This is a genomic window from Rhodopseudomonas sp. G2_2311 (genome assembly GCF_047501505.1).
In the GTDB taxonomy this organism is placed as follows: Bacteria; Pseudomonadota; Alphaproteobacteria; order Rhizobiales; family Xanthobacteraceae; genus Rhodopseudomonas; species Rhodopseudomonas palustris_H.
Genome location: NZ_JAZDRK010000011.1, coordinates 1 through 56,438, shown reverse-complemented (window position 1 = coordinate 56,438; position 56,438 = coordinate 1). Strand labels below are relative to the sequence as shown.

Genomic DNA, 56,438 nt, shown 5'->3' with positions numbered 1-56,438 from the left:
CGAATGGTCTTGCCGGTCTGGCCGATCTGGCGGTCGGCCGACACCCAGCCCTTCTGTACCAGCGGCCGCGAACAGCCGTATTCGGCGCCGAGCACGCCGGCGAGCTGGCGCACCAGCTGGAAATTCTCCGGCGAAGCCAGCCCGAGACCGCCGGCCACGACGATATCGGCATAAGCGAGGTTCGAGGTCGCCTTGTCGCGATCCGGCACGAAAGCCAGGATCTTGGTGACGATATCGGCTTCGACCAGACCGAGCGGGAATTCGATGACGCGGCCGACCGGCTTCTCGACCCGTTCGGGCATCGACATCACGCGCGGACGCACGGTCGCCATCTGCGGGCGGAAGTTGAGCGTGTAGATCGTGCAGAGCAGCGAGCCGCCGAAGGTCGGACGGGTCGCGGCGAGCGAATTGTCGGAGTCGACTTCGAGCTCGGTGCAGTCCGCGGTCAGGCCGGTGAGCAGCGTGGTCGCCACCGCACCGGCGAGGTCGCGGCCGAGCGTCGTGGCGCCGAGCAGCAGGATCTCCGGCTTGTGGGTATTGACCAGATCTGTCAGCGCCTTGGTGTAGGACTCGTTGCGATAGTCGGTCAGCACGTCGTCGGCGACGACATAAGCGAGGTCGGCGCCGTAGCAGAACGACTCGGCGACCGCGGCCTTGGTGGCGTCACCGGTCGGGCCGATCACCACCGCGGCGAGCTCGACGCCGAGCTTATCGGCGAGGCGGCGGCCGGAGCCCATCAGCTCCCAGGAGACGGGGTGAACGTGACCACGCTCCTGCTCGATAAACACCCAGACGTGCTTATAGGCTTTGAAATGCTCGGGCAGCTCCTTCTTGGCGGCGGCGCGTCCGGCGGGCTGCGGGGCAGGCTTGGCGGGCTGGCTCATCGAAGCGGCTCTCTGTTCGGGTTGTCAGAATCCGCGCGCCAGCTCGAACATTTCGTTCTCGAGCTTGGGCCGGAGCTTGAAGATTTCGTCGATCAGAGCTTCCGCCGGCGGCTGGCCGGCGGCCTCAACGACCTTGGCCTTCTCGGCCCGCGGGGTCGGCGCGAACACGCGCTTCACCACCGTCGGCGAGCCGCGCAGGCCGCACTTCTGGATGTCCTCGACGCCGGCGTCCTGCGCGCTCCACTTCACCACTTCGGCGCGGGCCGCGTTCAGCGCATTGACCATCGAGCCGCGGCGCACCTGATTGGTGCCTTCCAGCATGGTGATCAGGCATGGCAGATTGCTGCGCAGCACCTGCACGCCGCCTTCGGAGCGGCGTTCGACTTCGATGGTGCGGGCTTCGAGGTCGAGGGATGAGACCTTCGAGACGTAGGTGAGCTGCAGGAAGTCGAGCCGCTTGCAGATGCCGGGGCCGACCTGGGCGGTGTCACCGTCGATGGTCTGCTTGCCGGTGAACACCACATCGACGGCACCGAAGGTCGAGCCGATCTTGCGGATCGCCGCGGCGAGCGCGTAGCTGGTCGCCAGCGTGTCGGAGCCGGCGAAGAAGCGGTCCGTGAGCAGCACGGCGCGGTTGGCGCCGATGGTGAGCGCCTTGCGCAAAGAGTCTTCGGCGGTCGGCGGGCCCATCGTCAGCACCGTGACTTCGCCGCCGAACTTGTCGCGCAGCCGCAGCGCCTCTTCGAGCGCGAACAGATCGTAGGGATTGATGATCGTCGGCACACCCTGGCGCATGATCGTGTTGGTGACCGGATGCACGCGGATCTGGGCCGAGTCCGGAACCTGCTTGATACAGACGACGATATGCATGGAGTGGCTCCGCGCTTGCTGACAGAAGCTTGACGACGGAGACTTATGAGCAAGCCTCGTACCAACTTTTCCGCCGAGGAAAATATCGCGCCAAACCAATCATTTGCGACGGGCAGCCGGGATTGTTGCCGGCGCTTCCGAGGGTTGCAATCCGACAACTCCGACACTTGTCGGGAAGGCGACAGCGGCGTGACCGACCAGACATTTCACGCCGCTGTGAGATCGCCCGTCAAACACGACATGGATGTGAGAAAATGCGGATGGCAGGCACAGCAAAACGGCCCGCCGCGAACGCGACAGGCCGTCGATAGCAAAACCAAGAGGCGGCGGTTACTTCAACGCGTCGAGCGGGACGAAGGCCGGGCGCTTCGGCGTCTTCGGCGCCACCGCGTCCTTCAGCACCTTGAACACCCGCTGGTCGAGCGGCGAGGACGCGACGAAATCGGCATAAGCCCGCTCCAGCACCGCCTTGCAGCGGGCAGCGGCTTCGCCGCCCGGCAGGTGCTCGAGATCTTCACCGGCGAGATACTGACCCATGCGCCGGAGGATGTGCAGCCGCGCGACGTTGAGCAGCTTGGGATCGTAATCGACGCCGAGCAGTTCGAAGAACTCCTCGGCGGAGCCGGCGCGCTGCAGCCGGGCCACGATATCGGCGGGTTCGGTGACGGCGGATGTGCTCATCTCGGTCTCCTTGATCTGTTGTCGCCGCTCAGGCGCAGGTGGTGAGCGTCCGCTCGCGAACTTCGCGCCAGATCGCGATCAATGTCTCGTTGCCGACCGGGCCCTTGTGGGTGACCGCATAACGGCGAACCCTGGCCAGGATGCCCTGCGCCTCGTCCGCGGTCGCGGGTAGATCGAGCTTGGCGAGCGATGAGGTGATCGCCGACAGGCCGGAATGCTTGCCGATGACGATGCGGTTGGAGCGGCCGAACAAATTTGGATCGAGCGACTGATAAGTGCGCTGATCCTTGAGCAGTCCGTCGACATGTATTCCCGATTCATGGGTGAAGACGTGCTCGCCGACGATCGCCTTGTTGAGCGGAATGGTGCGGGCCGCCGCGGTCGCGACCAGATCGGCGACGTTGCCGAGCTCCGACAGCACGATGCCGGTGTCGCGGCCATAGAGTTGCTTCAGCGCCACCGCGACCTCTTCGAGCGGCGCGTTGCCGGCACGCTCACCAAGGCCGATCACCGTCACCGAAGCATGGGTGGCGCCGGCACGCAGCGCGGCCAGCGTGTTAGCGGTGGCGAGGCCGAGGTCGTCGTGGCCGTGAAATTCAAGCTCAAGGTCGGTCGAGGCACGGAGCGCCGCGAGCAGCGCGTGGCTGGAGAACGGGTCGAGCACGCTCAGTGTGTCGGCAATCCGAAACCGGCGCGCGCCGGATGCCTTCGCGGTGGCAATCACCTCGGCGAGGAATTCGGGATCGGCACGCGACGAATCCTCGCCGCCGACGGCGACATCGAGGCCGCGGTCGCGGGCATAGCCGACCACGCGCTTGACGGTTTCGATCGCATTCGAACGTAGGCCGCCGAGCTTCGCAGCGATCTGCACGTCCGACACCGGCACCGAAACATTGACCATCGAAACGCCGGCCTTCAGCGCGGCATCGACGTCCTCGGTGCGCATCCGGCACCAGGCAATCGTCGTCAGCGGCAGTCCGGCCTCAACGATGGCGCGGATCGCCGCGATCTCGTCGGCGCCCATCGCCGGCGTCCCAGCCTCGATTTCGGGCACGCCGGCGCGCGCCAATGCGCGGGCGATCGCGACCTTTTCGGCGGTGGAGAACGCAACACCCGGAGCCTGCTCACCATCGCGCAACGTGGTGTCGTTGAGCACGATCGGAGTGGACTGAAAACCGCAGGACTGATCCGGCCGGGCGATCTCAGACTTGATCTCAGACATGGGTTGTTCCTTGCGCACTTCCAGACGAACGCCCGACCGCTTGCGGAGCATCATCGGCCCCGAACGGCGAGATTGCCCGCAGCTTGGCGACCACGGCCGGAACGACTTCCAACGCGCGGTCGATGTCGGCATCGGTGTTGTCGCGCGACAGCGAGAACCGCACGCCGCCCCGGACCGCGTCTTCGGCGACTTTCATGGCCAGCAGCACATGCGACGGCTCGAACGAACCGGTCGCGCACGCCGACCCCATGGAAGCCGCAATGCCGGCCCGGTCGAGCAAGGTGATGATCGCCTCGCTGTCGATAAACGAGAATGCGAGGTTCGAGGTGTTGGGGAGGCGCTCGGCGCGAGCACCGACGGCGACGCAGTGATCAACCCGCGCCAGGATCTCGCGTTCGAGCCGGTCACGCAGACCGCGCACGCGAATGTCCTCGTCGGCCATCGCGCCAGCGGCAAGCTCAGCCGCGATACCAAGACCAACGATGCCCGGCACATTCTCGGTCCCGGCGCGGCGGCCGCGCTCCTGCTGACCGCCCTTGATCTGCGGCTTGAAGCGGATGCCGTTCCGGACATACAGCGCGCCGACGCCCTTCGGGCCATGCAGCTTGTGTCCGGACAACGACAGCATGTCGATCATGGTCGACTGCAGATCGATCGGGCACTTGCCCACCGCCTGCACCGCGTCGGTGTGAAATAGCGCGCCGACTTCCTTGGCAAGCTCAGCCAGATCCGCCACCGGCTGGATCACGCCGGTTTCGTTATTGGCCCACATGATCGACGCGATCGCGACACGGTCGGACATCGCTTCGCGATAGGCCAGAATGTCGAGCCGGCCCTGACGATCGACCGGGATCAGGTGAACGCGGATGCCCTTGTTCTTCTCCAGCCAAGCGCACAGCGACAGCACTGCCGGATGTTCGACCGCCGAGATGATCACTTCACGCCGGCGCGGCGCCGCTTCCAGCGCGGACAGGATCGCGGCGTTGTTGCTCTCAGTGCCGCCCGAGGTGAAGATCAGCTCGTGCGGCTGCGCGGCGCCGACCAGCGCCTGGACGCGTTCGCGCGCCCGCTTGACCGCAAGCGCGGCGTGACCGCCGAGCCCGTATTTCGATGACGGGTTGCCGTAGTACAGCGAGAAGTACGGCAGCATCGCTTCGACGACGCGCGGATCGGTCCGCGTCGTTGCATTGGCGTCGAGATAGACGATGTCTGCCGGCTCGTTCATGACACCGGCACCACGCGTAGCGGCCGGCCGAACTTCTCGGCCAGCTTGGCCTGGACACCCGAGAGCGTCACCGACGAAAGCTGGCAGCCGACGCAATTGCCGGACAACCGGACATAGACGATGTTGCCGTCGAGGCTGACGAACTCGCAGTCACCACCATCGCGCTGCAGATGCGGCCGCAATTCTTCGACCGCCTCGGCGATCAGCGCCTCTTGCGGCGGCGCATCGACGAGTCCGGACGGCGGAGGCGCCGGACGTGACGGCGTGGCTTTGGCGATCGGGCGCAGATGCGCGGGCGTCGCCTTGGCGGCAAAGATGTTGGCGGCCGGCGGCGGTGCGCCGTGCGGCTTCAACTCGGCGGTGCGCGGCGTCGCGGAGCCGATCCGGTAGGCGTCTTCGGCCGCAATCAGGCCGTCCTCGACCATCTCGGCATTGACGCGCGCGAGCAGGGATTCGATCTGCTTGAAGCAGGTGCTGCAGCTGCCGGCAGCCTTGGTGTAGGCGGTGACGTCGTCGAGGCTGGTCAGCCGATTGAAGCGAATGGTGCGCTCGATCATCATCTGGCCGACGCCGAGGCACTTGCAGGCCGGCGGCGCATCGGCCTCGGCCACTGCGGCCTTGCCGCGATACGAGCCGATCGCCTGCTGCAGGGCCTCAAAAGTCATCACCGCGCAGTACATCCGCTCGCGCGGCAGATCGCCCAGGTAGTCGGCGATCGCCGCGGCGCTGATGCCGCTGGCTTCATCGATGGTCTTGCCGGTGATCATGTCGGTGAGGGCCGCCGAAGCGGCGATCGCCGAGCTGCAGCCGAACGCCTGAAAGCGGGCCTGCGCGATCCGCCCGTCGTCGGGCTCGACCTTCAGCATCAACTTGACGGCGTCGCCCCAGCCGATACTGCCGAACCGCCCGACTGCATCAGCCTGCGGCAGCGGACCGGCATTCGGGGAAGTGGAGAAGTGATGATCGAACTTGCCGAGGCTGAGCATGGCCCGCTCCCGTGGCTGGCGCTGCGCTTAACCGAACGACTTACCGCAACCGCACTTAGTGCCGGCGTTGGGGTTGTCGAACGTGAAGCCGGAGCCTTCCAGGCTCTCGACGAAGTCGATGGTCATGCCGGACAGCAGCGGCTGCGAGTCCGGATCGATGAACACCTTGACGCCGCCGGCTTCGACCACCGCGTCATCAACCCGCGGCTCCGCATCGAGACCGATCAGATATTTGTAGCCGGCGCAGCCCCCCGCCTCGACCATAACGCGCAGCCCGGCTTCAAGCTTGCCGGCGCGCGACATCGCAGCCTTCACAGCGGTCCCGGCTTGTTCGGTGAGAATGATCATGGTCGGCCTCCATTTGTTGGGTCCGACATCAACAAGTGCAACCGCTGTGCCAGCGCGGGCACAGACGGCAAGCCACTGATTTCGTGCAAAATTATCAGCACCCGACAATGTCGGACGTCCGACATGGTCGCGAAGCCGACGGTTTCCGACAATCGCTCGCAGCTTAGAGGCGAGCTACCCCGCTACGCGGCGCTAACCTCTCCCCGCGCGCGGGGAGAGGTCGGCCCGGCAAAGCCGGGCCGGGTGAGGGGGCGCCTCCAGAGGTCTGAGCATGCGAGCTGTATTCGCCGGACTACCAACGTCACTATTAGCACTCGGCCGTGTGGTGAGGCCCCTCATCCCGCCCTTCTCCCCGCGCGCAGGGAGAAGGAGCCCGCTGTGCATGCGGCGATGCTTTCTGAATCTGACTTAAGCCACGCCCGCCGCCCGAAGCTCCACCTCGCGGCGGCGGATCGCCATCCGGCTTTCGCCGCTTTCTTCACCGAAGCACTCGGCGAAGTCGCCGCACTGCGAGCAGACCGGGGTGCTACACATCACCATACCGTCGTCTTCGCAGAGCTTGCGGTAGAAGAACCGCTTCCAGCGCATGTTGCGGGTGTTGTCGCGGGCCAGCGGCTCGAAATGCCGCATCAACAGCCGGCTCAGCTCCGCGCGGCTGCGCAGGCCGAGATCTTCCCACAGATGCTCCGGCTGCATTGCCCGGCGCGCCACCATCGCGGCGAGCCAGCGACCGACGTCGCCCGAGGTCGAGCGATGCTTGAGCAGCAGGTCGCGAACCATGCCTGCTTCCTCGTCCTCGTCGTGCTCGCCGACCGCCAGCACCGACAACAGGACCGAAACATGCGGGAACCAGCCGACGATCAGCGCCGCGAAATCGTCGGCCGTCAGACCGCTGGACTCCGTGATCGAGCCGGGTTCGGTGACCGCAACCGACAGGATCGACGCCAGCACGTGACGATCGAATGCTCGATCGTCATCGATCTGGGCTTCCGCCGGAGTGCAGCCGGTCAAGGCCCGGTACACCACCGCCGGAGAGGACGCGAAGCTCGACGCCGTCACGCGCAGCGGCAGCGCCGCTGCCGTCGCGCCTGCCGCCTGGATTCCCGCTGCGCCGAGCATGTCCGTCGCTCCCTTGCTTAGAGCCCGAGTTCGCTAGCCTTGACGTGGGTCTGGCATGCCTTCGGGCAGACCCGGACGCAGGCCGAGCAGCCGATGCAATTGCCGGCCGCGTCGAGGACCATCACCTTGCGGACGAACTCCTCGTCATCGTCATCATCATCGAGCGAACAGGCGACCAGTTCGCCCTCCTCGTTGACGCCCATCAGATGCATCACGTCGCGCGAGCACACCTTGTGACAGCGGCCGCAACCGATGCACTTCTTGTCGTCGATCGCAGTGAGGTAAGTCGGTTCCCACGGCTGGCCGTCGCGGGTGGAAAAGATCGCCATTGTTCGCTCCTGCGCGCGGCTCGCGGCCGCGCCGTTTGGGCTGAGGCGTTCGGCCGCGATCAGGCGGCTTTCGCCTCCAGCTCCTTCAAAGCCTTCCGCGCAGCTTCAAGGGCCGCGTAGGCATCCTGGGTTTCCTGCGCCACTGTCATGATGGTCTGCCAATTGATCGGCAGCTCTTCCGACAGGTCGTGCAGATTCATCTTCATCGTCGTCGCGCGAGCGGACAGTTTCTTGATCTCGGCCTTCAGCGTGTCGATGTCGGACATGCGTTCTCGCTCTCGCGTTAGAGGTTGGCGACGTCGGGATATTTGCGGATCATCTCGCTGCCGGCGGCGACCAGCTTGTCGCCCTCCTCGGCCAGCTTGCCGAGGTTATCGAAGCCGAAGCGATGAACGTCGCGCATGTGCTTGTTGATGACGATCAACCGCCCGGCGCTGAGGATCAGCCGGCCGAAGCCCTCGTGGTGCATCTTCATCATCGGCGACACCATGATTCTGGTCTCGCGTTCGATCGACAGGGCGACCGCGTTGTAGAACAGCTCGAGCCGCCACAGCGTCTCCGGATCCGGATCGCCCATGATCGGAATCTCGCGACGCTTGGCCTTGTCGACGATGAACGGCTCCAGCAGCTTCAGATCGGATTTGCCCTCCCAGACACCGTGGGTGTCCTGAGCGCGGAGCTGCTTGACCAGTTCCTTGACGAACAGCGAGTCGAGCGCGGCGTCGGGAGCAGTGGTGGCTTCGGTCATGTCAGGCCTCGTCGGCAAAATCGAACGTGCGCTCTTCACCCTTCATCAGCGCCTTGCGCAGCCACGGCGGCGGCACGCCGCGCAGCACGCCCTGCAGCTTGGTGATCAGGTCGGTGATCAGCTCCGGCTGCGCCAGCTTCAGCGGGTGGACCTGAGCAGCGACAACGCGCGCCGCGCCGGAGCCGCCGATCGCCGTGCAGTACATGATGGCGCAATCCCGGATCGCGTCGATCTTGGCGACCAGCTTGTCCTCGTTGCCGTCTTCCTTTTCCTCGGCGAACTGCACCGCTTCGATGAAGCGATAATCGTCGGCGGTGACTTCGTAGATCGCGATATTCCGGGCCCAGCCGAAATGCGCATCGACGCGCGCAAGGTCCTGGGTGGCAAAGGCGACTTTCATGCCGGTTCTCCTGAGTTGTGCATCGGCGCTGTGCTCCGCTCGACTGCCGTCGTTGCTAATGAGCCGTAGCCGGCGCATCGGTCTGATCCGGACGAACAGAGGCACTCCGCCAGCTGTTCACATCCGGCTCCTTGATGTTGGCGATGAAAACGTTGCCGATCGCGAAGATCAGATCGCGGGTGCCGCGATAGCCGACCGCGACCTGATGCGCGGCACCGAGCCGATCGAACATCGGCAGCCCCATCCGGAACAGCGGCACGCCCAGTCGCTCGGCGGCCTGGCGGCCGTGCGAGTGCGTCACCAACAGATCGCAATCTTCAGCACGGCGTTCGAGATCTTCGAGATCGCCGATCAACACCTCGTCGCTCGGCACCTGGGCCAGGATCGGCGAGGTCGTGGTCGTGACCGCAGCACTGACGGTGCAGCCCATGTCGGCGAGCCAGCCGCCGATATTCAGCAGCATGTCCGGCTCGGCGCCGATCGCGACGCTCTTTCCGCCGAAATAGAAGTGACCGTCGAGCATGGCATCGACCAGCTGGCTGCGCTGGCGGCGATATTTCGGCGGCACCGGGCGGCCGCTGATCTTGGCCAGCGTCGCCATCAGCTCATCGGCGGCGGCAAGCCCGGTAACCCGCGCCAGCAGCGTGAACGGCACGCCGGCCTTGGTTTCGAGCGCCACCGCGGCTTTGCGCATCTGCTCGCCGAACGCCAGCGTATAGGCGGCGCCGCCCATCGCGGCGACTTCGGCGACCGAGACGCCGCCATGCGTGGTCGGTGTGAAGTCGTCCGGCAGATGGCCGTCGAGCGAGCCGGAGATGTCCGGCAGGAAGGTCGGTGTTAGGCCGAAAGCTTCGATGATGTCGCGCAGCTCGTCGATGTCGCCCGGCGTTAGATGACTTCCGGCCAACACGTTGATCCTGTCGGCATCCGGCGCGATGCCGACAGCCGGCGCCTCGACCAGGGTCTCGACGATCCGCGTCACGGTGGCGGCGAAGCCGTCTTCGAACGCGCCCTTGAAGTCCGGCGTCGACACCGGCACCAGCGCGACGTTTGCCAATTCCGGATGATTGGCTCGCACCATCTTGATGTAGCCGTCGAGATCGTCGCCTTTGATCTCGGTGACGCCGGTGGTGCAGATCCCGATCACGTCGGGCTTGGTGCGGCCGACGATGTTGACGATCGCCTGCTCCACATTCTCGAAGCCGCCAAGCACGGTGGCAACTTCGCTCATCGCCGTGGTCTGCAGCGGAATCGACTCGCGGAAGTGGCGAACGAACAACACCAGACCGAACGAGGTGCAGCCCTGGGAGCCGTGCAGCAGCGGCATGCAGTTGCGCAGCCCCATGAAGGCCAGCGCGGCGCCAAGCGGCTGACTCATCCGCAGCGGATTGACGGTGCAAGACTTGGTCGAGGTGACGATCTGTGCCATCGCAGCCTCCTTACGCTACCCGAGCCGAACGTCCGAAGATCGCGCGCTGGCGATCGTCGGCGGCGTTGGCGGCATCGGCGCGCTCTTCCCAGGTCACCTCGTCCCACGGCGGCGCGCTGCGCACCTGAGCCCAGATCGGATTGGACAGCGACTTGTCGATCTGCCGGACCATCTCGACGATGCCGACATAGCCGCAATACGCGTAGGTGCGCTCCTGGTTGATATCCATCCAGGGCATCCGCGCCTTCAGCGCGACGAACTGCGAACGCCCCCCCGACAGCATGATATCGGCCTGCGCCTCTTTCAGCATCTTGTACATTTCGCGCGGGCGCAGGTCGTCGATCTGGTGGACGTCCGGGCTCATCTCCTTGAGCCGCAGCTTGTCTTCCTTGGTCGACTTCTTGACACTGGTGCCGACGATCGTCAGCCCCGCTTCCTGCAACGCCGCCACCACAGACCACGACTTCACACCGCCGGTGATCAGCAGCACCTTCTTGCCTTCGAGGCGCGGGGTGTAGGCCCTGATTGCCGCCCAGGCCTTGGCCTCTTCGCGCGCGATCAGCGCTTCGACACGGTCCATCAGCTCGGCGTCGGCGCCGCGCTGAATCAGCAGGCGGGCGATCTGGCGCAGCGACTCGGAGGTGTCGCTGATGCCGTAGAACGATCCTTCGAAATACGGGATGCCGTAGCGCTCTTCCATCTTGCGCGCGACGTTGATCATCGCGGTGGAGCACACCATCATGGCGGCACGGGCGCGGTGCGACTGCGCCACCTCGTGATAGCGCGCGTCGCCCGACAGGCACGACAGGATGCGGATGCCGAGCTCGTCGAGCAGCGGCTTCACCTGCCACAGCTCGCCCGCGACGTTGTATTCGCCGATGATGTTGATGTCGTAGGGAGTCGTGAACTCCGGCTCCTGGGTGCCGATCACGTAGTCCAGCATCGCCTCGCCGGCGAGCTTGTTGCCGAGATTCTTCGGCCCGACAAAGCCGGGCGAGATGATCGGAATGCAGGGCTTGCCGAACTTCTCGGCCGCCACCTTGCAGACAGCGACGATATCGTCGCCCATCATCGCCGGCACGCAGGTCTGATACACGAACACTGCGGGCGGATCGTACTTCTCGATGATTTCCTTGATCGACCGGAACAGCCGCTTCTCGCCGCCGAAAATGACGTCGTTCTCACCCATGTCGGTGGTGAAGCCGGTGCGATACAGCTTCGAGCCGGACGACTTGGTGCCGCGGTTATCCCAGGACGAGCCTTCACAGGCGATCGGGCCGTGCACCAGGTGCGCGACGTCGACGATCGGCTGCAGCGCGATCTTGGCGCCGTCGAAGGCGCAGCCGCCGGCTGCGCCTCCCGGCTGCAGCGGTTTGCTGCAACCCTTCTTGCGTTGCTTGTCGGACTTGGCCTGATTGGCCGCACAGCCGGGCTCGTTGAAGACGTCTTGAATCTTGTCTGCGAGGCGGCTCATGCGGCACTCCTGTAATCAGGTTCTCCGAAGCTGCGGCATCACCGGATGATGTCGAAGCTGATGTCGGTCTTGCCGGCGGCGTTGGTCGACTTGTCCATTTCGTCGAAGATCTTGTCGAGGATCTTGACCAGGACGTTCATCGAACCCTGATAGCCCCACACCGGCGCGCGGTGATGGTGATGGCGATCGAAGATCGGGAAGCCGATGCGGATCAGCGGCGTGCCGGTGTCGCGCTCGAGATACTTGCCGTAGGTGTTGCCGATCATGAAGTCGACCGGTTCCGTGAACAGCAGCGAGCGCAGGTGCCAGAGATCCTTGCCGGCGTAGACCTTGCAACCAGCGCCGAACGGCGATGAGTCAAGCAGCGCCTGCACCTTGGCTTCCCACGTCTTGTTGCCGTTGGTGGCGAGGATGTGGGTGGGTTCGCCGCCGAGTTCGAGGATGAATTCGGCGAGGCCGTAGCACAGGTCCGGATCGCCATAGATGGCGAACTTCTTGCCGTGGATGTGGGCGGCCGAGTCGGCGATGGCGTCGACCAGCCGGCCGCGCTCCTTGGTCAGCGCTTCGGGGATCGCCTTGCCGGTGATCCGCGACACCGCCTGCAGGAAGCGATCGGTGCCGCTGACGCCGACCGGGTGATTGAACGCCACGACCTCCTGGCCGTGCTCGGCGATCGTCGCCAGCGTCTTTTCGGTGCAGAACTCCTGCATCGAAATCGTCGCCTTGGCGTGGACGGCGTTGGCGGCCTGCTCCAGCGTGGTGCCGCCGTCATACATCCGGAACTCGCCGTCGGCCGGGGTGTCCCAGACGTCGCTGTTGTCGCCGAAGATGGTGTATTCGACGCCCATCGTGTCGAAGATGCGCTTGATTTCGCGGAGGTTACCGACGGTGTAGCCGTCGAAGCCGCCGAGGAAGTTGATCGACTCGTTCGGCTTGCGCTCGAGCTTCGGCGCGGTGCCGGACTTGCCGTCCCAGAAGTGCTCGACCACGCCCTTCATGGTGTTGTCGTAGCCGGTGATGTGGCTGCCAACGAACGCCGGGGTGTGAGCGTAGGTGACGTCGAAGTCCGTCGGGACCGAGCCCTTCTCCTTGGCGTTCTTGATGAACGCGTTGAGGTCGTCACCGATGACTTCCGCCATGCAGGTGGTCGAGACCGCGATCATCTTCGGCTTGTACAGCGCATAGGCGTTGGCCAGGCCGTCGATCATGTTGTTGAGGCCGCCGAACACCGCGGCGTCTTCAGTCATCGACGACGACACGCAGGAGGTCGGCTCCTTGAAGTGCCGGGTGAAGTGGCTGCGATAGTAAGCGACACAGCCCTGCGAGCCATGCACGAACGGCAGCGTCTTTTCGAAGCCGACCGCCGCGAACACCGCGCCGAGCGGCTGGCAGGCCTTGGCCGGGTTGATGACAAGCGCTTCGCGGGCGAAATTCTTGTCCTGATATTCCTTGGTCTTGGTCCAGTCCGAGACGCGCGCGACCTCGGCTTCGCCAACATAGTTCTCGAAATTCTTCCGCTTGTTCTCCATCAACTCTTCGTACTGGGGCTCACGGAAGAGGTCGAAGTGATCGCGGATCTTCTCTGCGGTCTCGGTCATGGTGATGTCTTTCCCAAGAATTCGGTGTCGCGGCGCTTCCGGCGGCTGGCGCCGGAAGCCCGGTGTGAAGGTTCAGATCAGCTCCAAGGCGCCTTGGTCAGTTTCCAGACCGGGGCATTGATGGCGATGTCCATATCGCGGGCGAAGATGCCGAACCCGTCGTAGCCGTGATACGGGCCCGAATAGTCCCAGGAATGCATCTGGCGGAACGGAACGCCCATCTTTTGGAAGATGTACTTTTCCTTGACGCCGGAGCCGACCAGGTCGGGCTGCACCTTCTCGACGAACTTCTCGAATTCGTAGCCGGTGACGTCGTCGTAGATCAGCGTGCCGTCCTTCACGTAATGGGTGGTGCGCTGATAGTCGTCGTTATGGGCGAACTCGTAGCCGGTACCGACCACTTCCATGCCGAGGTCTTCGTAGGCGCCGATGACGTGGCGCGGGCGCAGACCGCCGACATAGAGCATCACCTTCTTGCCTTCGAGGCGGGGGCGATACTTGGCGATCACCGCATCCATCTTCGGCTTGTACTTGGCAATGACGCGCTCGGCGCCTTCCTTGATCTTGTCGTCGAACTTCGCGGCGATCTCGCGCAAGCTCGCTTCGATCTTGGACGGGCCGAAGAAGTTGTATTCAACCCACGGAATACCGAACTTCTCTTCCATGTGCCGCGTGATGTAGTTCATCGAGCGGTAGCAATGCAGGATGTTCAGCTTCGCCTTCGGGGTATTCTCCAGCTCGGCGATGGTGCCGTCGCCGGACCACTGCGCGATCACGCGGAGGCCCATTTCCTCGAGCAGGATGCGCGAGGCCCAGGCGTCGCCGCCGATGTTGTAGTCGCCGATGATCGCGACGTCGTAGGGGGTCGACTGGAAGCCGGCGTTCTTCTCGGCGGCCTTGTCGAACACCCAGTCACGGATCACGTCGTTGGCGATGTGGTGGCCAAGCGACTGCGACACGCCGCGGAAGCCTTCGCAACGCACCGGGATGATCGGCTTGCCGTCATACTGCTTCGACTTGGCCTTGGAGACCGCCTCGATGTCGTCGCCGATCAGACCGATCGGGCATTCCGACTGCACCGAGATGCCCTTGGAGAGCGGGAACAGCTCCTGGATCTCGTCGATGATCTTGCCGAGCTTCTTGTCACCGCCGAAAACGATGTCCTTCTCCTGGAAGTCGGAGGTGAACTGCATCGTGCCGAAAGTGTCGACGCCGGTGGTTCCCTTGTAATAGTTGCGGCGCGAGCCCCACGAATACTGGCCGCAGCCGACCGGGCCGTGGCTGATGTGGACCATGTCCTTGATCGGGCCCCACACCACGCCCTTCGAGCCGGCGTAGGCGCAACCGCGGATCGTCATCACGCCCGGGATCGACTTGATGTTGGACTTGACCGAGCACTCCGCCTTTTCGGCGTCGTACGTGTTCAGATGCTTGGCGCGACGCTTAGCCGACTTGTCCGGATAGGCCTCCAGGACTTCGGCGATCAGCGCCTTGTTACGTTCCTTGATGTCCGCGGGGGATTCTGCGACTGCGGTGCTCATCGTTGTTCCTCGTGTCTGGGGCCGCCGGGATGGCGGCCGGTCGCGCTAGGCGACCGGCCTGGCTGATGCGATCAGGCGGACGCGGCCGCCTTGGCGGCTTCCTTGGCGGCGAGCTCGGCGAGCTGCTGCTCCTCGGTCTTCATGATGCCGAAGTCGAGCAGCATCTCTTCCAGCTCTTCCATGGTGATCGGGGTCGGGATGGTGCCGTTGCCGCAGTTGGCGTGGACCTTGTTGGCCAGGGCGCGATATTCCTTAGCCTGCTGGCTGTCGGGCGCGTACTGGATCACGGTCTGGCGGCGCAGCTCGGCGTGCTGCACGATGTTGTCGCGCGGCACGAAGTGGATCAGCTTCGAGTTCAGCTTCTTGGCCAGCGCTTCGGCGAGGTCGAGCTCGCGGTCGGTCTGGCGCTCGTTGCAGATCAGGCCGCCGAGGCGGACGCCGCCCGACGAAGCGTACTTCAGAATGCCCTTGGAGATGTTGTTGGCGGCATACAGCGCCATCATCTCGCCGGACATGACGATGTAGATTTCCTGCGCCTTGTTTTCACGGATCGGCATCGCGAAGCCGCCGCACACCACGTCGCCGAGCACGTCGTAGGAGACGTAGTCGACGTCTTCATAGGCGCCGTTTTCTTCGAGGAAGTTGATCGCGGTGATAACGCCGCGGCCGGCGCAGCCGACGCCCGGCTCCGGGCCACCGGCCTCGGTGCACTTGATGCCCTTGTAGCCGATCTTCATCACGTCTTCGAGTTCGAGGTCTTCCACCGAACCCGCTTCCGCGGCGAGGCTCAGCACCGTGTCCTGCATCTTGGTGTTGAGGATCAGACGGGTGGAGTCCGCCTTGGGGTCGCAGCCGACGATCAGGATCTTCTGACCCATCTCGACCAGCGCCGCGAGGGTGTTCTGCGAGGTGGTCGACTTGCCGATGCCGCCCTTGCCGTAGAATGCGATTTGCCGAAGTGCCATGTTTTCTCTCCGTTGACCTAATGCCGCTTGATCGATTTGCGCCGAGGCGCAGCCTTCTTCCGTTCAAAACCGTCGCACGGCTCAGATGCGGACGTTGCCCTTTGCAGTAACTGCTCGGCCAACCATCCCTCGCCTTGCTGATCCCTGTTTTGCAACGAGCGTGCCAAGCTTCGCCGGAGACGAAAAAGTGTGTGTTTTCGCGGAGATGTAGAATGTCCGGGCAGAATGTACGTAGATGTTTAGAATCCGACATCGCTGCCGAGCGGACGACATCCCAGGGGACGGCTGTTAGAAACGAAACAAACTGATACCGGCCGGGCGTGCTAAGCGAGACTCTGTCGCAACTCGAGAACGGCTTCGCTGCGTCATCGCGAGCGAAGCGAGGCGATCCAGGGCCCGTTGTACGGAAGCAGGACCAAGCTCCTCACCATGACGAGGGCGAGTGCACGTATCGTCGTGCCCTGCCTTGTGCCGGGCATTCACGGATACGGCAGGATCTGGAGCAAGAACGGAGATGGCCGGCTTCCGCCGCGCCGAAGCAGCTTCGGCGCAGGCGGGACGAGCCGGCCAGGACGTTCATTGAGAGTGGGAAGAGACGAAGAAGTGCCTACGCGGTCAGCGCCTGGCTCTGCAGCAGTTCGCCGAGCATGGCGACGAACTTCGTCAGCGGCCAATCAATCCGGGTGATGGACTGTTCCTCGAGGAAGCGCTCCTCGTTGCGGGTCGGCGTGTCCGGCAACACGGCCCAATGCTGGGCCGAGGAGCGCTTCATGATCTGGCGGGCGAAGGCGCGGTCGAGCTGGGTATCGAACCGGCAGCCGAGGAATAGGAAGTTCCTGTCCTTGCGCAGCTGCTGCACCGTCAGCGGGATCGGCGTCTGAATGTCGATCTCGGTCAGGACTTCGACATAGTCGCTGTCGGACACCAGAAAATTGGCCGCCGGCGCGACCGAGCCGATCGGCTGATACAGCATCGTCGCCCAGCCGAGCGCCTCGTCCGGGACCGGCGCATACAGCGGCATCTCGTCTTCGGTCACGATGCCGGGTGCGGGCTCGGCAATCTCGCTGCCGTCTGGCTTGTAGTAATTCACCCAATGGCCGTGATGTTCGCTCTGGCTGACGCCCTGTGCCATGCCCCAATTCTGGCGAATGGCGAACGCCTTCTGTGGCAGGTCGTCATACCAGGCGTGGACCAGCAGCGGCAGCTCGGGCAGCGACGCCAGCATCCGATGCAGCTCGTTCGGCTGCGGCGAGGACCGGAACGCCTCGGCCATCATCGTCGTCAGCGTTTTGCGGTGCTTGAAGTTCTCGATGTACTGCGCGGCGCCGGTGAGATTGGTGCGGACCTTGTGCGGCACCGTGGTCTTCGCGGTCAGCCGCGCCACCAGCTCGGCCGGCGAGGTCGGCACGCTGCTCGATTCGCCGAGCGCCACGCAGGCCGAGCCGAGATACGGGATCACCTGGCCTCGCAACAAGCCTGCGGCGATGTCGTCGAGTGCTTGTACCGGCATGATCCTGCTCCCTGTCAGATCGCTCTTGCAGCCTTGTGATGGACCACCACCAGGCCGGTCGCGCGCGCCGCATCGGTCGTGATGGTCCAGCAATGGTTCGATCCGTCGACCAGATAGACGCTGAAGCGTGGATAATCGCGGAACGGCTGCTCTGCATAGATGTCGGACGCGTCACACTGCGTCAGCGACAGGCTGGAAAGCTCCTGCCGCACCGTCTTCAGCGCACCGGCATCAGCAGCGTCGCCTCCGAGCAGCGCGTCGAGCCGAGCGAGATCGTCGGACGACAGCGCCATGGTCAGAGCTTGCGGGCTTCGACGGTGATCGGCAGTGGCGTGTCCGCCGCCATCACCGGCAGTTCGAGCTGCCAGCCATTGGCAAGCGTAACCTTGCCGCCCCAAAGCGCGGGATTCTCCATCTCGACGATCGGCTCCTCGAGGTCCTTCTTGGCGACATAGGCGGAGTGACCGGTCGCGGTCTTGCGGATCATCACTTTCATCGAGGGTGGTCCTTTGCTTGGCCGCCGCGGCGACAGGTCAGAGTGGGGTGATTTCGTCTTCGAGGCAGCCGATCACCCGGTGTTCGGCGAATTCGACCAGATAGACCGGCCGATTAGTTTCGGTGTGCAGGCCGATCCGGACGATCTCACCAGGGTCGCCGCTCTTCACCAGGAGCGCGTCCTCCGGCTGGTCCGGAAAGCTGCCGTCATTGAACAGGTCGATCTCGGCGCGGACGCGCTGGCCCCATTGGTATCGCGGTTCCGGCGTCATCACATCGCCTCCTGCGCTTCGGCCTGGAAGGCTTCGACCGCAACCAACTCCCGCCGCTTCATCCCGACGATGCGGCCCTGCGCCACGAAGTCGACGCCGTAGATGTAGAACTGCTGCAGGAAGGTGCCGATCGAGACGACGTAGCCCTCGTCGCCCTTCTTCACCAGGACCTCGCCGATCTCTTTGCCGGGAAAGGTGCCGTCGTTGCGAATGTTGAGCCGCGCCCGGACCTTCTGGCCGTATTCAAACTCCGGCGGGCCGTCGAGCTCGACGATGTCGCTGTCACGCGCGATGTTCATGGCGAGGGCTCCGTTGCGGGTTTGAGCTGTGCAGGTTCGGTGAAGCCGCTGCGGCTGCGCGCAAGCTCGCGCACCAGCGGATCGGGATCGTCGAGCAGCGGCGCCAGTTCGTAGGCGTCGACACGGCTGGCGACTTCGTAGCGGACCCGCCAATCGGCATCGCCGAGCATCGCCAGCAGCCGGCCCGGCGTCATTCGCTTTGCGGCTTCAAGACGGACTTCGCCGTCCTTATCCATCGCGATCTGGGCCAGCCATTCCGGGCCGATCCGCCGAGCCACTTCGCGGCGCACGCCGGGATCGGGATCGAGCACCAACAGCGGCAGCAGACCGGGCGATGCCCGCCGCGCCACGATCTGGCGGACATAATAATCCTCGTCGCTCGCCATCGGGCGCAGTTCGTCGTCACTGAGGACCGAGGCGACGCGGATCCGCACTTCGCGATGCGGGTCGCTGCGCAGGCCGAGCAGATAGCGCTTCGGCAGCCGGCGTGCCGCGCTCCACCGCACCGTCTCGTCCGGATCCTGCAGCAGCTTCGGCAGCAGGAACACCGTGGCATAGCCCGCCGCAACCGCGCGCGTCTCGAAATACGGATGGTCGAGATAGGAATCGGCGAGCGCCCGGTTCTGCTGGAAGAACCGCTCCAGCCGCCGCGCATAGCGATCCTGGACACACGCCTTCTTCAATTCGCACAGCCCGGCGGACAGCAGCTCGTGATGCGGGCACGACGCACAATCAACCTCATTGCCCTGCCAATCACGGGCTTCGTCGATGTCAGTCGTCATCGTCCTGCCCTATCCGCCGCCACACATCGAGCAGCACGGCAGCGCCGACCTTGTCGGTCGGATCGAGTTCGAGCAGCTTCTCGACAGCCGCGTGACCTTCGTCGAGCTGGCCGAGCCGCATCTGCAAATAGGCGTAGGCCTTCAGCGCAAACAGATAGAACCGCGGCAGCACCGCCGAATAGCTGGAAAACTCGGCGTCGCCGCGGCGCACCCTGCGCCAGTCGGAGGCGAGGCCGTTGTCGCGCGCCGCCTTGCACAGGCAAGCCTGCGCCACTTCCAGTGCCTCGCCGAGACGGCCCTTATAGAAATAGAACCGGTACAGCCCGATCAGCACTGCGGCATGGTCGGGCGCCAGCAGATGAGCTTCGCGCAGATGCTGCTCAGCCAGCGCCTCGCTCTGATAGTCGCGGCCCGCCAGCTCGAGATGCCGATGCGCGTCTGCCGGCAGACCGGCGCCGAGCAACGCCCCGGCCAGCAACGACTGCTCCGGACCGGACATCGTCAGTTCGCTGTGCATCAGGTCGGGCATGGCTCACAGCTCCCGCAGCTGGTGCAGACCGGCGGTCGGCTTGGAGCCGCTGTCGCTGGCGCACTGACAGTTCGATCCCTTCGGATCGTGGAACATGAAGCCGCTGGAGGTCGGCGTCTCCATGAAATCGATCACCACGCCTTCGAGCAGCTTCAGGCTCGATTCCGGCAGGAACAGCTTGTAGTCGCCGCGATCGACCACCGCGTCGCCGGTGTGCGGCGCGCCGGCAATGTCGAACTGCGCCGACAGGCCGGAGCAGCCACCGGCGCTGACCACCAGGCGGAAGCCGCCGGTGCCACCGCTGAACCGCAGCATGCGACGGATGAATTTTTCGGCCGAGGGGGTGAAGCTCATGTCCATCGGAATCGCCTCATGCTGCCTGGTAGCGCGGGACGGAATTGTCGATCACGCAGGTGCCGTCGACCGGGCACACCGCGACACATTGCGGCTCGTCGTAGTGGCCGATGCACTCCGAGCACTTCGAAGGATCGATCGCGAAGGTGCCGGCCTTCTCGAAGATCGCCACATTCGGGCACTGCGGCTCGCAGGCCGAGCAGCCGGTGCATTGCGAGGCGACGATCTTGTAGGCCATGGCCGTTCCCCTTCGCTGCGCTCGCCCTAAGCCTCGGTAAAAGCGCCCTGGCGGATCGTGGCATCGCCGCGCGCGACGTGGCGGATCTCCGACTTGCCGACGCGCTCGAGGTACTGCTTGAAGTACGCGATCACCGACTGCTCGATGTATTCGAACGCGTAAGTCTCGACCGCCTCGATGCCGGCACCCGCGAGCGAATCCTTCGGGCACATGCCGATCTTGGCAACCAGGACGGCGGTGCAGTCGTTCAGCGCCTTGAGGATCGGCTCGATGCCGGTTTCGCTGGCGTAGCCGCCTTCGCAATACAGATCGACGCGGCGGTGACCGACGAACTTCGCACCGCCAGTCGACACTTCGTAGATCTGGAATTCGTGAGCGTGGCCAAAGTGCTCGTTGATGACGCCGCCGCCCTTGGTGGCGATTGCCACCTGGATCTTGATGGTCGCGGTCTCGTCGGCGAGCTTGTCCAGCTCGCGCTGCTTGGCGACCGCGATCGCGTCGCGCTCGGCCTCGACCTTGGCCTGGTAGGCTTGGCGCGCGGCGAGATCATATTCGACGTCCATCGCCATTACCTTTTCGGTGGTGAATTCGGCGCTGCGGTCTTCGCCGAGCAGGCCGACGGCGTCGGCACGGCACTGCCGGCAGTGCCGCATCATGTTCATCTCGCCTTCGCAGGCATCCTGCAGCGCCTTGAGCTCCTGCGCAGTCGGGCCGCGCTGGCCGGACAGGCCGAACGCAGTGCCGTGCTCGGCTTCGGAGATCAGCGGCATGATGTTGTGCAGGAAGGCGCCGCGCGACTTCACCGCCTTGTTGACCTCGATCAGATGCTCGTCGTTGATCCCCGGGATCATCACCGAGTTGACCTTCACCAGGATGCCGCGCGCGACCAGCATCTCCAGGCCGAGTAACTGCCGTTCGCTGAGGATCTTCGAAGCCTCGACGCCGGTGTAGCGGCGGTGATTGTAGAAGATCCACGGATAGATCTTCGCGCCGACTTCGGGATCGACCATGTTGATGGTGATGGTGACGTGATCGACCTTCATGGCGGCGATCTGCTCGACATAGTCGGGCAGCATCAGGCCGTTGGTCGACAGACACAGCTTGATGTCGGGTGCGGTCTCAGTGACCAGCTCGAAGGTCTTGAAGGTCTTGGCCGGATTGGCGAGCGCATCGCCCGGGCCGGCGATGCCGAGCACCGTCATCTGCGGGATGGTCGAGGCCACTGCGACGACCTTGCGCGCGGCCTGCTCGGGGGTCAGCTTTTCGCTGACCACGCCGGGGCGGGATTCGTTGGCGCAATCGTATTTGCGATTGCAGTAATTACACTGGATGTTGCACGCGGGCGCGACCGCGACGTGCATGCGCGCGAAGTGATGGTGCGCCTGCTCGCTGTAGCAGGGATGGTTCTTCACCTTCTCCCAAACTTCCGGCGGCAGATCGCTGGGACCTGCGGCCGAGCCGCAGCTGGTCTTGCCGGCGCCACCCTTGCTGCTGCAGCCCGATTGCGCTGCACTCTTGCGCATCTCGTCGAACGACGTCGTTCCCAGCGCGCTGAAATCGTGCAGTTGCAGCAGCTTGCTCATATCCGGGCCTCGTTCGATCGCCGCACGACAGGCGGCTTGACGGTGGGTGATGGTGCTGCAACCGAGCCGGCGAAGATCAATTCCGATCCGCGGGCGCGGCGATCCGTTGAAGACGGCGTCCGACGGTCAAGGCGTCGGCCGTCTTGCAAGATCACGCGTCAGGCCGGCACGCAGGTGTTGTCGACCGGGCAGACCGAGACGCACTGCGGCTTGTCGAACTGACCTTCGCACTCGGTGCACTTGGTCGCGTCGATCACGTAGGTGCCGCGCTTCATGCTGATCGCGGCGTTCGGGCATTCGAATTCACACGCACCGCAGACGGTGCACTGGGAGGTAACAATCTTGTAGGCCATGGTCGGCTCCTGGTTCGCAGAGTGCTGCTGACCAGTTGTCTTTCAAGCCGCGTGCCAGATGCCTGATGATTGATTTTAAAGAACTATTTGACGCCTCAGAGGGCCAACGCCGGTGTAAGGCCCCCGACACTTGTCGCAAGTCTGACAGCTGCCCTGACCCGTCATCGAACTTCGCAAGACACCACAATGGTCTGCTTCGAAGCACCCACAGACAGACAAAACGCGCGGCGCCGGAGAGCGTCGCGCGTCTGGCCGATGATCACGTGCAAGACGCGTCAGAAGTGCTTGAGCTCGATGTTGTGCTTCTTCAGCGCGTAGCCGATCTGGCGCGGCGTGAGGCCGAGAATGCGCGCGGCCTTCGCCTGCACCCACCCGGCTCGCTCCATGGCGTTGATCAGCCGCTCGCGCTCCGACATGTTCGATTCGTCGGATGGCATCTCCGAACGAACCGGCGCCGACGCAAAATCATCCGCTGATGCAACCGGCTCGCGCGGATGCACGATTTCCACCGGCGCCTTGCGTGGCAGGACCTGCAGCGGAATTTCCGGGCGCGGACGCTCGGGCGCAGGTTCGGCGTGGCCCTTCCACAGGATCGCCGACAAGCATTCGTCCTGGTGACAGGCGAAATCGCTGTCGCGGATTTCCGGCCCCATCGCCAGGGTGGCGGTGCGACGCACGCAGTTCTCCAGCTCGCGGACGTTGCCGGGGAACGAGCAGGCCTTCAGCAGATCCAGCGCGTGCGACTCGAAGGCCAGCTCGCGGCCGTTCTCCTTGTTGAAGTTCTTCAGGAATTCAGTCGCCAGCAGCGGGATGTCGCTGGGCCTGTCGCGCAGCGGCGGCAGGATCATCGGCACCACGTTGATGCGGTAATACAAGTCGGCGCGAAACTCCTTGCGAGCCACCGCCTCTTCGAGATTGCGGTTGGTCGCAGCGACGATGCGGACGTTGACCTTGATGGTCTGGTTGCCGCCGACCCGCTCGAACTCCTGCTCCTGCAAGACGCGCAGCAGCTTGGCCTGGAACGACGCGGAGATCTCACCGATCTCGTCGAGGAACAACGTGCCCTTGTCGGCGAGCTCGAACCGCCCCTTGCGCGAGGCGATCGCGCCTGTGAACGCGCCCTTCTCGTGCCCGAACAGCTCGGACTCCAGCACCGATTCCGGCAGCGCCGCGCAGTTGATTTTGATGAACGGGCCGTTGGCGCGCGCCGACAGCTCGTGAATCGCCTTCGCGATCAGCTCCTTGCCGGTGCCGGACTCGCCGCGCAGCAGCACGGGCGACTGCGACTTGGCGATGATGCTGACCTTGGCCAGCAGTTTGCGGATCGCCGGGCTCTCGCCGACGATGCCGTCGACCTTGACCCGCTTGCGCTCACGCTCCGGCTTCAGCTCGGACAGTTCTTTCTGCAGCCGGTGGCTTTCCGCCATCAGCCGCTCGCGGTCGCGGGTGACGACGCGGTGCAGCTTCACGGTCTGGCCGATCAGATTGGCCACCATGGTGAGAAAGCGCACATCGGCGTCCATCCGGAAATGCGAACGGCCGTCACGGACGCGATCGATGCTCAGCGTCCCCACCACCCGCGAATCGATCCGGATCGGCACGCCGATGAACGACACCCGGGTCTCGTCAGTAGCGCCGAGCGCCATCGCATCGGCGGCGGTAAACATCGGATGGGCAGAGACATTGTCGGCGACCAGCGGCACCGCGGTGGCGACGATCTGGTCGATCGCCTTCTGCGGCAGCCGGGCGCGATAGCGGTTGTCGCTGCCCTCGTTCCAGCCGACGCCGACGGTAATATCCGGGATGCCGTCATCCGCCAGCAGCGACACCACGCCGTTGCGCATCTGCAGGAACGACTGCAGCAGGTTGACGACGTTGGCGAGCGTGATCTCCAGCCGCGCCGGTGAGGTGAGGATTTTCGAGATCTCGAAAATGCCGGTGAGCGCGATATCACTCAGCGGTATTGGAGGATGGGTCATCGACGGCGACGGGTACTCGTTTTCGACAAGGCGGATTTCGCGCTGAGCCATAGCTCGTCTCCATCGCTCCCGAGCCTTCCCCCGTCAGATCCGGAGCATTGGGAGATTGTGGATGAATTCCAACCAGATGTCGTGCTCATCTTGGCTGCATCGCTGCGGAAGTTATGGCTAGCTCTGCTTAGTTCATTACCACTGATCAAAATGCTGATAATCAACTGATTACTACTCTAGCACCAGTCCGCCGCCGTTACCGCATTGACGCAGCGCAAAACTGACCGACCAAAAGAGCGGCAGCCGGCCGGCCGCCGTGTGTGATTGCTAGTCAACCGCAACTAATTGCGAACTATTCGCCTGAAGCCGACACTCAGACGTGCTGACCGCCGTTGATGTGAATTTCTTCACCGGTGACGTAGCTGGCCGCATCCGAGCACAGGAAGAACATCACCTTGGCGACCTCCTCCGGCGTCCCGATCCGCCGCATCGGAATCGTCGGCGCCAGCATCGCCTCGGTTTCGGGCGACAGGATGTCAGTCTTGATCTCGCCCGGCGCGATCGCATTCACCCGGATGCCGTAGGGCGCGTAGTCATGCGCCATCTCACGGGTCAGGCAGGTCAGCGCCGCTTTCGAGGTGGCATAGGCGCTGCCGGCGAACGGATGCACGCGCGAGCCGACGATCGAGGTGACGTTGACGATCGAGCCCTGCCCGGCGCGCAGCTCGTCGAACAGCCCCTGCGCCAGCATCACCGGCGCCAGCAGGTTGACGTGGAACACGCTCATCCACGTCCCGACCGGCGTATTCAGCGACGTCAGCCGCTCGCCTTCGGCGCTCTTGGGGGAGATCGCTGCATTGTTGATCAGGGCGTTCAATGGGCCGCCGCCGAGCTTCTCCTTCAGCTCGTCGATCGCCCGGGGTACCGCGCGATGGTCGGCGAGTTCGACCGCGACGTGATTCTCGAGGCCGGTCGCCCACGGACAGCGGTCATCGGCGAACGGCTGCCGCGAGCAGGTAATGATGCGCCAGCCAGCGTCGGAGAACAGCTTGCCGGTGGCATGGCCGATACCGCGCGACGCGCCGGTCAGGACCAGCGTCTTTTGCTTGCCGACGCGCGCCTCGCGCTGATCATTGTGAAACGGACAGGCGCCACCTGTGGCCGACGGCATTCCGGCCGGCATACCAGGAGGCATCTCTGCGGGGCGCCCGGCAGGGGGCGAAGAGGGCGCGGGTTCGGGCCGCTCTGCGTGCAGTGGTTCAGGGTGCACGGGACGGTCTCCATCGGTTTCGTTGCAAGTGAACTTGCATGAACCGGGCCAACCGCTACGACGTTCGATTTAGGCCGACAAACCACACCTAGTTGCCAGCCGGTGTCATTACAGCGACACCGCTCGCGCCGCACAACCCGACACAACGTTGGCTTTCCGACATCAAAACCCGCCACCCATTACCACTAACAGCGCCTACTCGGTCTGGTCCGGCTCTTGCTTAAACAGGCTCCAGACACTGAACACAGCGTGGTGGTGATGACGCAGCCTCTCCAACTCAGCGCCGGCGGCTTCGCGGTCGTGCTCGGGACTAATGAGATCGCCTCCGCCGTCGCTGTGCATCTGTACCGCGCCGGCTGCTGTGTGGTGATGTCGCACGATCCGTTTCCGCCCGTGATCCGCCGCAAGATGGCGTTTCACGACGCGCTGTACGGCGACGAAGTCACGGTCGAAGGCGTGCGGGGTGAGCGCGTCGATCACGCCACCCAGATTTTCAAGGCGCTGCGCCGCCACGACAACGTGCTGGTGACCTGGCTGGCGCTCCCGGACCTGCTGCCGATCAGCGCCGTCGACGTGCTGATCGATGCGCGGATGCAGAAGCACCGGGTCACGCCGGATCTGCGCGGGCTCGCACGCGTCAGCGTCGGCCTCGGGCCCGGCTTCTCGACCGCGGTGAACTGCGACGTTGCGATCGAAACCCGTCCCGGCCGCAGCGGCCTGATCGTCGGCTCCGGCTGGACCGATGCGGCCGATGGCGTCGCCAGCCCGCTCGGCGGCGTCGGAGCCGAGCGCTTCCAGTATTCTCAGGCCAGCGGCCGATGGCGGACCGCGGTCGAAATCGGCAGCCGTGTCTTCAACGGCTATCCGATCGGTCACCTCGGCGGCGTTCCGGTGCGGGCGCCGTGCGACGGCATCCTGCGCGGCGTCGTCCGCGACGGCCAGGACGTGCCGCAGGGCGTCAAGCTGCTGGAGGTGGATTCCCGCGGCCGCCATGCGCAGTGGACCGGGATCGACGATCGCGGCCGGGGCATCGCCAAGGCGGTGCTGCGCGCCGTTCAGCCGCAGGCCGAAATCCGCCCGAGCTACGCGGCGCAGCCGATCGCGGTGTTCTAGGCCAGCGACGGCCTGCCGCTCGCCATCGCCAGGATGGCTTTCCCACATTGACTGACGCCTCGTCCCGAGGAGCCCGGCAAAGCCGGGCGTCTCGAAGGATGAGGACTTCGGACGCTTGGCAAAGGCCAAATCCGCTTCAATCAATCGATGAAGCGCTCTAGGCCGAGCGATCCAGCGCGCAGCACTGGACTGCGCTCGTTGACGCCGACGCTAGCCGGCGCCGAGCGCGACGGCGACGTTGTAGGTGATCAGGCTGGCGATGTAGGCGAGCGCGAACATGTAGACGAAGGTGACGCCCATCCAGCGCCAGCTTCCGGTCTCGCGCTTGATCACCGCCAGCGTCGAGGCGCATTGCGGCGCGAACACGAACCAGGCCAGCAGCGACAGCGCGGTGGCCAGGCTCCACTTCGAAGCCAGCACCAGGCCGATCTGCTCGGCCGCTTCCTTGCCGCCCTCGATCGCATAGACGGTACCGAGCGCCGCGACCGCGACCTCACGCGCCGCCATGCCGGGGATCAGCGCCACCGCGATCTGCCAGTTGAAGCCGAGCGGCGCCAGCACCGGCTCGACCGCGTGACCGATGATCGAGGCCAGGCTGTAGTCGATCGCCGGTTCGGTCGCGCCGATCGGCGGGCGCGGGAACGAGGCCAGGAACCAGATCAGCACCATCATCGAGAAGATGGTGGTACCGGCGCGCTGCAGGAACATCTTGGCGCGGATATAAATGCCGATGGCAACGCTCTGCAGCCGCGGCAGCTTGTAGTCCGGCAGTTCGAGCATGAACGGCGCCGGCTCGTAGTCGCGCCACATGAAGAACTTGACCAGGGCCGACACCGTCAGGGCGCTGACGATGCCCGCGGTGTAGAGGCCGAACATCACCAGCCCCTGCAGATTGATCCAGCCGAACACGTCCTTGGCCGGCACGAACGCCGAGATGATCAACGTATAGACGGGGATGCGCGCCGAGCAGGTCATCAGCGGCGCGATCAGGATGGTGGTGAGGCGGTCGCGGCGGTTGTCGATCACGCGCGTCGCCATGATTCCCGGGATCGCGCAGGCAAAGCTCGACAGCAGCGGAATGAAGGCACGGCCGTGCAGCCCGGCGCCGCCCATGATGCGGTCCATCAGGAACGCGGCGCGCGCCATGTAGCCGAGGTCTTCCAACAGCAGGATGAACAGGAAGATGATGATGATCTGCGGCAGGAATACGAGGACGCTGCCGACGCCGGAGATCACGCCGTTCTGCAGGAAACTCTGCAGCAGCCCTTCGGGCAAGTTGGCCTGGACGAAAGCGCCGAGGGCTTCGAAGCCACCGGAGATCAGCTCCATGATCGGCTGCGCCCAGGAGAACACCGCCTGGAACATCACGAACAGGATCAGGATCAGGATCAGCAGGCCGGCGACGGGATGCAGCACCACCCGGTCGATCTGAGCCGTCAGGGTGTGGGGCCGCGCCGGCAGGCTGACGCAATCGGCGATGATGCGGTCGGCCTCGCGCTGCAGCGCGCGCAGCTCGCTGGTGGACAGCGGCCGCCAATTGGTGTCGGTCGCGGGCGCCGGCGCCCCCCCCCGCGAATAAAACCTCCCCCTAAACAACAACCCCGTGCCCCCCATTCCGACCGCGATCGACGTCTCACCCCCCCATCCAAGCTGCGCCGACAGCTTCTCGACATCGACCGTGACGCCACGGCGCATCGCGATGTCGTACATGTTCAGCACGAGCATCAGCGGACGGCCGGTCCCCTTCAATTCCAGCATCAGCCGGAAGGTCAGCCGCAGGTTTGTCGAGTCGGCGACACACAGCACCAGATCCGGCACCGGCTCGCCCGACTTGCGGCCGAGCACCACATCGCGGGTGATCTCTTCGTCGGGGCTGCGGCCGCGCAGCGAATAGGTGCCCGGCAGATCGACCAGGCTGACGACGCGGCCAGCCGGCGTGGTGAACAGGCCGGTCTTGCGCTCGACGGTCACGCCCGGGTAGTTCGCCACCTTCTGGCGACTACCCGTCAGCGCGTTGAACAGGGAGGTCTTGCCGCTATTGGGTGTTCCAACCAGGGCAAGGTTGAACGGGTGAGAATCGATCGAGCTCATCGCGCAATCGCCAAATCAAGAAGCTGCAATCTGCGCGTCACATCAACACGACGGCCATCGCCTCGCGGCGGCGGACCGCGATGGTGATGTTGTCGACCCGGACCGCGATCGGATCCCGGCCGATGATACCCTCGTGCAACACTTCGACCTTGGCCCCCTCGACGAAGCCGAGTTCGATCAGCCGGCTTTCCAATTCGATCGGCTGCAACGACGACGCCCCGCGGTGCGGATCGATCGCCTGCACGACGCCGCGATAGCCGCGTCGCGCGTTCCCCAGCAGGATCGGCTGGTGATGGCTGTGGCCGTTGTGATGGGGGATTTGGGTCATTACTCGTTCTTCCAATCGGCGCCGCGAAGGTCAAGAGATTCAAGCCGGCGCCATCGGGAGTTTAGAACGATTGTAACAGGCGCTATCAATTCTCAATCTAACAAAAGAGCCCTGCCAAATGGTTTGATTTGGCACAAAACTGCGGACTGCATCGGCCAGATTCAATCTAAGAGCGAGCGTGCAAGCCGCATGCCTCGTCTGACCACACCTCGGATCATCACGCAGCCGCGATCCGTAAACCATGGAGCGTGATCGGAGGCGGGAGACCGTCTCCCGTTAAGGCTTCGGCCAACGCTGCGGCGGATACTGGGCGCAGGATAGGGGAACATGTCCCGATCACCGCCTCTGACCGGATAGCGCCATGGCCGCCAAGACCTCCAAAGCGAAACGACGCAAGCCGGCCGCTGCGGCGGGCGGCGCGTGGCTCACAATGCTGGCTCAGAACCTGACCAACATGGCGATCGTGACGGCATCGTCGGGGTCGGTGCTGCTCTGCCTGCTGATCGCCAAGCGTTTCGCCTGAGAGCGATTCCTTTCTGATGGAATCAGAGCCGCACTTTGGCGGACTCACCACAGACAGAACCTCACGATGGGGACGCGCGCAGCGCCGTCTCGAACCCTCCCCCTAGAACGTCGATGCCCGGCACGAGGCCGGGCATGACGCGGAGTTGAAGGGGGAAAAACGGCGATCAGGCGGCGCGGACCGTATCGAGGAACCGGGTGACCTCGATCTTCAGCCGGCTGGATTCCTGTGACAGCGACTGCGCTGCCGACAGCACCTGGGCCGAGGCCGAACCGGTCTCGGTGGCGCCGCGCTGCACGTCGGTGATGTTCGACGACACCTGCTGGGTGCCGTGCGCCGCCTGCTGCACGTTGCGGGAGATTTCCTGAGTAGCGGCGCCCTGCTCCTCGACCGCAGCGGCGATCGCCGACGAAATCTCCGACATCCGCCCGATGGTCTGCCCGATCTCGCGGATCGCATTGACCGACTCGTTGGTCGCCGACTGGATTCCCGAAATATGCTGGCCGATTTCGCCGGTGGCTTTCGCGGTCTGCTCCGCCAGCGCCTTGACCTCGGCGGCCACCACGGCGAAGCCACGGCCCGCCTCACCGGCGCGCGCCGCCTCGATCGTGGCGTTGAGCGCCAACAGGTTGGTCTGGCCCGCAATGGTGTTGATCAGTTCGACGACGTCGCCGATCCGGCTGGCCGCTTCCGACAAATCACCGACGCTGGCGTTGGTCTTGCGAGCCTGATCCACCGCCTCCGAGGCGATGCGCGACGACTCCTGGACCTGACGGCTGATCTCGGTGATCGACGACGACATTTCCTCGGTCGCGGACGCCACCGACTGGACATTGGTGGAAGCTTCTTCGGACGCCGCGGCGACAGAGGTCGCCAGTTCCTGAGAGCGATCGGCCGTCGAGGTCAGCGTGCCGGCCGATGCCTCCAGCTCGGTGGAGGCCGACGACACCGTCTCGACGATTTCGCTGATCGCAGACTCGAACTGCCTTGTGGCAGCGTCGACCCGCTGGCCGCGAGCGATCTTCTCCTCGGCTTCGCGCGCCGCAGCCTGATCGGCCTCGCGCTTGGCGATCAGCGCTTCCTTGAAGATCTGCAGCGAATCCGCCATCGCGCCGATTTCCGTCGACTCGCCGCGATGCGGCACCTCGGCAGCGAGGTTGCCCTGGCCCAGCGCCTGCATCGGCGCGATGATCGACGCAATGCCGCGGCTGATGTCGCGGATCACCAGATAGCTGGCGATGAAGCTGAACGCGATCGTCAGCACCAGAATGCTGACGACGATCATCACCGCCGAGCTATAAGTCGCTTCCGCCAACGCGGTCGACTCATCAGCACCCTTCTTGTTCAGATCGACATCCTTCTGCAGGACGGCATCGACCCGGCTTCCGATCGGCCCCAGCGTCTTGGTCAGGTACTCGCCCAGCTCGGCAGTCGACTGACCGACACTCTTTTGCGACATCTCCACTGCCTTCTTGGCACCGTCGAGATAGACGTTCAGCTCCTTGCTGAACTGCTCGTACAGCGCCTTTTCTTCAGGCGTGGTAATCATCTTTTGGTAGCTGGCGAGCTGCTTGTTGATGACGTCTTCGACACCGGCAATCCGCTTCGCCGCAGCCGTCTTGCCGTCCACCGTTGTTTCCATCGCGTGGGCTCGCAGCGTCACCCGGTACATCGCCAGGGTCGTGCGGATGTCACCAAGCACGCGCACGCTCGGCAGCCAATTGGTGGCGATATCGACCGTCGAGTCGTTCAGGGTCCGCATCTTGAGCAGGCCCAGCCCACCGATCCCCGACATGGCCACGAGAAGCAGCGCCACGAGCGCGATGATCTTGGTACGAATCGAAAGTCTGGACAACATCGGCATCTACTCGTCTGATGGAAGACCAAATCACAGGATTGGTACGACACCGCACGCCACAGCGAGCATAGGAGCGCAGTTAACCGGTCCAATTCTGGAACCCAATGTGCAGCTTGCAGATTGAGGGGGGGTTAAACCCCGCCCCCGTAGAACTACTGGACAAGTAGGACGACTGGAGGATTGCGCAGCGCCGGAGCTGATTAGCTGTCGGGACGGCGGTCTCCTCGCCATGGATTCGGTCAGAAAGGCTGTCCAATCAAAGCGCGCATTGCAGAATGCGCTCCTTTCAGCCGAGATCGGCGCATTCTGAGTATCAGGTTCACTTTCCTGGAAGGCAGGATGCCGCCCGAACTAATCGATGGCGCACCAACAAACAGTCAGATACCGCACCTTCCTCGGGCAGCAACACCCCAAACGCAAATGGCCGGAACAGAGCCCGGCCATGAGGTCGTTGAGCGTAGCGCCTTCGATCTTCGCAGATCTTGCAATCCGCGGGACCGCGGGCGGTTAGGCCGCCCTTACGGTGTCGAGGAATTTTGTGACCTCGACCTTCAGCCGGTTGCTGTCCTGCGACAGCGACTGCGCGGCGGAGAGCACCTGCGACGACGCGGAGCCGGTCTCGGTGGCGCCGCGCTGCACGTCGGTGATGTTCGACGACACCTGCTGGGTGCCGTGCGCGGCCTGCTGCACGTTGCGGGAGATTTCCTGGGTGGCGGCGCCCTGCTCTTCCACCGCCGAAGCGATGGTCGAGGCGATCTCCGACATCCGCCCGATGGTCTGACCGATCTCCTTGATGGCATCGACCGACTGGCCGGTCGCGGTCTGGATGCCGGTGATGTGCTGGCTGATTTCGCCGGTGGCTTTGGCGGTTTGCTCCGCCAGCGCCTTCACTTCGGCCGCCACCACCGCGAAGCCGCGCCCAGCCTCGCCGGCGCGCGCCGCTTCGATCGTGGCGTTCAGCGCCAGCAGGTTGGTTTGGCCGGCGATGGTATTGATCAGTTCGACCACGTCACCGATCCGCGCGGCGGCGTGCGACAGATCGCTGACGCTCTCGTTGGTCCGGCGGGCCTGATCGACCGCGTCGTTGGCAATGCGTGCCGATTCCTGCACCTGACGGCTGATCTCGGTGATCGACGAGGTCATCTCTTCGGTCGCCGACGCCACCGACTGCACGTTGGTGGAGGCTTCTTCCGAGGCTGCCGCCACAGAGGTTGCCAGCTCCTGGGCACGCTCGGCGGTCGAGGTCAGCGTGCTGGCCGAGGCTTCGAGCTCGGTCGAGGCCGACGACACGGTGTCGACGATCTCGCCGATGGCGTGTTCGAACTGCCGGGTCGCGCTGTCGACCCGCTGGGCGCGCGCGATCTTCTCCTCGGCCTCCTTGGCGGCCGCGGCGTCGGCATCGCGCTTGGCGATCAGCGCCTCCTTGAAGACCTGCAGCGCATCCGCCATCCGGCCGATTTCGGTCGGCTCGCCGCGATGCGGCACCTCCGCCGCCAGATTGCCCCTCCCGAGGTCCTGCATCGGCGTGATGATCGAGGCGATGGCGTTGATAATATCGCGGATCACCAGCACGCTCATGGCGATGCCGAGCGCAAAGGCAAGTGCGAGGATCGTGACCACCAAGCCAAAGCCGAAGCTGTAGGTGGTGTCAGCCGTCTCGGTCGAGGTCTGCGCTCCCTTGTTGTTGAGGTCGATATCCTTCTGCAACGTTTCATCCATCCGAGTCGCGATCGGGACCAAGTTCTTCTTCACGTAGTCCCAGGCCGACGCAGGAAACTGGCCGACGCTGCCCCGAGACATTTCGAGAGCCTTGGACACGGAGGCCTTATAGTCGGTCCACCCCTTCGCAAACTCGTTGAAGAGCGCCCGCTCCTCCGGCGATGAGATCAGCTTTTCGTAGTCGCCATTCGCCTTGTCGAGCGCCTTCTCAGCAGCGGCCAGACGCTTGTCCGCTCCATCCTTGCCCTCTGCGGTGAGATCCAGGATATGGTCGCGCAGGGCGCCGCGATAGCTCAGCACATAGGCGCGCATTTCGCCGAGCTTTCGCACACTCGGCAGCCAGTTGGTCGCAATGTCGGTCGACGCAGCATTGAGCGACCGCATCTCGACCACCGCCAGCGCGCCGAGACCCGACAGGGCGATCAGCAGCGCGGCGACCAGCGCAGTAATCTTGGTACGTATGGTGATCTTGGCGAACATCGACATCATCCTGTGAGAAAGACCATGGCGCGCGCCGTCACCCGACGATAGCCCGGCGTCGAGCCGGACTCACGATCAACGACTCAGCCGAGACTGCGCCCCTGCACCACGAGCACTCTGAGTTCCACCCGCTTGCGAGTTCCTTAATTCAGCACCGCGTACGACTACGTACATTGCCGGCGCATCGAACTAACAAGCCGAGAACTACGAGCGGGGATGATGTGCCGGCTGAACGCCGACCCAGCGCAGCAGGTGCTTTCCGAACCAGCTCTGGTGGACCTCGTACGATTCCGAGGTCGGCGCCGCCTTGACGGCAGCTTCAGGGACGTCCGCCATGTGGGAGTGCGGCTCCGGCTCGTCTTCTGGATGGGGATGCGCCGCTGCGGCGGCCGCGCGGGCGAGCTGCTCGCGCACTAGCTCGCCGGCGAGGAATTCCGCGAGCGCCAGCGGCGGCATCATGCCGAGTTCCTCGGTCCGCTTGCGGCCGGCGGCCGTCACCGTGATCAGCCGGTTGTCGATGATCACGAACACGCTCGGGTAGTACACGCCGTTGACGGCGATCTGAAACTGGTACGGACCAGAACGACTGTGTGTCATCTGAGTTCTCCGACGTCAGGGCCTCCGCGAACCCGAGCGGACGCCAACGCGAATTGACCTGTGACCACACCCCAGCATTGCACGACGCCCAGGAAACGCAAGCCGCCACTCCCCAATCGGCGCGGAGCGTTTCTTTTCCGTTGCGGCTTTTGCCGGCGTTGAGATCAACTGATCGGAGAATGCGGAGGGCCGTCAGATGGTCCTCGAACAACTACCAGGCCAAAAGCAAACGGCCCGCGCCGAAGCGCGGGCCGTCAGTCGTGTGCGGTGCGAGAAGCTTACGCGGCCTGCGGCTTCAGCTTGGCGCGCCAGTTCGGATACAGCTTGTCGGCATCCTGCGGGAAGCTCTCGAACGCGCGGGCGAATTCGCGGTGATCCTTGGCGAATTCGACCGGATCAGCGCCCTGCTTCCAGCACTGCTCGGCCTGCCTCAGCGACTTGGCACCCGCCGCACCGCCGTCGATATGACCAAACGCACCGCCACCCGCCGTCATGATCAGGTTGGAGTGGCCCAGGTTGTCGAAGAAGCCCGGCATCCGCAGCGCGTTCATGCCGCCGGAGATGATCGGGGTCGTCGGGTTGAGGCCGAGCCACTCCTGGTGGAAGTACGGACCATCGGCCGAATCCTCGGTGATCATGTAGGCGATCGCGCGATCGGCGGCTTCGCCTTCCATCTTTCCGAAGCCCATGGTGCCGGTGTGGATACCCGACGCGCCCTGCAGGCGTGCCATCTTCGACAGCACGAAGGCAGTGTAGCCGCGCTTGGACTGCGGCGAGGTCACCGCACCGTGGCCGGCGCGGTGGTAGTGCAGGTACTGCTTCGGGAACGCGCGGCGGGCGGTGGTCACCGCAGCCGGGCCGGCGACGTAGCCGTCGACCAGGAACGCGATATGGTCGGCGTTGTCGGCGAAGGTCTCGAGGATGAACTCACCGCGCGCCAGCATCTCGTAGTGGTCGTCGGCGGTGATGTTGAACGAGAACAGCTTCGCCTCGCCGGTCTTGTCCTGCGCCCGGCGCATCGCGTCGGCGACGGCCCGCACCGTGTCCTTGAACGGCGCGAACACCTGGTTGCCCTGCGGCTCGTCGTTCTTGATGAAGTCGCCGCCCAGCCAGAAATCGTAGCAGGCATTGGCGAACGGCTGCGGGCGCAGGCCGAGCTTCGGCTTGATGATGGTGCCGACGATGAAGCCGCCGTTGACGACGGGGCGGCCAAGCACGCGCCACAGATCCTTGATGGTCGTCGACGGGCCGTCGAACAGCTTCAAGTAAGCCGGCGGCACGTAGAAATCGTACATCTTGGCGTATTCGACGTCGCCCATGCCCTGGTTGTTGCCGATCGTCAGGGTCAGGAACGAAGCGATCATGGCGCGGCCGTCGATCACGTTGCGATCGAACAGTTCGATCGGATACGCGATCTTCATCAGGCTGTTGGCCTCGTCGACCTCGTACACCAGCGCGTCGACGCCGCGGGTGAAGTCATCGGTGGTCGAGACTTCGACGTTGGTGCCGGTCGAGGATTCGGCGGCGAAGTGCGCGGCGGTCTGGATGAAATTGCCGAAGCCGGGCTTCGGCTTCATGATGTAGGCGCACAGCACATGCCGTCCGCCCGCGATCAGTTCGCTCTCTTTGAGGTTGAGATTGGCGTAGCGGTTCGACTGGTCCATGGTGATCTCCTGCAATGCGAGGCGCGGCGGCCCGCTGGCCGCCGCGGATCTATTTCAATTACTCGGCCGCACGCGCGACTTGACCGATCTGCGGATCGAGCGCGCCGGCCTTGTAGCGCTTGGCCATTTCCGACATCGGCACGACCTTGATCTTGCCGGCGTTGCCGGCGGTGCCGAACTGCTCGAAGCGCAGCTTGCAGACGTCGCGCATCGCATCCATCGCCGGCTTCAGGAACTTGCGCGGATCGAACTCCGCCTTGTTCTGGGTCGCGACCTTGCGGAACACGCCCGTCATCGCCAGACGGCAGTCGGTATCGATGTTGACCTTGCGGACGCCGTGCTTGATGCCGCGGACGATTTCCTCGACCGGAACGCCGAAGGTCTGCGGCATCGCACCGCCGAACTCGTTGAAGATGTCCTGCAGGTCCTGCGGCACCGACGACGAACCGTGCATCACCAAATGGGTGTTCGGCAGGCGGCGGTGGATCTCTTCGACCACCTTCATGGCCAGCACGTCGCCGTCCGGCTTGCGGCTGAATTTGTAGGCGCCGTGCGAAGTGCCCATCGCGATCGCCAGCGCGTCGACCTTGGTGGCGCGCACGAACTCGACCGCCTGGTCCGGATCGGTCAGGAGCTGTTCGCGGCTGACCTTGCCTTCGACGCCGTGGCCGTCTTCCTGCTCGCCGCCGCCGTGCTCCAGCGAGCCGAGCACGCCGAGCTCACCTTCCACCGAGGCGCCGACCCAGTGCGCCATGTCGACGACGCGGCGGGTGATGTCGACGTTGTACTGATAGTCGGCGGCGGTCTTGGCGTCGGCCTTGAGCGAGCCGTCCATCATCACCGAGGTGAAGCCGTAGCGGATCGCGGTGGCGCAGGTGGCTTCGTCGTTGCCGTGGTCCTGATGCATGCACAGCGGGATGTCCGGATACATCTCGGCCAGCGCGTCGATCATCTTCGCCAGCATGATGTCGTTGGCATAGGAGCGGGCGCCGCGCGACGCCTGGATGATCACCGGAGCGTCGACCATCGCCGCCGCTTCCATGATCGCGAGTCCCTGCTCCATGTTGTTGATGTTGAACGCGGGCACGCCGTAGCCGTGCTCGGCGGCGTGATCCAGCAATTGCCTCAGAGTGATACGCGCCATGATGTCTCCTCAAACTAACTGTGTGACGACAGCGTCGTCCTGATGTTCAAAAATCGGGCTCAGTGCTTGCCGCGGGCGATCGCGCCCTTGGCGGCGTCCACCACCGCGTCCGCGGTGATGCCGAACTTCTGGTACAGCACCGGCGCCGGAGCCGAGGCGCCGAACCCGGCCATGCCGACGAACGCGCCGGTATCGCCGATCCAGCGGCGCCAATCGACATCGCGCGCCGCCTCGATGCCGACCCGCGGCGCGGTGCCGAGCACATTGGCGCGGTAGGCGTCGTCCTGCTCGGCGAACAGCTCGAAGCACGGCGCCGACACCACCGCGGCGGATACGCCGGTTTCGCCGAGTTTCTTGGCTGCCTCGAGCGCCAGCGAGACTTCCGAGCCGGTCGCGATCAGTGTGACATCCCGCTGGGGTGGATCGATGACCATATAAGCGCCACGAGCCACCGGGTTGGTATTGGTCCCACTGCGCGGCAACGCCGGCAGACCCTGGCGCGACAGCGCCAGCACCGACGGACGCGAGGTCTGCTTCAGCGCGCAATCCCACGCCTGCGCGGTCTCGATCGCGTCGGCCGGGCGGAACACCAGAAGGTTCGGAATCGCCCGCAGCGAGGCGACGTGCTCGACCGGCTGATGGGTCGGGCCGTCTTCGCCGAGGCCGATCGAGTCGTGGGTCATCACGTGGATGACGCGCACGCCCATCAGCGCGGCGAGGCGGATCGCCGGACGGCTGTAGTCGGCGAACACCAGGAAGGTGCCGCCGAACGGCACGAAGCCGCCGTGCAGCGCGATGCCGTTCATCGCCGCCGCCATGCCGAATTCGCGGATGCCGTAGTGCAGGTAGGAGCCGCCGAACGCACCCGGCTTGACCGACGCGGTGCCCTTGGCGTGCGTCAGGTTGGAGTGCGTCAGGTCGGCCGAGCCGCCGAGAATGTTCGGCGACGCCGGCACGATGGCGTCGATGGTGAGCTGCGACGCCTGACGAGTGGCGATGGTCGGCTTGTCGGCATCGAACTTGGCGATCAGGCCCTGCAGCGCGCCTTCGTAATCCGCCGACAGCTTGCCGGCGAGCGCATCGGTGAGGCCGGTGCGGGTCGCAGCGTCGGCCGCGGCCAGCCGCTGGTCCCAGGCGTCGTGCGCGGCCTTGCCGCGACCGCCAGCCTCGCGCCAGCGAGCCAGGATCCCTTCCGGAATCTCGAACGGCGGATACGGCCAGTTCAGCGCAGCGCGGGTCTTCTCGACCTCCTCGGCGCCGAGCGGAGCGCCGTGCGCCTTCTCGGTGCCGGCGACCTTCGGCGAGCCAAAACCGATCGTGGTGCGGCAGGCGATCAGCGACGGACGGTCGCTCTTCTTGGCCTGCTCGATAGCGGCCGCGACGGCTTCCGGATCATGGCCGTCGACGCGAGTGGTGGCCCAGCCCGACGCGGCGAAGCGCGCGAGCTGATCGTCCGAGCAGGACAGCGAGGTGTCGCCGTCGATCGAGATGTGGTTGTCGTCCCACAGCACGATCAGCTTGCTCAGCTTGAGGTGGCCGGCCAGCGAGATCGCCTCGTGGCTGACGCCTTCCATCAGGCAGCCGTCGCCGGCGATCACATACGTATAGTGATCGACCAGCGCGTCGCCGTAGCGGGCGTTCATCATGCGCTCGGCGAGCGCCATGCCGACCGAGGTCGCCAGACCCTGGCCGAGCGGGCCGGTGGTGGTTTCGACGCCCTGGGTGTGGCCGTATTCCGGATGGCCCGGAGTCTTCGAGCCCCACTGCCGGAACGACTTCAGCTGATCGATCGTCATTTCCGGATAGCCGGTCAGATGCAGCAGCGCATACAGCAGCATCGAGCCGTGGCCGGCCGACAGCACAAAGCGGTCGCGGTCCGCCCAATCCGGCGCAGCCGGATCGAACTTCAGGAAGCGGGTGAACAGCACGGTGGCGACGTCGGCCATGCCCATCGGCATGCCCGGGTGGCCGGACTTCGCCTTCTCGACACCGTCGATGGCGAGAAAGCGGATCGCATTCGCCATGTCGCGATGCGTGACCTTGTCGTGGATGTCGCGCGCGGGAACGTTCAAACCGGCCTCCCCAGATTCCAGATGTTGGGCATTACTTCATGCTTCGCTTGCGGTCGATCAGCTGCATGATCAACGGCGTCAGGATCAGCTGCATCGCCAGGTCGAGCTTGGCGCCGTGGATCACGATCGAGTTGGCGCGCGACATGAAGCTGCCTTGGATCATCGACAGCAGATACGCAAAGTCGATGCCGCGCGGGTTCTTGAAGCGGATCACCACCATCGATTCGTCGGCGGTGGGAATCCAACGCGCGATGAACGGGTTCGAGGTGTCGACGGTCGGCACCCGCTGGAAGTTGATATCGGTCTCGGCGAACTGCGGCACGATGTAGTGCACGTAGTCCGGCATCCGGCGCAGGATGGTGTCGGTCACCGCCTCGGTCGAATAGCCGCGCGCCGCACGGTCGCGGTGCAGTTTCTGAATCCATTCGAGGTTGATCACCGGCACGACGCCGATCTTGAGGTCGGCGTGCTGGGCGACGTTGACCTTGTCGGTCATCACCGCACCGTGCAGACCTTCATAGAACAACAGGTCGGAGTTCGCCGGCAGGTCCTGCCACTGGGTGAAGTTGCCGGGCGGGACGCCGTGCAGCGCGGCTTCTTCGTCGTCGTGAACGTAGTGACGGGTACGGCCGGTGCCGGTCTCGGCGTAGCTCTTGAAGGTCTGCTCCAGCTCCTCGAACAGATTGGTCTCGGGGCTGAAATGGCTGAAGTGGCGGTTCCCGCGCTCGGCTTCCTCCGCCATCTTGTTACGCATGTCGACGCGATTGTAGCGGTGGAACGCGTCGCCCTCGATGAACGCGGCGTTGACGTTCTCGCGGCGGAAGATCTGCTCGAACGTCTTCTTCACGGAGGTGGTGCCGGCGCCGGAGGAGCCGGTGATGGAGATGATCGGATGCTTACGGGACATGAGGAGGTACTTCCAATTCCAACCGGGGGAGACGACGTCAGACGCGGAACAGACCGCGGCGGGCGAACAGCGGCGCCGAGCGCGACGCGGCACTCGGATCGGTGTGCAGCAGTTCGATGCGCTTGACCTTGTCGATCGACCCCATGATCAGCGGCGAGCGCTGGTGGATCGTCTTGGCGGTGAGATCGAGCACCCGCTCGCGACCGGTCGAGGCGGCGCCACCGGCCTGCTCCATCACGAACGACATCGGATGGGTTTCGTAGAGCAGCCGCAGCCGGCCATTGCCGTAGCCCGGACGGTTGTCGCCCGGGTACAGGAACACGCCGCCGCGGGTGAGGATCCGATACACCTCGGCCACCAGCGAGCCGATCCAGCGCATGTTGAAGTCCTTGGCGCGCGGACCGTCGGCACCGGCGATGCACTCGTCGACGAAGTCGCGGATCGGCTGCTCCCAATGGCGATGGTTGGAAGCGTTGATGGCGTATTCGGCGGTGTCGGCCGGCACGGTGACGCGCTGGCGGATCAGCCGGTACACCTTGGCCTTGCGGTCGAGCGTGAAGATGTCGACGCCTTTGCCGAGCGTCAGCACCAGCGAGGTCTGCGGCCCGTACACCACGAAGCCCGCCGCGATCTGGCAGGAGCCGGGGGCGGTGAACGGCTTCACGCCCGGCTGGTTGGGGATGATCGAGAAGATCGTCCCCACCGTCATGTTGGTGTCGATGTTGGACGAGCCGTCGAGCGGATCGTAGGCAATCGAGATCGGCGCGCTCGGATCGCCGTCGAGCAGGGTGTCGGACTCTTCCGACGCCAGCGCCGCGTAAGGCACATCCTTCAGCGCCTTGACGATGATCTCTTCGGCTTTGACATCGAGATCCTTCTGCACGTCGCCGTCGGCATTGCTGCCGCCATGCGCCGCGCCGGTGATGCCGGCGAGAGCCCCCTGCCCGATCAGTTCGGAAATTTCGATCGACCCAGCGGCGATCGCGCCGACCGCGGCGGCGACGGCTTTCCGCTGCGGATCAACCGCATATGAATCCAAAAGAACTGAGAGCGTTTGGCCCTGATCCATGATGACTCCCCCACAACGCAGCGCGGCCAATTGGCTCCGCGGGCTCCGTTGGGCGGAGCTTGTGAGCCGATCGATCACATAAGAGAAATTGCATTTTCCTTGGTACCACCAAAGGAATTTTTATATGGAGCGCCGCCACCCTGTATTTGCTTACCGGAAAACGGCGGCGCGGCGCGCATTCTGCACAATTAGTCGAAGGCCGCCGTGATTTAGATCAGAAGAGACGGCCCAAGATCGGGGTGATTTGGCCCCAATCGGTCGGAGAGTCGACACTCTTATACTTTAGCAGCGCAGCGTATCCACACCCTGCGGGTCTTTGCCGCTGCCGGCCCGCATCCGGACGTTGCGGCGCAACCTCTCTTGAGCTGCCGGCGCATTTTTGGGACATAGGAAAGCTGAACCAAAACAGATGGTTGAGCGACCGGAGCGATGCCCGCGACGGCACCGCCATCGTCGCAGGGGGGATTCCTATGAGTGAAGCGGTGATGGCCGGCGCGGAAGCGTTCGCATTCGATGGCGGCAAGACCGGCGTCCTGCTGGTGCACGGTTTTACCGGCAGCCCGCAAAGCATGCGCTATCTCGGCGAGCGGCTCAGCGAGCGCGGCTATTCCATTCTCGGCCCGCGGCTGCCCGGACACGGCGTCTCGCCGGCCGCGATGGCCAAAACCACCGCCAATGACTGGGTCAACTGTGCCGAGGACGCGCTGCTCGAGCTGTCCGCGAAATGCGACAAGACCTTCGTGGCCGGACTGTCGATGGGCGGCACGCTGTCGCTGTATCTGGCGGCATCACATCCGGACAAGGTCGCCGGCGTCGTTCCGGTCAACGCCGCGGTGCAGATCGACTCGCCCGACCTTGCCGGGCTGGCGTACGCGCGCGGCCTGCCGGAATTCGTCCCGGGCATCGGCTCGGACATGGTCGACACCACCACCAAGGAGCTCGCCTACGACCAGGTCCCGGTGACCTGCGTCAAGCAGGTGATGGGGCTGGCCGCCACCGCCCGCGCGCTGCTGCCGAGGATCAAGTGCCCGACCTTGGTGATCAACTCGCGTGTCGACCACGTGCTGTCGCCAGCCAACGCGACCGTGATCGCCAACCACGTCGGCTCCAGCCGGATCGAGACGCTGTGGCTCGACAACTCCTACCATGTCGCGACGATCGACAACGACAAGGACCTGATCGCTTCCGCGATCGACAGCTTCGTGAAGCGCAACCTGTGATCCACAGCGGCAGCGGCGCATCTCGGCGCTGATCGCGCCGAACACCAGTCGCTCCGCTCGTCCTTGCGAGGAGCGGAGCGGCGAAGCCCTTACTTCATCCCGCCATGGCCGAGCGCCAGGCCGATGGTGCGGGCGGCTTCCATGACGTGGGCGGAGTATTCCTTGATCTGCTTGCGCTTGACGCGAATGTCGGGGCCGGACATCCCGATCGCGCCGATCAATTCGCCGGAGCGGCCGATGATGGCGCAGGCGCAGGCGGCGATGCCTTCGCGCCACTCGCCGTGCAGCACCGATGCGTAACCCTGCGCCCGGATGGCGCGGATGTCCTCGCGCAGCTCTTCGATCGTGGTGCGGGTCGAATCCGTGTAGCGCTTCAGATGCGGGCGCAGGATTTCGAGATAGTCGTCCGGCATCTGTGCCAGCATCGCCTTGCCGGTCGCAACCGTGAACGCCGGCGCGCGCATCCCGACGCTGGTGTGGGCGCGGATGTGATGGGCGCTCTCGATCTTGTCGACGTACAGCACTTCGGTGCCGTCGAGCACCGACAGATGCACCGTCTCGCCGGTAACCTCTGCCAGCGTGGTCATCGCCGGCCGCGCGATCCGAACCAGATCCATGCGCTGGATAACGTGATGGCCGAGCTCCCACAGCTTGGTGGTCAGCTCATAAGTGCTGTGCGGCGGGATCTGGCGGACAAAGCCTTGCGACTGCAAGGTCGCCAGCAGCCGGTGCACGTTGCTTTTGGTGAATTTGAGCTCGTTGGCGAGATCCGTGACGCCGCGCGGCTGATCGCTGAGCGCAAGGGTCTCGAGCAGTCGAAGTCCCTTGATGAAAGCTTTGTCCATTCAGGCGGCCGGGCAATATCTCTTTGTTGGAAATAACGACCGGCAGTCGTAACTGCCGGTCGGAGTTTGCGAGACGCCGGCTTACTGCGCCAGCATCGCGTTCAGCTTTTCTTGTCCGTATTCTTCATTGGTGGAATTCCCCGCCGGCGACTTGGCACCCCAGAAGTCCGGGCTCCACTCGATCGCCTTGGCGACGTTGTCGGGATTATTCGCCCAATACCGCGCGATGTTCTTATCCGTCGCCGCGTCGAACACGACCTTCGACGGCAATGCCACCGGGAAGGTGGAGGTCAGTTGGGCGGCGCGCTTCGGATCAAGACGCCACGACAGCAGCTTCAGAGCATTGTCGTAGTTCGGCGCGCCTTTTGGAATCGAAAAAAAGTCGTAATAGACGAAGCCCTGGTTGAAAGTGAGGTCGATCGGCGCGCCTTCCAGCGCCAGCTTGCTCATCGAGCCGGTGTAGGCGAGGCACATATCGGCTTCACCGTCGAGGATCAGCTGCGGCGGCTGCGCGGCGGTGGTCCACCACTTCACGACGTGGGGCTTGATCTCCTTCAGCTTGTTCAGTGCCCGATCCATGTCGATCGGATACAGCTTGTCCTTGGTGACACCGTCGGCCATCAGCGCGGCTTCGAAGGTGAAGCGCGGCCACGCCGGCATGCAGCGGCGGCCGGGGAATTTCTTCACGTCCCAGAAGTCGGCCCAGGTCTGCGGAGCCTTGTCGCCCTTGAACTTGTCCTTGTTGTAGACGAGGCCGACGCCGATCACCTGCAACGCGACGCCCTTCTTGCGCTTCAGATTATCCGGCATCGCCGCGAGGGTCTTGTGCGCGGATTCCGACAGCTTGGAATAATCGATGTCGGCCAGGCAGCAGTCGCCGAGCAGCTTGGTTTCCTGATCGAAGATGAAGGTGAGGTCCCACTGCGCCTTGCCGGCTTCGGCCTGGGCCTTGATGCGCGGGCCGCTGCGGGCCTCCTGCACGGTGACGACCTTGATGCCGGTTTCTTTTTCGAACGGGTCGTACATCACCTTGCGCAGCGCATCGCCATAGCCGCCGCCCGGATCCTGCATGATGACGACATTGCTCTGGGCGGAGGCGGTTGCCGCTCCCAGGGCGATGAATGCCGCCGAAGCCAAGGCCGGCAGTCTGAAGCGTTTCAGTCCCAACATCGTGCGTCTTCCTCGTGGTTTGATTGTTCGTCGTCAGCTCGCTTTTTGCGAGGTCGCAAGCACCGGCCGGGCGAGGAACAGCCCTCCCACGACCAGCAGAACTTCGAGCGTGGAGACCACCGCCAACACCGGATTGAGCCGGTAGTTGATGTCGCCCCACAGCATCAGCGGCAGCGTCTTGAGCTGTGCGCTCGACAGGAACAGCGTCAGCACCAGCTCGTCGAACGAATGCAGGAAGGCGAAGAACGTCGCCGCCGCGAGGCCCGGCGCGATCGCCGGCAGCGTCACCAGCCGCAGCACGGTCAGCGATGAGGCGCCATGCACCGCGGCCGCCTGTTCGAGCCGCTTGTCGACGCCCTGCAGCGCGGCGGCCAGGATCACCACCACGATCGGCAGACCGCCGATGGCGTGGGCGGCGGCGAGCCCGAACACCGAGCCGATCAGATCGAACTTCAGGAACAGGCTGTACAGCGACAGGCCGAGCACCACCGGCGGCACGATGATCGGGCTGACCAGCAGCAGCATGATGGCGGACTTGCCGCGGACATCGCCGCGGACGATGCCGAGCGCCGCACAGGTGCCGAGACCGACCGCGATGATGGCCGAGACCGAGGCGATCATCGCCGAAGTCCAGAACGCCCGCATCCAGTTGGTGTCGGAGAAGAACTGCTCGTACCAGCGCAGCGAGAAGCCCGGCGGCGGAAAGGTCAGATAGCTGGCGCTACTGAACGAGATCACCATCACCACGACAATGGGGAGGATCAGCACGGCAACGACCACGCTGCCCATCAGTCGCACCGTCCAGGTGCCGACGCCGGCCGGCAGCATCCCGAGCAGCCGCAGCAGCGGCCAGCCGATCGCATCAGCAACGCTGCTGCCGATGGTGCGGCGCGCCGGGTCGTTCGCGGCGACATGCGTCGGGCTTGCGGGGGTGGATTCGGTCAGCTTGCGGCCGCCCCAGATGAACTCGAGGCCAAGGAAGCGGCCGGCGATTGCCACTACAGCCAGGGTGATCAGCAGCAGCACGACCCCGAGCGCCTGCAGGAAGCCTTCGGACGTCACCGAATCCGCCTGCTGGGTGATGTGCATGGCGAACATCTGATCGCCCGGCCCGCCGAGCAGCGTCGGCGTGATGAAGAAGCCGATCGCCGCGACGAACACCAGCAGGAAGCCGGCGCCAATGCCGGGCAACGTCAACGGCAGCAACACCCGCCAGAACACCGCGATCGGGCCGGCGCCGGAGGCGAGCGCAGCGCGGGTCAGGCCGGGATCGAGCCGCGACACGCTGGAATAGATCGTCAGCACCATCAGCGGCAGCAGCACCGCGGTCATGCCGAGCAGCACGGTGCCGCGGTGAAACAGCAGCTGAACCGGCTCGCCCAGAACGCCGATCGCGACCAGCAGCTTGTTGACCGGGCCGGTGCGGCCGAGCAGCACCATCCAGGCGTAGGTGCGGATCAGGATCGCGATGAAATACGGCAGCACGATCGCGGTCGCGATCAGCGCACGCGTCAGACCACTGGTGCGATGAATCAGCAGCGCGGTCGGATAGCCGAACAGCAGGCACAGGAACGCCACCGTGACCGAGATCTGCATGGTCCGGACCAGCGATTCCCAGTACAGCGGCACGGCGAACACGCGCTCGAAATAGGTCAGCCAACTCGGGCCGCTGATGCTGATGCGGATCAGATCGATCAACGGCAGCAGATAGATGAAGCCTAAAAACGCGACCGCCGGCAGCAGCAGCAGCGCCGGGTTCTTCAGCTTCATCGCCAGGCTGGAGGAGGGCTGACGCCGCGGCTCGTCGGTCAGCGAGAGCGTCGTCATGCCAGCACCCAGCAGTCTTCCGGGCCCCAGCTCACATGCAGACGATCGCCGATATTCGGCAGCGGTCGCTTCGCGCTATCGGGGCAGCGCACCAGCAGCGTCTCGCCGCTCTCCATCTGCGCCTCGATACGCAGGGTCTCGCCGAGGAAGATCGCCGAGGTCACGGTCACCGGCGTCGAGTTCGGGGTGGCTTCGTCCGCAATCGCGATGCGCTCCGGACGGACCAGCACGGTGACACGGCCGACGTCGATCGCGTCGCGGCTCTCGGCTTCGAACACATAGCCCGAACGGTTCTTCAGCGTCACCGTGGTGCCGCGCTTCTGCATGATCTCGGCTTCGATCAGATTGCTCTCGCCGACGAACGAGGCCACGAAGCGATTGACGGGGTGGCGATAGATGTCGAGCGGCCGGCCGATCTGCACGATCTTGCCGGCATCGAGCACGGCAATGCGGTCGCTCATGGTCAGCGCCTCGCCCTGATCGTGAGTCACGAACAGAATCGTGCTGCCTATGGTCTGGTGCAGATCGCGAATTTCGATCTGGATCGATTCGCGCAAACGACGGTCGAGCGCGCTGAGCGGCTCGTCCATCAGCACGACCTTGGGCCGCATCACGATGGCGCGCGCGATCGCGACGCGCTGCTGCTGGCCGCCCGACATTTCCGACGGTGCCTTGTTGGCGTGCGCCGACAGCCGCATGATCTCCAGCGTCTCGGCGACGCGCCGCGCGGTGGTGGCGCGATCGACACCGGCCATCCGCATCGGGAACGCGACGTTCTGCGTTACCGTCATATTAGGGAACAGCGCGTAGCTCTGGAACACCATGCCGAAGCCGCGCTTGTGCGTGGGCACGTTGTGCACCGGCTTGCCGTCGACCAGGATTTCGCCGCCGTCGAGGGATTGGAAACCGGCGAGCAGATTGAGCAGCGTGGTCTTGCCGCTGCCGGACGGGCCGAGCAGCGTGATGAATTCACCCGGCTCGATATCGAGGCTGATGCGGTCGACCGCGTGAAACTGGCCGTAGCGCTTTTCGGCATCGCGCACCGCGATGCTGGAGCCGATGGCCTGCCGCGTTTGCGTGGCCTGCGATGCTGCACCTCGCGCGCCGAAACTCCCTGCGCGCAGAGCCACTGGCTCGGCCATGGTTCCCTCCCTGATCATTCCCGACTTCGTCGTTCTATATTATGAAACGCTATTCCAATTATTCTTGGCGGGCGACTTGGTCTTGTCAAGTCGGGGAACGTGCGCTGCGACGCGGTGGCACGCGCCGAGCCGTCATGCAGATGCGCCGAAGCGCCACGCAGCAATACGATCGGCATTGACAGAGGATCGGATGCGCGACTAATTTTATTTGGAAAGACGTTCTACAATATAGAACACAAAATCGGGAGGTTGATCGTGGCGAGCGATCTTCGCGGACTGGCGAAGTATGTGGAGCCGGGAATCCGGCTGGCCGTGCCGGTCGACTATGCCGGCGTCTCGATGGCAATGACGCGCCCGATCATCGAGCGCAAAACCGGCAACCTCCATCTCATCTGCGTGCCGACCGGCGGCCTTCAAGTCGATCAGCTGATCGGCTCGGGCTTGGTGCGCACCGTCGAGACCAGCGCGGTGACGCTCGGCGAGGCCGGCGGCGCACCGCGGTTCAACGCAGCCGTCAAGGACGGCTCGATCAAGCTGATGGACGCCACCTGCCCGGCGATCCACGCCGGCCTGATGGCGGCGCAAAAAGGCAGCCCGTTCATGCCGATGCGCGGCCTGATCGGCAGCGACATCCTGCGGCATCGCAAGGATTGGCGCGTGATCGACAATCCGATGGCCGATGGCGGCGATCCCGTGGTGCTGATTCCCGCGATCAAGCCGGACGTGACGATCTTCCACGCCCCGATGGCCGACCGGTTCGGCAACGTCTGGATCGGCCGCCGCCGCGAACTCGCCGCGATGGCCTATGCGTCGGCAACGACGCTGGTGACGGTCGAGCGGATCGTCGACGACAGCCTGCTCGCCAATGAGATCACCGCAGCCGGCGTGCTGCCGGCGATCTACGTCACTGAAGTGGCGCTCGCGCCGAAGGGCGCATGGCCCTACGGGCTGTGGGGCGAATATCAGGCCGACACCCAGGAACTCGTTCGCTACGCGCGCGCGGCGCGCACCGCCGAAGGTTTTGCCGACTATATGGCGACGACGCAGATGGAGCTCGCCTGATGACCGACATTCATCCGCGCGAGATCCTGATCTGCACCATCGCCAAGCTGCTCGACGGCGTTCGCCATGTTGCGGTCGGCGCTTCCTCGCCGATTCCGGCCTCGGGCGCGATGCTGCTGCGGGCGCTGAAGCAGCAGGCCGGCGAGACCGGACCGCGAATCTCGATCCTCGGCTCGGTCGAGCATAACTTCTTCACCAACGGTTCGGCCGAGCTGTTCGATTGCGCCGGCCAGGGCCGCATCGACGCCTTCTTCCTCGGCGGCGGCCAGATCGACGGCCAGGGCAACATCAATCTGGTCGGCACCGGCGAGTATCCGCAGACGCAAGTGCGCTGGCCCGGCTCGTTCGGGTCGGCCTATCTGTACTACGTCGTGCCGCGCGTGATCCTGTTCCGCGAGGAGCACACCCCCCGCGCGATGGTCGAGAAGGTCGACTTCATCAGCGCGCCGGGCGTCAGCGACGATGGCGTATATCGCACCGGCGGTCCGATCGCGCTGCTGACCAGCAAGGCGCTGTTCCGCTTCGACAAGGACCGCCGCGGCTTCGACCTGCAAAGCGTGCATCCCGGCTACGACCTCGCCGCCATCAAGGAAGCGACCGGCTTCAAGTTTGCGCATGACGACGTGCCGGAACAGACCCCGCTGCCCGATCCGGACGTGCTGAAGCTGCTGCGCGAGCGCGTCTACGACGAAGTCGCCGAGACCTATCCGGACTTTGCCGCACAGATGCGGCGCGAGATCGCACAGCCGCTGTCGCGAGCATCCTGAGCCGATCGGTCATCATCCTACGGAGACGGCGCGTGAGTGAGATCAAGCGAATCCCGCACTGCAGCCACTGGGGCGCCTATACGCTGCTGGTGCAGGACGGGAGCATCGTCGGCGTCGAGCCGTTCGCGCACGATCCCGCGCCGTCGCCGATCATTCACTCGGTGCCGGAATGGGCCAACCCCAAGCGCCGCGTGCCGCGCCCGCTGGTGCGCGCCGGCTGGCTGGAGAAACGAGAGCACAGCGACCGGCGCAAGCGCGGTGCCGAGAAGTTCGTGCCGGTCAGTTGGGACGAAGCGACTACCCTGGTCGCCGACGAAATCCGCCGCGTCTCGACGACTTACGGCAACGCCTCGATCTTCGCCGGCTCCTATGGCTGGACCAATTCGGGCCGGCTGCACCACGCCTCCTCGCTGCTGAAGCGGATGCTCAATCTGGTCGGCGGCTTCACCCGTCACGTCGACACCTATTCGATCGCTGCAGGTCCGGTGATCCTGCGCCACACGCTCGGCAGCTCGGACGCCTGCGACGGCCGCGCCAACACGCTCGACACCATCGCCGAACACACCGAGACGCTGGTGGTGTTCGGCGCGCTGTCACCGCGCACCGCGCAGACCGAAGCCGGCGGGATCGGCGTCCACCGCGTCGAGTCGTATTTGCGCAAGATCGCCGATCGCGGCATCCGCATCGTGCATGTCTCGCCGCTGAAAGACGATCTGCCGGAGTGGGTCGGCGCCGAATGGTGGCCAATCCGTCCGAACACCGACGCCGCGCTGATGCTCGGCCTCGCCGGCGAGATCGTGTTGGCAGGCCGGCACGCCCGCGACTTCCTCGACCGTTGCACCAGCGGCGCCGATCAGCTGATCGCGTATCTCGACGGCTCGGCCGATGGCGTCCGCAAGGATGCGGCGTGGGCGGCGGAGATCTGCGGCCTCGATGCCGAGAGCATTCGTCAGCTCGCCCGTCGTCTGGTCGACACCCGCAGCATGCTGACGGTGAGCTGGAGCCTGCAGCGCGCGCATCATGGCGAGCAGCCGTTCTGGTCGGCGCTCGGCCTTGCCTCGATCATCGGCCAGATCGGCCTGCCCGGCGGCGGTGTCGGCTATGGCTACGCGTCGCTCGGCGGCGTCGGCTCGCCATTCAACATCGGCAAGTCGCCGGCGATTTCGCAGCTGACGCGGCCGATCGACAGCTTCATTCCGGTGGCGCGGATCAGCGACATGCTGCTGAACCCGGGCGGGACCTTCACCTACGAAGGCAAGACCCAGACCTATCCGGACACCCGGCTGGTGTATTGGGCCGGCGGCAATCCGTATCATCACCATCAGGATCTCAACCGGCTCGCCGAAGCCTGGACGCGGCCGGAGACGATCATCGTCCAGGATCCGATGTTCACCGCGACCGCGCAGCGCGCCGATATCGTGCTGCCAGCCACGACCTCGATCGAACGCAACGATCTCGCCGGCAATCGCCGCTCCGATTTCGTGATCGCGATGAAGCAGGCGATCGCGCCGGTCGGCGAGTCGCTGCCGGATTTCGAGATCTTCAATCGCATCGCCGCCAAGCTCGGCGTCGCCGACGGCTTCAACGAAGGCCGCGACGAGATCGGCTGGGTGCGGCATCTCTACGAAGAGGTGCGGCAGGACGCGGTCGAACGTCTCGGCTTCGAGATGCCCGACTTCGACGCCTTCTGGGAGCGCGGCTACGCCCGCTGCCCGGTCCGCGCCGAGCACACCTTCTTGGCCGACTTCCGCGCCGATCCCGCCGCGCATCCGCTCAACACCGAGAGCGGCCGGATCGTGCTCGGCAGCCGCACGCTGGCCGGGCTCGGCTATGACGATTGCCCGCCGCATCCGGCCTGGCTCGAACCGGCCGAATGGCTCGGCAAGGGCGACGCCTCCGATCTGCACATGATCTCGCATCAGCCGGTCGGCCGGCTGCACAGCCAGATCGAAACCGGCGTCGCCAGCGTGGCGGCCAAGCGCAACGGCCGCGAACAGGCGAAGCTGCATCCGGCCGACGCTGCGGCGCGCGGCATCCAGGACGGCCGGACCATCCGCATCTGGAACGGGCGCGGCGCCTGCCTTGCGACCGCGACGGTCACCGACACGGTGCGGCCCGGCGTGCTGGTGCTGCCGACCGGAGCATGGTTCACGCCGCGCGACGAGAACGGGCTCGAAGTCGCCGGCAATCCCAACGTGCTGACGCTCGACATCGGCACTTCGCAATTCGGCCAGGGCTGCTCGGCACATACCTGCCTGGTCCGCGCCGAACCACACATCGCCGATCAGCGCGACGCTTTCGACGAATATCAGGACAAGCTGGTCGCCCTCGCGACCGCCTAAAGAGAGACTGCGACATGACCAAGCCTGCTATCAGCCGCTTTCCGGTTCCGGATATCGCCAGCCTGCCGGAGGACATCCGCACCCGCATTCTCGCCGTGCAGGAGAAGTCCGGCTTCGTGCCCAACGTGTTTCTCACGCTGGCGCATCGTCCCGACGAATTCCGCGCCTTCTTCGCCTATCACGACGCGCTGATGGACAAGCCCGGCCCAATCACCAAGGCCGAGCGCGAGATGATCGTGGTGGCCACCAGCAACGCCAACCAGTGCCAGTATTGCGTGATCGCGCACGGCGCCATCCTGCGCATCCGCGCCAAGAACCCGCTGCTCGCCGACCAGATCGCGGTGAACTATCGCAAGGCCGACATCACCCCGCGGCAGCGCGCGATGCTCGACTTCGCCATGAAGGTTTCGGCGCAGGCCTACGAGGTCGGCGACGCCGACATCGAAACGCTGAAGAGCCACGACTTCAGCGAAGAAGACATCTGGGACATCGCGGCGATCGCCGCGTTCTTCGGCATGTCCAACCGCCTCGCCAACGTCACCAGCATGCGGCCGAACGACGAGTTCTATGCGATGGGGCGCTGAGGCGCCTCGTTCGAGCTTCCGCGACGATGCGCAGCGGCCGGTAAGAGCCGCAGCGGCCAACCTTTGAGGAAACCCACCCATGACGCTTCCCGGCGCTGCTGACGTTGCAACCCGGCAATCCATCATCGACGCCTGCCGCGAGATGACGGCCTTAGGCATCAACCAGGGCACCTCCGGCAACATCAGCGTCCGCACCGAAGACGGCATCCTGGTGACGCCGTCCGGCGTGCCCTACGAGTTGATGCAGCCGGAAGACATCGTGGCAATGAAGTGGGACGGCTCGTGGACCGCGCCGGAAGGCCGCGTGCCGTCGACCGAATGGCGCTTCCATCTCGATATTCTGCGGGAGAAGCCGGAAGCCAATGCGGTGGTGCACGCGCACCCGATCTTCTGCACCATCATCGCGATCATGAACCGCGCGATTCCGGCGATCCACTACATGATCGCAGCCGGCGGCGGCAACGACATTCCCTGCGCGCCCTACGCGCAATACGGCACGGCCGAACTGTCGCAGACCGTGCTGGAAGTGCTGCGCTATCGCCGCGCCTGCCTGATGGCGCATCACGGAATGATCGCAATCGGCCCGAACCTGCGCCGGGCGCTGTGGCTCGCCGGCACCGTCGAAGTGCTGGCCAAGCAATATCACGGCTGCCTGCAGATCGGCACGCCGCCGCTGCTGTCAGATGACGAGGTCGACAGCATTCTCAAGCGCTGGGGCCAATACGGCCTGCGCGACAGCGACCGCGCTCCCAAGACCTCCAACTAACACCCACCAAACACTGCGTAAGGCTCACTCCATGGCCCATCCCCACGACGTCAGCGTCTGCGGCACCTACATCCTCGACATTCTCGGCGTGCCGGTGACCGAGATCCCGGCCGGCGGCGGCCGGGCGCTGATCGATGAGATCCGCCTCACTGTCGCCGGCACCGCCGGTGGCACGGTGGTGCCGTGCGCCCGGCTCGGCCTGAAGGCCCTCGCAGTCGGCGCGGTCGGCACCGACGAGAAGGCCGATTGGGTGCTGAACGCGATGGAGCGCGAGGGCATCGACATTTCGGTGATGGAGAAAATCGCCGGCGCGCCGACCTCGGCGACGATCCTGCCGATCCGGCCCGACGGCTCGCGGCCGGTGCTGCACGCACGCGGCGCCTCGGCGCGCTGGAAGATTTCGCCAGAAGCCCAGAAGGTCGCCTGCGGCAGCAAGGTGCTGCATCTCGGCGGCGTCGGTTCACTGCTGGCGATGGACGGCGAACCGACCGTGTCGCTGCTGCGCGATGCCAAGGCGGCCGGCTGCATCACGACGGTCGATCTGATCCAGGCGCGCGGCGAAACGCTGCCGCTGCTCGAGCCGCTGATGCCCTACACCGACTTCTTCATGCCGAGCATCGACGAAACCCACGCGCTGATCGGCAGCGACGATCCGGCGACCTGCGCGCGCTACTTCATCGGCAAGGGCGCCCGCGCCTGCGCGATCTCGCTGGGCGAGCACGGCTCGTTCGTGATGACGCGCGACGGCCGTCAGTTCACCGTGCCGGCGTTCGACATCACCGTGCGTGACACCTCGGGCTGCGGCGATTCCTACACCGGCGGTTTCATTGCCGGCCTGGTCCGCGACTGGGATCTCCAGGACTGCGCCCGGCTGGCGACAGCCACGGCCGCCATCGTCGCCACGGGTCTCGGCTCCGGCGCCAACCTCGTGTCGTTCGAGGAGACGGTGAAGGCGATGAATACGCTGCCGGTGCGTGCCGCGCACGCCTGACCCCATCACGACTCATCTTTCGATCGGAACGTTTCGAGGATCATTCATGACCAGACATGCCATCGTCACCGGAGCCAGCCGCGGCATCGGACGCGCCATCGCGCTCGGCCTTGCTCAACGCGGCTACGACCTCGCTCTCACCGACATCGCCGCACAGGAAAGCGTGCTGCGCGAGACGGTCGAAGAGGTGAAGCAGCTCGGCCGCAAGTGCATTCCGATCCTCGCCGACGTCAGCAAGCTCGAGGATTGCCAACGTTCGGTGACTGAAGCCGTCGCTGGGCTCGGCCACGTCGACGTGCTCGTCAACAATGCCGGCATCCTGCGGCTGGCGATGATCGACGAGACCACGCCCGAACATTGGGATCAGACCTTCGCGGTGAACGTCCGCGGTGTCTTTCAGATGACCCAGGCGGTCGTCGCGCACATGAAGGAGCGGCGCTACGGCCGCATCGTCAACATCGCGTCGCTAGCCGCGCGCACCGGTGGTCCCGGCCAGTCCCACTATGCAGCGTCGAAGTCGGCCGTGGTCGGCTTCACCCGCGTCTCGTCGATGGAGTTCGGCGGCCACGGCATCACCGTGAATGCGGTGTGCCCCGGCATCATTCAGACCGAAATGGGCCGCAACAACCTCCGCGATCCGGAGCGGGTCACGTACTTCGAGAAGATCACCGACCTGCATCGGCTCGGCGAGCCGGAAGACGTCGTCGGCCCGGTTGCGTTCTTCGCGTCGGACGATTCGGCGTTCGTCACCGGCCAGGCACTCAATGTCGATGGCGGCATCTTCTACAGCTAATCTCGTAACGCGCACCAAAAGGGAGTGATGCATTGGCCACGTTCAAGGCTGTCCGGATCGACAAGGCGGACAAAGGGACCAGCGCTGCGCTGACGCAATTCGACGAAGCCGAGCTGATGGACGGCGACGTCACCGTCCGGGTCGAATGGTCGACGCTGAACTACAAGGATGGCCTCGCGCTGACCGGCAACTCGCCGGTGGTGCGCCGCTTCCCGATGATTGCCGGCATCGACTTCGCCGGCACCGTCGAGAGCTCGAGCAATCCGAACTGGAAGCCGGGCGACAAGGTGATCGCCAATGGCTGGGGCATGGGTGAGACCCATCTCGGCGCCTATGCGGAAAAGGCGCGCGTCAAGGGCGACTGGCTGGTGCGTCTCCCCGACGGCATGACGGCGCGGCAGGCGATGGCGATCGGCACCGCCGGCTACACCGCAATGCTCTCGGTGCTGGCGCTGGAGAACCATGGCTTGAAGCCAGCCGACGGACCGATGATCGTCACCGGTGCCGCCGGTGGCGTCGGCTCGGTCGCGATCGCGCTGTTATCGAAGCTCGGCTACCACGTGATCGCCTCGACCGGCCGGATGTCGGAAGAGGGCTATCTGAGAGGCCTCGGCGCCGCTGAGATCATCGACCGCAACGAACTCTCAGCGCCGGCAAAGCCGCTCGCCAAGGAACGTTGGGTCGGCGGCGTCGATAGTGTCGGATCGACGACGCTGGCAAATCTGCTGGCGATGACCAAGTATCGCGGCGCGATCGCGGCCTGCGGTCTCGCCGGCGGCATGGACCTGCCATCGTCGGTCGCGCCGTTCATTCTGCGCGGCGTCTCGCTGCTCGGCATCGATTCGGTGATGTGCCCGATCGAGCTGCGCAAGCAGGCCTGGGCCCGACTGGCGACCGACCTCGATGCCGGCAAGCTGTCCGAGATGACGCAGGAGGTTTCGCTCGATCAGGTGATCGACGCCGGCACCAAGCTGCTTGCCGGCCAGGTCCGCGGCCGCACCGTGGTGAAGATCGGCTGATATCGCGCTGATCGGCTCGACGACATTGTGCCCGCGCTTAGGCGCGGGCATTTTCGTTTTGGGAGGCTCAAACGAGATGCTGATCAGGCCAGCGACGACCGCCGACTTTGACGCGCTCAGAACGATCGAACTCGCCGCGTTCGAAACGCTGCGCGCTGCGGGCGCCGTCAGCGGCGTCCCATCGGCGAGCTCCGAGCAGCAGCTGCAGCGCTATCTCGACCACGGACTTCTCGAGATCGCTTGCAATCACGGCGGCGATCCGATCGGATTCTGCGGTGGCTATATCGTGGAACATCTTCTGCACATCGGCGAGATGGACGTGCATCCGAACTGGCAGCGGCAAGGAGTTGGTCGAGCCTTGCTGACCGCGTCGCTCGATAAGGCGCGCGCACAGAAGCTGGATGGCGCCACACTCACGACCGATCGGTTCGCGCCCTTCAACGCGGCGTTCTACGCGCGCATGGGGTTTCGGCCGCTGGCTGGCGATGAGCTTCCGGCAAGGCTCCGCGAGATCCTCGCCGAGGAGACCAAGATCGGTCTCGATCCGGCTCGCCGGGTCGCGATGATGCTGCGGTTCTGAAGCCGCTGCTCTGGCCGTACGAAGAGATGCGTCGTCGGGCGCTTTCCAACGGAGATGCAGCGAAATGTATCTCGCGGACGATGTCGATCGGAGAGAGCGCGCAGAAGGAAGCCGCGGAAGGGCCGGACGTGTTGGTACCAGCGCATCTCGCACCCCCAACGCGCAAACGCCGCCTCTTTTGGAGGCGGCGTTTTGTTTGGTTGGACATCGTGTGTTTTGAGGATCTCTTGTGCTTTGCAGGCCTGGCGGCGACCTACTCTCCCGCGTCTTGAGACGGAGTACCATTGGCGC

56 protein-coding genes (1 of these 56 running past the window's edge) are annotated in these 56,438 nt (G+C 64.8%); 12 read left to right on the top strand and 44 right to left on the bottom strand.

Translation table 11 applies throughout. From position 1 onward, the window contains the following. The 30 genes from VRZ08_RS15450 to VRZ08_RS15305 all read right to left on the bottom strand — a co-directional run. Positions 1 to 884 carry the 5' portion of an electron transfer flavoprotein subunit alpha/FixB family protein gene (locus VRZ08_RS15450; RefSeq protein ID WP_107346148.1) on the bottom strand. Its footprint begins 223 nt before the window's first position, so the window shows 884 of its 1,107 coding nt (coding positions 1-884); it begins with the start codon at positions 882 to 884; the stop codon falls past the left edge of the window. Between the two features lie 24 nt (positions 885 to 908). Continuing rightward, entirely contained in the window at positions 909 to 1,754 is an 846-nt protein-coding gene (locus tag VRZ08_RS15445; protein WP_346295804.1) for an electron transfer flavoprotein subunit beta/FixA family protein, read from the bottom strand. A gap of 330 nt (positions 1,755 to 2,084) precedes the next feature. Further along, on the bottom strand, positions 2,085 to 2,435 hold the full coding sequence (gene nifW / locus VRZ08_RS15440; protein ID WP_414533095.1) for a nitrogenase stabilizing/protective protein NifW: 351 nt from the start codon (positions 2,433 to 2,435) through the stop codon (positions 2,085 to 2,087). Positions 2,436 to 2,463: 28 nt separating this feature from the next. Beyond that, positions 2,464 to 3,657 carry a homocitrate synthase gene (gene nifV / locus VRZ08_RS15435; RefSeq protein WP_414533094.1) on the bottom strand — a complete coding sequence of 398 codons (1,194 nt, stop codon included), beginning with the start codon at positions 3,655 to 3,657 and terminating at the stop codon, positions 2,464 to 2,466. Further along, positions 3,650 to 4,882, bottom strand: coding sequence for a cysteine desulfurase NifS (nifS, locus tag VRZ08_RS15430; RefSeq protein WP_107357088.1), 1,233 nt, complete (start codon positions 4,880 to 4,882; stop codon positions 3,650 to 3,652). The genes nifV and nifS overlap by 8 nt, the downstream gene beginning before the upstream one ends. Then, positions 4,879 to 5,868: a Fe-S cluster assembly protein NifU gene (nifU, locus tag VRZ08_RS15425; RefSeq protein WP_414533093.1), complete on the bottom strand. Its 990-nt coding sequence runs from the start codon at positions 5,866 to 5,868 to the stop codon at positions 4,879 to 4,881. The genes nifS and nifU overlap by 4 nt, the downstream gene beginning before the upstream one ends. Positions 5,869 to 5,895: 27 nt before the next feature. After that, the gene (locus VRZ08_RS15420) at positions 5,896 to 6,216 is read right to left on the bottom strand and encodes a HesB/IscA family protein (protein ID WP_013504427.1); all 321 of its coding nucleotides are present in this window, start codon (positions 6,214 to 6,216) and stop codon (positions 5,896 to 5,898) included. Between the two features lie 408 nt (positions 6,217 to 6,624). Continuing rightward, entirely contained in the window at positions 6,625 to 7,335 is a 711-nt protein-coding gene (locus VRZ08_RS15415) for a nitrogen fixation protein NifQ (RefSeq protein ID WP_230762517.1), read from the bottom strand. A gap of 17 nt (positions 7,336 to 7,352) precedes the next feature. Further along, complete coding sequence (gene fdxB, locus VRZ08_RS15410; RefSeq protein ID WP_107346155.1) at positions 7,353 to 7,664, bottom strand: ferredoxin III, nif-specific; 312 nt, start codon at positions 7,662 to 7,664, stop codon at positions 7,353 to 7,355. A gap of 59 nt (positions 7,665 to 7,723) precedes the next feature. After that, entirely contained in the window at positions 7,724 to 7,930 is a 207-nt protein-coding gene (locus VRZ08_RS15405) for a CCE_0567 family metalloprotein (protein WP_107357091.1), read from the bottom strand. 17 nt (positions 7,931 to 7,947) lie between these two features. Beyond that, positions 7,948 to 8,412: a NifX-associated nitrogen fixation protein gene (locus VRZ08_RS15400; protein ID WP_012497763.1), complete on the bottom strand. Its 465-nt coding sequence runs from the start codon at positions 8,410 to 8,412 to the stop codon at positions 7,948 to 7,950. A gap of 1 nt (position 8,413) precedes the next feature. Then, positions 8,414 to 8,812: a nitrogen fixation protein NifX gene (gene nifX, locus VRZ08_RS15395; protein WP_107346158.1), complete on the bottom strand. Its 399-nt coding sequence runs from the start codon at positions 8,810 to 8,812 to the stop codon at positions 8,414 to 8,416. Between the two features lie 55 nt (positions 8,813 to 8,867). Beyond that, positions 8,868 to 10,241, bottom strand: coding sequence for a nitrogenase iron-molybdenum cofactor biosynthesis protein NifN (gene nifN / locus VRZ08_RS15390; RefSeq protein ID WP_414533092.1), 1,374 nt, complete (start codon positions 10,239 to 10,241; stop codon positions 8,868 to 8,870). 10 nt (positions 10,242 to 10,251) lie between these two features. Beyond that, a complete protein-coding gene (gene nifE / locus VRZ08_RS15385; RefSeq protein WP_414533091.1) occupies positions 10,252 to 11,715 on the bottom strand; it encodes a nitrogenase iron-molybdenum cofactor biosynthesis protein NifE in 1,464 nt (487 codons plus the stop codon). 38 nt (positions 11,716 to 11,753) lie between these two features. Next, on the bottom strand, positions 11,754 to 13,313 hold the full coding sequence (gene nifK, locus VRZ08_RS15380) for a nitrogenase molybdenum-iron protein subunit beta (protein WP_107357095.1): 1,560 nt from the start codon (positions 13,311 to 13,313) through the stop codon (positions 11,754 to 11,756). 77 nt (positions 13,314 to 13,390) lie between these two features. Next, positions 13,391 to 14,854 carry a nitrogenase molybdenum-iron protein alpha chain gene (gene nifD / locus VRZ08_RS15375; RefSeq protein ID WP_107357096.1) on the bottom strand — a complete coding sequence of 488 codons (1,464 nt, stop codon included), beginning with the start codon at positions 14,852 to 14,854 and terminating at the stop codon, positions 13,391 to 13,393. Between the two features lie 71 nt (positions 14,855 to 14,925). Next, positions 14,926 to 15,819 carry a nitrogenase iron protein gene (gene nifH / locus VRZ08_RS15370; RefSeq protein WP_054161688.1) on the bottom strand — a complete coding sequence of 298 codons (894 nt, stop codon included), beginning with the start codon at positions 15,817 to 15,819 and terminating at the stop codon, positions 14,926 to 14,928. A gap of 607 nt (positions 15,820 to 16,426) precedes the next feature. Further along, a complete protein-coding gene (locus VRZ08_RS15365) occupies positions 16,427 to 17,329 on the bottom strand; it encodes an SIR2 family protein (protein WP_414533090.1) in 903 nt (300 codons plus the stop codon). 14 nt (positions 17,330 to 17,343) lie between these two features. Continuing rightward, positions 17,344 to 17,622 (bottom strand): hypothetical protein, encoded by a 279-nt coding sequence (locus tag VRZ08_RS15360; protein ID WP_414533089.1) that lies wholly within the window; start codon positions 17,620 to 17,622, stop codon positions 17,344 to 17,346. A gap of 2 nt (positions 17,623 to 17,624) precedes the next feature. After that, entirely contained in the window at positions 17,625 to 17,825 is a 201-nt protein-coding gene (gene nifT, locus VRZ08_RS15355; protein ID WP_107357099.1) for a putative nitrogen fixation protein NifT, read from the bottom strand. Between the two features lie 37 nt (positions 17,826 to 17,862). Then, the gene (locus VRZ08_RS15350) at positions 17,863 to 18,096 is read right to left on the bottom strand and encodes a nitrogen fixation protein NifZ (RefSeq protein ID WP_107357100.1); all 234 of its coding nucleotides are present in this window, start codon (positions 18,094 to 18,096) and stop codon (positions 17,863 to 17,865) included. Continuing rightward, positions 18,096 to 18,395 carry a nitrogen fixation protein NifZ gene (locus VRZ08_RS15345; RefSeq protein ID WP_414533088.1) on the bottom strand — a complete coding sequence of 100 codons (300 nt, stop codon included), beginning with the start codon at positions 18,393 to 18,395 and terminating at the stop codon, positions 18,096 to 18,098. Before VRZ08_RS15345 ends, VRZ08_RS15350 begins: the two co-directional genes overlap by 1 nt. Then, on the bottom strand, positions 18,392 to 19,177 hold the full coding sequence (locus VRZ08_RS15340; RefSeq protein WP_164571232.1) for a 4Fe4S-binding leucine-rich repeat protein: 786 nt from the start codon (positions 19,175 to 19,177) through the stop codon (positions 18,392 to 18,394). Before VRZ08_RS15340 ends, VRZ08_RS15345 begins: the two co-directional genes overlap by 4 nt. After that, positions 19,167 to 19,706 (bottom strand): hypothetical protein, encoded by a 540-nt coding sequence (locus VRZ08_RS15335; RefSeq protein WP_107357103.1) that lies wholly within the window; start codon positions 19,704 to 19,706, stop codon positions 19,167 to 19,169. Before VRZ08_RS15335 ends, VRZ08_RS15340 begins: the two co-directional genes overlap by 11 nt. Positions 19,707 to 19,709: 3 nt before the next feature. Next, positions 19,710 to 20,066 (bottom strand): HesB/IscA family protein, encoded by a 357-nt coding sequence (locus VRZ08_RS15330; RefSeq protein WP_107346171.1) that lies wholly within the window; start codon positions 20,064 to 20,066, stop codon positions 19,710 to 19,712. A gap of 10 nt (positions 20,067 to 20,076) precedes the next feature. After that, positions 20,077 to 20,298, bottom strand: a complete 222-nt coding sequence (locus tag VRZ08_RS15325; RefSeq protein WP_107357105.1) for a 4Fe-4S binding protein — start codon at positions 20,296 to 20,298, stop codon at positions 20,077 to 20,079. 26 nt (positions 20,299 to 20,324) lie between these two features. Next, positions 20,325 to 21,881: a nitrogenase cofactor biosynthesis protein NifB gene (nifB, locus tag VRZ08_RS15320; protein ID WP_414533087.1), complete on the bottom strand. Its 1,557-nt coding sequence runs from the start codon at positions 21,879 to 21,881 to the stop codon at positions 20,325 to 20,327. A gap of 158 nt (positions 21,882 to 22,039) precedes the next feature. Beyond that, a complete protein-coding gene (locus VRZ08_RS15315) occupies positions 22,040 to 22,234 on the bottom strand; it encodes a 4Fe-4S binding protein (protein ID WP_011160163.1) in 195 nt (64 codons plus the stop codon). 275 nt (positions 22,235 to 22,509) lie between these two features. Further along, positions 22,510 to 24,264, bottom strand: coding sequence for a nif-specific transcriptional activator NifA (gene nifA, locus VRZ08_RS15310; protein WP_414533086.1), 1,755 nt, complete (start codon positions 24,262 to 24,264; stop codon positions 22,510 to 22,512). A gap of 313 nt (positions 24,265 to 24,577) precedes the next feature. Then, the gene (locus tag VRZ08_RS15305) at positions 24,578 to 25,375 is read right to left on the bottom strand and encodes an SDR family NAD(P)-dependent oxidoreductase (protein ID WP_264053585.1); all 798 of its coding nucleotides are present in this window, start codon (positions 25,373 to 25,375) and stop codon (positions 24,578 to 24,580) included. Between the two features lie 357 nt (positions 25,376 to 25,732). Here VRZ08_RS15305 and VRZ08_RS15300 point away from each other — a divergent pair, with 357 nt between their 5' ends. After that, a complete protein-coding gene (locus VRZ08_RS15300; protein ID WP_414533085.1) occupies positions 25,733 to 26,587 on the top strand; it encodes a xanthine dehydrogenase in 855 nt (284 codons plus the stop codon). 210 nt (positions 26,588 to 26,797) lie between these two features. Here VRZ08_RS15300 and feoB read toward each other — a convergent pair whose 3' ends face one another. Both feoB and VRZ08_RS15290 read right to left on the bottom strand, forming a co-directional pair. Continuing rightward, positions 26,798 to 28,678: a ferrous iron transporter B gene (feoB, locus tag VRZ08_RS15295; RefSeq protein ID WP_414533084.1), complete on the bottom strand. Its 1,881-nt coding sequence runs from the start codon at positions 28,676 to 28,678 to the stop codon at positions 26,798 to 26,800. Between the two features lie 37 nt (positions 28,679 to 28,715). Beyond that, complete coding sequence (locus VRZ08_RS15290) at positions 28,716 to 29,006, bottom strand: FeoA family protein (RefSeq protein WP_107357111.1); 291 nt, start codon at positions 29,004 to 29,006, stop codon at positions 28,716 to 28,718. A 361-nt stretch (positions 29,007 to 29,367) separates the two neighbouring features. On the opposite strand from VRZ08_RS15290, the gene VRZ08_RS15285 reads away from it, so the two are divergent. Next, entirely contained in the window at positions 29,368 to 29,529 is a 162-nt protein-coding gene (locus VRZ08_RS15285; protein WP_165858170.1) for a hypothetical protein, read from the top strand. A 166-nt stretch (positions 29,530 to 29,695) separates the two neighbouring features. Here VRZ08_RS15285 and VRZ08_RS15280 read toward each other — a convergent pair whose 3' ends face one another. From VRZ08_RS15280 to VRZ08_RS15245, 8 genes are all read right to left on the bottom strand, one after another. After that, complete coding sequence (locus VRZ08_RS15280; protein ID WP_346295824.1) at positions 29,696 to 31,387, bottom strand: methyl-accepting chemotaxis protein; 1,692 nt, start codon at positions 31,385 to 31,387, stop codon at positions 29,696 to 29,698. 507 nt (positions 31,388 to 31,894) lie between these two features. Continuing rightward, a complete protein-coding gene (locus VRZ08_RS15275) occupies positions 31,895 to 33,586 on the bottom strand; it encodes a methyl-accepting chemotaxis protein (protein ID WP_414533083.1) in 1,692 nt (563 codons plus the stop codon). A 204-nt stretch (positions 33,587 to 33,790) separates the two neighbouring features. Then, the gene (locus VRZ08_RS15270; RefSeq protein ID WP_414533082.1) at positions 33,791 to 34,183 is read right to left on the bottom strand and encodes an acyl transferase; all 393 of its coding nucleotides are present in this window, start codon (positions 34,181 to 34,183) and stop codon (positions 33,791 to 33,793) included. Between the two features lie 278 nt (positions 34,184 to 34,461). Beyond that, positions 34,462 to 35,847, bottom strand: a complete 1,386-nt coding sequence (locus VRZ08_RS15265) for a ribulose-bisphosphate carboxylase (protein ID WP_164603210.1) — start codon at positions 35,845 to 35,847, stop codon at positions 34,462 to 34,464. Positions 35,848 to 35,905: 58 nt separating this feature from the next. Beyond that, positions 35,906 to 36,991 carry a class II fructose-bisphosphate aldolase gene (gene fba, locus VRZ08_RS15260; protein WP_164603208.1) on the bottom strand — a complete coding sequence of 362 codons (1,086 nt, stop codon included), beginning with the start codon at positions 36,989 to 36,991 and terminating at the stop codon, positions 35,906 to 35,908. Positions 36,992 to 37,050: 59 nt separating this feature from the next. Next, positions 37,051 to 39,063 carry a transketolase gene (gene tkt, locus VRZ08_RS15255; RefSeq protein ID WP_414533081.1) on the bottom strand — a complete coding sequence of 671 codons (2,013 nt, stop codon included), beginning with the start codon at positions 39,061 to 39,063 and terminating at the stop codon, positions 37,051 to 37,053. A gap of 31 nt (positions 39,064 to 39,094) precedes the next feature. Further along, a complete protein-coding gene (locus VRZ08_RS15250) occupies positions 39,095 to 39,970 on the bottom strand; it encodes a phosphoribulokinase (RefSeq protein ID WP_107346181.1) in 876 nt (291 codons plus the stop codon). A gap of 37 nt (positions 39,971 to 40,007) precedes the next feature. Further along, positions 40,008 to 41,039, bottom strand: a complete 1,032-nt coding sequence (locus tag VRZ08_RS15245; protein ID WP_414533080.1) for a class 1 fructose-bisphosphatase — start codon at positions 41,037 to 41,039, stop codon at positions 40,008 to 40,010. 413 nt (positions 41,040 to 41,452) lie between these two features. On the opposite strand from VRZ08_RS15245, the gene VRZ08_RS15240 reads away from it, so the two are divergent. Further along, positions 41,453 to 42,259 (top strand): alpha/beta hydrolase, encoded by an 807-nt coding sequence (locus tag VRZ08_RS15240; protein WP_414533079.1) that lies wholly within the window; start codon positions 41,453 to 41,455, stop codon positions 42,257 to 42,259. A gap of 89 nt (positions 42,260 to 42,348) precedes the next feature. Here VRZ08_RS15240 and VRZ08_RS15235 read toward each other — a convergent pair whose 3' ends face one another. The 4 genes from VRZ08_RS15235 to VRZ08_RS15220 form a co-directional block, all read right to left on the bottom strand. Continuing rightward, entirely contained in the window at positions 42,349 to 43,104 is a 756-nt protein-coding gene (locus VRZ08_RS15235; protein ID WP_107357118.1) for an IclR family transcriptional regulator, read from the bottom strand. An 81-nt stretch (positions 43,105 to 43,185) separates the two neighbouring features. Next, positions 43,186 to 44,274 (bottom strand): extracellular solute-binding protein, encoded by a 1,089-nt coding sequence (locus tag VRZ08_RS15230; protein ID WP_264053610.1) that lies wholly within the window; start codon positions 44,272 to 44,274, stop codon positions 43,186 to 43,188. A 33-nt stretch (positions 44,275 to 44,307) separates the two neighbouring features. Next, positions 44,308 to 46,101 carry an ABC transporter permease subunit gene (locus VRZ08_RS15225; protein WP_414533078.1) on the bottom strand — a complete coding sequence of 598 codons (1,794 nt, stop codon included), beginning with the start codon at positions 46,099 to 46,101 and terminating at the stop codon, positions 44,308 to 44,310. After that, entirely contained in the window at positions 46,098 to 47,243 is a 1,146-nt protein-coding gene (locus tag VRZ08_RS15220; RefSeq protein WP_414533077.1) for an ABC transporter ATP-binding protein, read from the bottom strand. The genes VRZ08_RS15225 and VRZ08_RS15220 overlap by 4 nt, the downstream gene beginning before the upstream one ends. A gap of 255 nt (positions 47,244 to 47,498) precedes the next feature. Here VRZ08_RS15220 and VRZ08_RS15215 point away from each other — a divergent pair, with 255 nt between their 5' ends. The 9 genes from VRZ08_RS15215 (at position 47,499) to VRZ08_RS15175 (ending at position 56,147) form a co-directional block, all read left to right on the top strand. Continuing rightward, complete coding sequence (locus VRZ08_RS15215) at positions 47,499 to 48,305, top strand: CoA transferase subunit A (protein WP_414533076.1); 807 nt, start codon at positions 47,499 to 47,501, stop codon at positions 48,303 to 48,305. Next, complete coding sequence (locus VRZ08_RS15210) at positions 48,305 to 49,072, top strand: CoA-transferase (protein ID WP_414533075.1); 768 nt, start codon at positions 48,305 to 48,307, stop codon at positions 49,070 to 49,072. The genes VRZ08_RS15215 and VRZ08_RS15210 overlap by 1 nt, the downstream gene beginning before the upstream one ends. A gap of 32 nt (positions 49,073 to 49,104) precedes the next feature. Further along, positions 49,105 to 51,414, top strand: coding sequence for a molybdopterin-dependent oxidoreductase (locus VRZ08_RS15205; protein ID WP_414533074.1), 2,310 nt, complete (start codon positions 49,105 to 49,107; stop codon positions 51,412 to 51,414). Positions 51,415 to 51,428: 14 nt separating this feature from the next. Then, positions 51,429 to 51,998 (top strand): peroxidase-related enzyme, encoded by a 570-nt coding sequence (locus VRZ08_RS15200; protein WP_107346190.1) that lies wholly within the window; start codon positions 51,429 to 51,431, stop codon positions 51,996 to 51,998. A gap of 79 nt (positions 51,999 to 52,077) precedes the next feature. Then, positions 52,078 to 52,764, top strand: a complete 687-nt coding sequence (locus tag VRZ08_RS15195) for an L-fuculose-phosphate aldolase (protein ID WP_414533073.1) — start codon at positions 52,078 to 52,080, stop codon at positions 52,762 to 52,764. Between the two features lie 31 nt (positions 52,765 to 52,795). After that, complete coding sequence (locus tag VRZ08_RS15190; RefSeq protein WP_414533072.1) at positions 52,796 to 53,755, top strand: sugar kinase; 960 nt, start codon at positions 52,796 to 52,798, stop codon at positions 53,753 to 53,755. Positions 53,756 to 53,801: 46 nt separating this feature from the next. Beyond that, on the top strand, positions 53,802 to 54,548 hold the full coding sequence (locus tag VRZ08_RS15185; RefSeq protein ID WP_264053620.1) for an SDR family NAD(P)-dependent oxidoreductase: 747 nt from the start codon (positions 53,802 to 53,804) through the stop codon (positions 54,546 to 54,548). 32 nt (positions 54,549 to 54,580) lie between these two features. After that, entirely contained in the window at positions 54,581 to 55,567 is a 987-nt protein-coding gene (locus tag VRZ08_RS15180; protein ID WP_414533071.1) for an MDR family oxidoreductase, read from the top strand. Positions 55,568 to 55,643: 76 nt separating this feature from the next. Beyond that, a complete protein-coding gene (locus VRZ08_RS15175; protein ID WP_414533070.1) occupies positions 55,644 to 56,147 on the top strand; it encodes a GNAT family N-acetyltransferase in 504 nt (167 codons plus the stop codon). Positions 56,148 to 56,438: the final 291 nt, after the last annotated feature.

Bases quoted from the DNA above. Each gene is read 5' to 3' on its own strand.
- nifN (WP_414533092.1), bottom strand. From the start codon at position 10,241: ATGGCACAGATCGTCACCTCGACCAAGTCTTGCACCGTCAATCCGCTG.
- VRZ08_RS15190 (WP_414533072.1), top strand. From the start codon at position 52,796: ATGGCCCATCCCCACGACGTCAGCGTCTGCGGCACCTACATCCTCGAC.
- VRZ08_RS15230 (WP_264053610.1), bottom strand. From the start codon at position 44,274: ATGTTGGGACTGAAACGCTTCAGACTGCCGGCCTTGGCTTCGGCGGCA.
- VRZ08_RS15360 (WP_414533089.1), bottom strand. From the start codon at position 17,622: ATGGCGCTGTCGTCCGACGATCTCGCTCGGCTCGACGCGCTGCTCGGA.
- VRZ08_RS15300 (WP_414533085.1), top strand. From the start codon at position 25,733: ATGACGCAGCCTCTCCAACTCAGCGCCGGCGGCTTCGCGGTCGTGCTC.
- nifS (WP_107357088.1), bottom strand. From the start codon at position 4,882: ATGAACGAGCCGGCAGACATCGTCTATCTCGACGCCAATGCAACGACG.
- VRZ08_RS15445 (WP_346295804.1), bottom strand. From the start codon at position 1,754: ATGCATATCGTCGTCTGTATCAAGCAGGTTCCGGACTCGGCCCAGATC.
- VRZ08_RS15275 (WP_414533083.1), bottom strand. From the start codon at position 33,586: ATGTTCGCCAAGATCACCATACGTACCAAGATTACTGCGCTGGTCGCC.
- nifD (WP_107357096.1), bottom strand. From the start codon at position 14,854: ATGAGCACCGCAGTCGCAGAATCCCCCGCGGACATCAAGGAACGTAAC.
- VRZ08_RS15250 (WP_107346181.1), bottom strand. From the start codon at position 39,970: ATGTCCCGTAAGCATCCGATCATCTCCATCACCGGCTCCTCCGGCGCC.
- VRZ08_RS15365 (WP_414533090.1), bottom strand. From the start codon at position 17,329: ATGCCGGTACAAGCACTCGACGACATCGCCGCAGGCTTGTTGCGAGGC.
- nifB (WP_414533087.1), bottom strand. From the start codon at position 21,881: ATGAGCAAGCTGCTGCAACTGCACGATTTCAGCGCGCTGGGAACGACG.
- fdxB (WP_107346155.1), bottom strand. From the start codon at position 7,664: ATGGCGATCTTTTCCACCCGCGACGGCCAGCCGTGGGAACCGACTTAC.
- nifV (WP_414533094.1), bottom strand. From the start codon at position 3,657: ATGTCTGAGATCAAGTCTGAGATCGCCCGGCCGGATCAGTCCTGCGGT.
- VRZ08_RS15305 (WP_264053585.1), bottom strand. From the start codon at position 25,375: ATGCCGTCGGCCACAGGTGGCGCCTGTCCGTTTCACAATGATCAGCGC.
- VRZ08_RS15325 (WP_107357105.1), bottom strand. From the start codon at position 20,298: ATGGCCTACAAGATCGTCGCCTCGCAATGCACCGGCTGCTCGGCCTGC.
- VRZ08_RS15270 (WP_414533082.1), bottom strand. From the start codon at position 34,183: ATGACACACAGTCGTTCTGGTCCGTACCAGTTTCAGATCGCCGTCAAC.
- VRZ08_RS15235 (WP_107357118.1), bottom strand. From the start codon at position 43,104: ATGGACAAAGCTTTCATCAAGGGACTTCGACTGCTCGAGACCCTTGCG.
- VRZ08_RS15285 (WP_165858170.1), top strand. From the start codon at position 29,368: ATGGCCGCCAAGACCTCCAAAGCGAAACGACGCAAGCCGGCCGCTGCG.
- VRZ08_RS15330 (WP_107346171.1), bottom strand. From the start codon at position 20,066: ATGGACATGAGCTTCACCCCCTCGGCCGAAAAATTCATCCGTCGCATG.
- VRZ08_RS15350 (WP_107357100.1), bottom strand. From the start codon at position 18,096: ATGACGCCGGAACCGCGATACCAATGGGGCCAGCGCGTCCGCGCCGAG.
- nifU (WP_414533093.1), bottom strand. From the start codon at position 5,868: ATGCTCAGCCTCGGCAAGTTCGATCATCACTTCTCCACTTCCCCGAAT.
- VRZ08_RS15290 (WP_107357111.1), bottom strand. From the start codon at position 29,006: ATGACCCAAATCCCCCATCACAACGGCCACAGCCATCACCAGCCGATC.
- nifK (WP_107357095.1), bottom strand. From the start codon at position 13,313: ATGACCGAGACCGCAGAGAAGATCCGCGATCACTTCGACCTCTTCCGT.
- VRZ08_RS15200 (WP_107346190.1), top strand. From the start codon at position 51,429: ATGACCAAGCCTGCTATCAGCCGCTTTCCGGTTCCGGATATCGCCAGC.
- VRZ08_RS15280 (WP_346295824.1), bottom strand. From the start codon at position 31,387: ATGTTGTCCAGACTTTCGATTCGTACCAAGATCATCGCGCTCGTGGCG.
- VRZ08_RS15245 (WP_414533080.1), bottom strand. From the start codon at position 41,039: ATGGATCAGGGCCAAACGCTCTCAGTTCTTTTGGATTCATATGCGGTT.
- VRZ08_RS15415 (WP_230762517.1), bottom strand. From the start codon at position 7,335: ATGCTCGGCGCAGCGGGAATCCAGGCGGCAGGCGCGACGGCAGCGGCG.
- fba (WP_164603208.1), bottom strand. From the start codon at position 36,991: ATGGCGCGTATCACTCTGAGGCAATTGCTGGATCACGCCGCCGAGCAC.
- VRZ08_RS15220 (WP_414533077.1), bottom strand. From the start codon at position 47,243: ATGGCCGAGCCAGTGGCTCTGCGCGCAGGGAGTTTCGGCGCGCGAGGT.
- nifT (WP_107357099.1), bottom strand. From the start codon at position 17,825: ATGAAAGTGATGATCCGCAAGACCGCGACCGGTCACTCCGCCTATGTC.
- VRZ08_RS15210 (WP_414533075.1), top strand. From the start codon at position 48,305: ATGACCGACATTCATCCGCGCGAGATCCTGATCTGCACCATCGCCAAG.
- nifW (WP_414533095.1), bottom strand. From the start codon at position 2,435: ATGAGCACATCCGCCGTCACCGAACCCGCCGATATCGTGGCCCGGCTG.
- VRZ08_RS15185 (WP_264053620.1), top strand. From the start codon at position 53,802: ATGACCAGACATGCCATCGTCACCGGAGCCAGCCGCGGCATCGGACGC.
- VRZ08_RS15225 (WP_414533078.1), bottom strand. From the start codon at position 46,101: ATGACGACGCTCTCGCTGACCGACGAGCCGCGGCGTCAGCCCTCCTCC.
- VRZ08_RS15315 (WP_011160163.1), bottom strand. From the start codon at position 22,234: ATGGCCTACAAGATTGTTACCTCCCAGTGCACCGTCTGCGGTGCGTGT.
- VRZ08_RS15335 (WP_107357103.1), bottom strand. From the start codon at position 19,706: ATGCCCGACCTGATGCACAGCGAACTGACGATGTCCGGTCCGGAGCAG.
- VRZ08_RS15420 (WP_013504427.1), bottom strand. From the start codon at position 6,216: ATGATCATTCTCACCGAACAAGCCGGGACCGCTGTGAAGGCTGCGATG.
- VRZ08_RS15345 (WP_414533088.1), bottom strand. From the start codon at position 18,395: ATGAACATCGCGCGTGACAGCGACATCGTCGAGCTCGACGGCCCGCCG.
- VRZ08_RS15265 (WP_164603210.1), bottom strand. From the start codon at position 35,847: ATGGACCAGTCGAACCGCTACGCCAATCTCAACCTCAAAGAGAGCGAA.
- feoB (WP_414533084.1), bottom strand. From the start codon at position 28,678: ATGAGCTCGATCGATTCTCACCCGTTCAACCTTGCCCTGGTTGGAACA.
- VRZ08_RS15405 (WP_107357091.1), bottom strand. From the start codon at position 7,930: ATGTCCGACATCGACACGCTGAAGGCCGAGATCAAGAAACTGTCCGCT.
- nifA (WP_414533086.1), bottom strand. From the start codon at position 24,264: ATGGCTCAGCGCGAAATCCGCCTTGTCGAAAACGAGTACCCGTCGCCG.
- VRZ08_RS15175 (WP_414533070.1), top strand. From the start codon at position 55,644: ATGCTGATCAGGCCAGCGACGACCGCCGACTTTGACGCGCTCAGAACG.
- nifX (WP_107346158.1), bottom strand. From the start codon at position 8,812: ATGAAAGTCGCCTTTGCCACCCAGGACCTTGCGCGCGTCGATGCGCAT.
- nifH (WP_054161688.1), bottom strand. From the start codon at position 15,819: ATGGCACTTCGGCAAATCGCATTCTACGGCAAGGGCGGCATCGGCAAG.
- nifE (WP_414533091.1), bottom strand. From the start codon at position 11,715: ATGAGCCGCCTCGCAGACAAGATTCAAGACGTCTTCAACGAGCCCGGC.
- VRZ08_RS15400 (WP_012497763.1), bottom strand. From the start codon at position 8,412: ATGACCGAAGCCACCACTGCTCCCGACGCCGCGCTCGACTCGCTGTTC.
- VRZ08_RS15340 (WP_164571232.1), bottom strand. From the start codon at position 19,177: ATGACGACTGACATCGACGAAGCCCGTGATTGGCAGGGCAATGAGGTT.
- VRZ08_RS15195 (WP_414533073.1), top strand. From the start codon at position 52,078: ATGACGCTTCCCGGCGCTGCTGACGTTGCAACCCGGCAATCCATCATC.